The sequence below is a fragment of the Achromobacter pulmonis genome (genome assembly GCF_002885955.2).
GTDB lineage: Bacteria > Pseudomonadota > Gammaproteobacteria > Burkholderiales > Burkholderiaceae_B > Achromobacter > Achromobacter pulmonis_A.
On record NZ_POQS01000003.1, the window covers coordinates 410,738 to 465,298 of the forward strand.

Below are 54,561 nucleotides of genomic sequence, written 5' to 3' on the forward strand. Positions count from 1 at the left end.
GGCGCCGCGGCGGGCGCGGGGGCCGCAGGCGCGGCGGCGGGGGCGGGGGCGGGGGCGGGAGCAGCGGCCGGTGCGGCGGCGGCTTCCTTCTTGTCGCCGCCCTCGGCCGGCGCTTCGGGTTCGGGCAGGGAGCCGCCCGACTTGTTGGCCATGTAGACCACGGCGCGCGCGACTTCGTAGTCGGACAGGGCCGGGTTGCCGCCCTTGGCGGGCATGCCGCCCTTGCCGTGCAGGGCCACGTTCAGCATGGCGTCGTAGCCGGCCTTGATGAACGGCGCCCAGGCGCCGTTGTCGCCGACCTTGGGCGCGCCGGCGACGCCGGCGGTATGGCAGGCCGTACAGACGGCGGCGAAGACCTGTTCGCCGGTCTTGAAGACCTTGGGTGCGTTGGCGTCGACCAGTTCGAAGCCCGCGACCGGGGCGATGCGCCTGGCGACGGCTTCGTTGGACAGCGTGTCCGAGCCGGCGCCGACTTTATTGCCTGTGGCCACCATGTTCACCAGGAGGATGATGATGGCGATGGGAACCACGAAAGCCAGTACGACCGTGACGATCAGTTGCTTCGGGGTCTTGATGGGGGAGGAGTGCTCTTCTATGTGTTCCTGCTCGTTGCTCATGACCAAATCCTGCTAACGGGTACCGGGGGCGCCTGGCGGCGGCAACAGAAAATCAGTACTGCACAAAAGTCGGCGGCAATGACGGCCCGCCGTGCAAGCAAACGCTGGATTATATAACGGTGTCATAGACGCGGGGCCAGCGCAACCGCCGGGTTTTCGCTGAGTTTGCCGGCCGCTTTGATCCATTTCATGCAGGCTGGCGAAAACTGGGTACAATACCGCCTCCCTTGCGCTGCGCCCGTAGTTCAATGGATAGAATGAGAGTTTCCGAAGCTCTTGATACAGGTTCGATTCCTGTCGNCGCCGACCTCAAGGTCTGGGTCAGCCCCAAGCATCCCGAAGGCTACGCGCGCGCCATCGCGCTGCTGGAAAAACTGGACGCCCGCCTGCTGAGCGGCTCCACGCCCGACGCCGACGCGCTGATCGTCGTCACGCCGTTCGGCGAGGACGTCTCCACCACGGTCTCGGCCCAGGGCCTGGACCCCGCGCGCACCGTCGGCCTGGACACGCTATACGCCTTCGACAGCGCCAAGCGCCGCACCATCATGGCCTCGCCGGCCACCGAAGAAAAATGGCGCGACGCCGCGCACGCGCTGCTGGCCGCCGACGGCGTGCCGGTCACGGTGATCGAGGATTCGCCCGGCTTCATCGCGCAGCGCATCGTGGCCATGATCGTCAACATCGCCAGCGACATCGCGCAGCAGAAAATCGCCACGCCGCAGGACATCGACCTGGCGGTGACGCTGGGCCTGGGCTATCCGACGGGCCCGCTGGCGCTGGGCGACAAGCTGGGCGCCGACCGCATCCTGGAAATCCTCAAGAGCATGCAACGCGTCACCGGCGACCCGCGCTACCGCCCCAGCCTGTGGCTGCAGCGCCGCGTGCAGCTGAACATGCCGCTGACGCAGGCGTAGGATGGGTGCAGCGCGAGAATCCTTAAGAAAGAACTCAAGTATCAAGCGCGCGTAACCCATCAGGCGGCGCAAGCCGCCGGGTTTCGCGGCCGGAGGCCAAACAGCGGCATGCGACGAAAGGCGGCGGCTGGCGCCGCCTGATGGGTTTCGCGCGCTCGATATCGGGGTGCTTGGTCAAGAAATCTCGCGCTGCACCCATCCTACCCCGTCTACCCCGTCGCGGCACACACAAAAAAGCCCCTCGCGAGAGGGGCTTTTTCGTATCGGCCGCCGCTTACTTGGCGGCGTCGACCATGTACTGCACGGCCGCGCGGATGTCCTCTTCGGAGGCATCGGCCGCGCCGCCCTTGGGCGGCATGGGCGGCTTGCCCTGCATGGCGACCTTCACCATGGCGTCCATGCCGGTCTTGATGTAGGGCTCCCAGGCGGCCTTGTCGCCGAACTTGGGGGCATTGGCCACGCCGGTGGCGTGGCAGGCGAAGCAGACGCTCTTGTACAGTTTTTCGCCGGCCGGGTTGACGGTGGCGGCGGCCTGCGGGGCGGCCGGGGCCGGCGCCTGCGCGGCCGGAGCCGGCGCCGCGGNGCGCGCCACAGCATCTGCGGCCAGCTTATTTCAGGCCCGCGCCGGGGCCTCATCCCGAGCCCGTTCTCAAGCGCGCACATCCCCACCTTTGGCAAGAACTGCCGTCATGTCCTGCTCGTACCGATAACCGTCGCGCAGGCTCATATCCTCGATCGTATTGAGCGTGTGCTTGGCGAGCCTGGTCGCCGCCGGGCGCTTGGACGCGATGGTGGCGGCCATGGCCAGGGCCGCCGGCAGCAGTTCGCCGGGCGCCGTGCAGGCCTCGACGATGCCCAGCCGGTACAGCTCGGGCCCCGGGACGCGTTCGCCGGTCAGCATCATGCGGCGCGTGCGCGAATGGCCAAACAGCCGCATGGCATGGCGTCCGCCGCCCATCGCGCCGACGTCGATCTCTGGCAGGCCCAGCACGGTGTTGTCGCAGGCCAGCAGGATGTCGCACGAAGCCGCGATGGCCAGGCCGGCGCCCAGCGCCGGTCCGTTGATCGCCGCGATGACGGGTTTGGCGCATTCGCGGATCGCATGAAAGCACTCGCGGGTGCGTCGGGAGTGGGCGATCAGGCCGCCCAGGCCGGCCGTGTTCTCGGCGCGGCGCTTCAGGTCGGCGCCGGCGCAGAATACCTTGCCCGCGCCGGTGAGCACCACGACGCGCACGTCGTCGACATCCGAAAGCATGTCCAGCGCCCGGGTCAGCTCATCGTTGAGGTCGCGGCTCAGCGCATTGACCGGCGGATTGTCCAGGGTCAGGGTGGCGATGTGATCCTGCACGTGCAACTGCAGTTGGGAAAAGCCGTCCATCGAAAGGCCTCATCGGTTGCGCATTATGATATGTGGCGCCCAGCTTCCAAACGGGCCGCCTTTGGGAATTTCGACATGCCTACACTGATTCCAGCCGCTGCTCGCACGCTGGCCGCCTTTGAGATCTTCGCGCGTGAGAAACGCGAACTGTCCAACTCGGAGATGGCGCGCATGCTGTCGCTGGCCGAAAGCAGTTGCTCGGACCTGATGAACACGTTGCACACGCTGGGCTATCTGATGCGCGCGCCCCGCAGCCGCCGCTTCTACCCGACCGCGCGCCTGTACGAAATTGCCCGCCAGATCGCCGAGAACGACCCGCTGACGCGTTCGGCCAAGGAAGCCGTCCAGCAACTGGTCGAGACCACCAACGAGAGCGCGTTCTTCGGCGTGATGGACCGCTCCGCCGTCAAGGTGGTGGCGGCGCAGCCCAGCCGCCGGCCGCTGCGCTATATCGTCAACGTGGGCGACCGGATCGCGCTGCATGCATCGGCCATCGGCAAGGCCTTGCTGGCCGAATTGCCGGACGACGAGATGCAGGCGCAGATCCAGCAGATCAAATTCAAGCCCTTCACGCCCGACACGATCACCAGCGCCAAGAAACTGCAGGCCGACCTGGCCCAGGGGCGCAAGCAGGGCTGGTATGAGTCCCGCGGGGAAGGCGCCGAAGGCGTGACCGCGCTGGCCGTGACCGGCACGCTGGGCGACCAGCCGGTGGCCTTGTCGCTGGCCGGCCCTGCCGAACGCGTCGAGAAGCATCGCAAGGCCTATCTGCAGGCCTTGTTCGAGGTGCGCGACTCGCTGCAGGCCTGACGCGGCTTTCATGGTCGCTGCGCCGGCCACTGGAACGGCGGGCCCTTCTTGTCGAAGAAGCGCTGCAGCGCCATGGTGTGGTAGTCGGTGCTCATCGCCACGCCCTGGCCGTCGCTTTCCAGCATCAGCATGGTTTGCAGGTCGCTGCGCAGCGAGACGTTGAGCGCGCGCTTGGTGATGCTCAGCGCCACCGGCGAGGCCTCGGCCAGGCAGCGCGCGATGGCCCGGGCCCGCTCCTGCACCTGCGAGGCCGGATGCGTTTCCAGCACCAGCCCCATGGCGCGCGCCTCGGCCGCGCCGAACTCGCGCGCCGAGAACAGCAGTTCCTTGGCCCGCTGCACGCCCACCAGGCGCGGCAGCGTGTAGAACGTCCCGAAGTCCGCCACCGCGCCCAGGCGTCCGAAGGCCATGCAGAAGCGGGCGTCGTCGGCGGCCAGCACCAGGTCGGCGGTCATGGCCAGGCCGAGGCCGGCGCCATAGGCCACGCCCTCCACCGCCGCGATCACCGGCCGGTCGAACTCCACCAGGCTGGCCACCACGTCGTGCAGGTCGACCAGCCGCTGGCGGCGGCCGGGCGCAGTCGCCTCGCCGGCCGCCGCGCTGTTGCGCAAGGCGTTCAGGTCGCCGCCGGAACAGAAGTTGCCGCCGGCGCCCGTCAGGACCAGCACCTTCAGTTCGCGTTCCTGGCGCAGCGCGCGCAGCAGCTCGCGCAGGGAACTGCGCATGGGGATATCGATGGCGTTCTTGTATTGCGGCCGATCCAGGGTGATGGTGCCCACACCATCCGACATCTCGTACTGCAGGCCTTCGTACATGGCGTTCGTCCTCGTGGTTAACGACGTTCAACGTCGGGGGAAGTCAGTATCAGGGCGTCGAGCACCCAGGCGCCTTCGCCGGGCGGGCCGACCCAGACGGGGTTGAACTCGGCTTCGCGCAGCTCGGGACGCCCCGACACGAATTCCGAGATGCGCAGCACCAGCTGCACGAAGGCTTCGGCGTCGATGGGCGGCAGATTGCGGAACGCGCCCAGATAGGCGCGGTGCTTCAGCCCGGCCAGCATGTCGCGCACGTCGGCGGCCTGGATCGGCAGCACCCGGTGCGCCACGTCCTTGAGCAGTTCGACGAATATGCCGCCCAGGCCGACGGTGACGACATGCCCGTACATGGGATCGGCGCGGACGGTGACCAGCATTTCGCGCCCGCCGTCATGGAACATTTTTTCCACCAGCACCCCGTCTATCGTGGCGTCCGGGCGGCGCGCGCCGACCTGCCGCACCAGCGCCTCGTAGGCTTCGGCAGCGTCGCCGGCCGAACCGACGCCCAAGCGCACGCCGCCCACTTCCGTCTTGTGCGGGATCTGCGCGCTGGCGATCTTGAGGACGACGGGAAAGCCGATGGCCTGCGCCGCCTCGGCCGCTTCGGCGGCCGAGCGGCTCAGCCTGCCCTGAGGCACTGGGATGCCGGCCTCGCGCAGCATCGCCTTGGCGGCGCTCTCGGTGCAGGCCACGGCTTGCGCCGCCGCGGGTTCCGCGCAAGCCGGCCCGCCCGGGGCGGCGTCCGGGCCGGACAGCAGGCCGCGCGGCATGACCTTGCGCAAGGCCGCCAGGGCCGTGGTCAAGGACAGGAAGGGAGCCAGCCCCTGGCTTTCCAGGCGCTCGAAGCCGGTGCCCAGGCGCCGGCTCATCCAGACCGGCAAGATGGGCTTGGCGGCGTCGGCGGCCGCATCGACGATGGCCCGCGCGATTCCATCGGTCAGCTCGGCATAGTCCGCCGGGATCGGGACGACCACGGCGCCCACCGCCGGGTCGTCGGCCACCGCGCGCAGGCAGGAAGCCAGGCCGTCGATGCTCTTGAGGGCTTCGGCGGTGACGTCCACCGGGTTGGAGATGGCCGCATAGTCGGGCAGGCTGGTCCGCAGATGCTCGGTGGTGGCCGGCGAGAACTGCGCCAGGCGCAGGCCCTGCAGCCCGATCTGGTCCGCGGCCATCGCGGCCGCGCCGCCCGAGAAGGTCACCACCGCCAGGTCTGCCGAGGCCGGGAGGCGGCCGCCGTCGGCCAGGCGCGCCAGGGCCACCAGCTCGTCCATGTCATGGGCTTCGATCGCGCCGAACTGCGCGAACATGGCGCTGTTGACGTCGGCCGCGCCGGTGATCGAGCCCGTATGCGACTGGGCCGCGCGCATGCCGTACTCCGACCGGCCGATCTTCAGGATCACCACCGGCTTGCCGCGCGAGCGCGCCAGTTCCAGCGCGGCGACCAGGCGGCGGCCGTCCTTTATTCCTTCGAGCAGAACGGCGATCACGCGCACGCCGGGGTCGTTGGCCATGTGGGCGATGAAGTCCGGCGCGCCCAGGTCGACCTCGTTGCCCGCCGACAGCCACATTGCCGCGCCGGCTCCGTACGACAGCCCCTGGACCACGTTGCGGCCCGCGCCGCCGCCCTGGGTGACGATGCCTATCGTGCCGACGTTCCTGTCGGACTTGAAGGCTGGCGAGATCGTCATGCCCATGCGATCGCGGAAGTTCGACAGGCCGGGACAGTTCGGGCCGTAGACCCGCAGCCCCGTCTGCCTGCACAGGTCCGCGATCTCCTGTTGCAGCGCCTGGCCTTCGGGCCCGGCTTCGGCGAAACCCGACGACATGACCACGGCGAATGGGATCCCGCGCGCGGCGCAGTCGCGCAAGGCGTCCATCACGTGGGCCGCCCTCAGAATGATCAAGGCCACGTCGATGTCCGCGTCCGGCAGGGCGGCGATCGACGGCCAGCAGCGGAAGGGGCCGTCGCCGCGCATGGGCGGATTGACCACGAACAGTTCGCCCTCCAGGCGCGAATGCGCGGACAGGTTCTCCAGCAGGCGGGCGCCTTCGCTGTTCGGGCGCTGGGAGCCCAGTACCACAACCACATTGCGAGGCCGCACCAGTCTCGCCAGATCGGGAAATTCGCAGGTCGTTGAAGTCATTTGATTTCCGTGGTGTCGTAGGTATTTACGAAATTCTGCAAATCATTCTACACTAGGTCGTAGTGATGTACGAAATATCGTACGAATATCGTGCGCATAACCAAAGGAGACGCATCATGAGGCTATTGATGGCCGCCGTACTGGCATGGTCCTGCGCGGGCGGCATTGCCCCTGCGCAAGCGCAGCAGTCTCAAACCTATCCCGCCAAGCCGGTCACCCTGCTGGTCGGCTTCGCCGCCGGAGGAGGGACCGACCTGCTGGCGCGGCACTACGCCAAGCGCCTTGCGGAGAAGCTGGGCCAGTCTTTCGTGGTCGAGAACAAGACCGGCGCGGGCGGCGCCATCGCGGTACAGGCCACGGCCAACGCCCGGCCCGACGGCTACACGCTGATGTTAGGCACCACCGGCATAGCCGTCGACACCGCGCTGGGCAAGACGACTTATCAATGGGAACGCGATCTCGCGCCGATCGCCATGCTGGGATACGCCAGCAACGTGCTGGTGGTGGCGCAGCGCTCGCCGGTCCGTTCGGTGGCGGACCTGATCGCCGAGGCCAAGCGCAGGCACGTCACTTTCGGTTCGCCCGGCGTGACCTCGTCCATGCACATGACCGGCGAACTGTTCAAGCAGATGGCCGGCGTGCGGATGACGCACGTTCCCTACCGGGGCGCGCCGCCGGCCGAGCAGGCCTTGCTGGCGGGAGACGTCGACGTGCTGTTCGACAACATGGCGGGCGCAATGGCGTTCATCGAGGCGGGCAAGTTCCGGCCCATCGCGGTCAGCAGCGCCACGCGCAACGCCGACCTGCCCGAGGTGCCCACCATAAGCGAAGCCGGCCTCAAGGGTTTCGAAACCACGGGCACGTTTTTCCTGATGGCGCCGGCCGGCACGCCGCCCGACGTCATCGCCAGGCTGGCGGCGGAGGTCGACGACATCACCAAGGAAGAAGCGACACAGGCCTTTCTGAAGCGTCTGCACATCGTGCCGCTGACCGGCGGCGCGCAAGCGGTTTCTGCATTCATGCAGGCCGAGGTGGCCAAGTGGAAGAAGGTGGTCACGGCCCCGGAATTCGAACAAGCCAAATAGGAGACCCACGTCATGGATTTCGCTCTGGACCCGACCCAAACGGCGCTGCAGGATTCGCTCAGGCGCTATCTCGAATCCGAGGTCGCGCCGCTGGTGGATGAGTACGAGGCGGCCAAGACGCCGGTGCCGCGCGCCGTCGTGGCCGCCATGCGCGACTATGGCCTGATCGGCGGTCTGCTGCCCGAGGAGGAGGGCGGCTTCGGCCTGTCGATGCTCACGTATGGCACGCTGGTCGCCGAGGTCGCCCGGGTGTGGCCGTCGCTGCGCGGCATGCTCAGCGTGAGCAACCTGGCGGCGTCGGTGCTGGCCGGCGCCGGCAGTCCGGCGCTGCGCGCCAAGTACCTGCCGCGCATCCTGGAAGGCCAGGCGATCTGCTGCTTCGCCTTGAGCGAACCCGGCATCGGGTCCGACGCGGCCAATGTGCAGACGCGCGCCGAATGCACCGCGTCCGGCGGCTGGCGCATCAACGGACGCAAGATCTACATCACCAACGGACCCATCTGCGACCTGGGCATCGTGTTCGTGCGCACGGTCTCGGACGACGGCGTGGCCGGCGTGTCGTGTCTGGCGTTCGAAAGCGCCATGCCGGGTTTCTCGTGCACGCCGCTGGGAAAGATGGGCATGCACTGCTGCCCGCTGGGCGAGCTGCTGTTCGAGGACGTCGAGGTCCCGGCCGAAAACCTGATCGGCGAACCCGGGCAGGCGTTCTCGATCGCGAAGAAGTACCTGAACATCGGCCGCTCGGTGGTGGCGTTCTCGGCGCTGGGCATCGCCGAATCCTCGCTCGAAGCGGCGGTGCGCTTCGCCCGCGACCGCGTGCAGTTCGGGCGGCCCATCGGTTCGTTCCAGCTGGTGCAGCAGATGGTGGCCGACATGATGACCATGGTCGAGACCTCGCGGCTGCTGGCGCACCGCTCGGCCGACGCGCTGGACCGCAACGCGCCCGACAACACCACCCTGTGCGCCATGGCCAAGCGCCATGCCAGCGACGCGGCGCTGCGCGTGGCCGAGACGGCGCTGCAGGTGCATGGCGGCGCCGGCTACACCTCGCTGTTTCCGGTCGAGCGCCACTACCGCGATGCGCGCCACCTGAGCATCGGGGAAGGCACCAACCAGATCATCGGCATGCTGATCGCGCAGAGCGCGCTCGGCCTTTCCGCACTTCGCTAGGCATTCCTGTCCGTCCGAGAAGATCATGCTCAAGAAACCCAGCCGACGCCATACTCTTCGCGCCGCGATGCGCGCCCTGCTTGCCGCGGGGCTGATCGCCGCCGCCCCAGCCCTGGCCGCGCAGGGCGCGTCCGACTATCCGGCCAGGACGGTGCGCCTGATCGTGCCGTTCGCGGCGGGCGGATTCTCGGATTCCTTGTCCCGCCTGATCGGCAATGCGCTGTCCGAGCAATGGGGCCAACCCGTCGTGGTGGAAAACCGCGCCGGCGCCAACGGCGTGATCGGCACCACGGCGGCGGCGCGCGCCCCGGCCGACGGCTATACCCTGCTGGTCACGCTGGACTCTCACGTCAGCAACAACTTCCTGGTGAAGTCGCTGCCCTACGACACGGTGCGGGACTTCGCGCCCGTCGTCTTCCTGGGCGCCGCGCCCATGGTGCTGCTGGCCAATCCCGGCTTCGAGGCCGACAACGTGGCCGACGTGGTGCGCATCGCCAAAGCGCGGCCCAACTCGATCAACTATGGTTCGCTCGGCTCGGGCAGCCAGATCCACATGGCCGCGCGCATGCTGGAGACGGCCGCCGACATCCATATGACGCCGGTGCCGTACAAGGGCGGCGGCCCCGCCGTCACCGACCTGATGGCCGGGCATATCCAGCTGCTGTTCGCGTCCATCACGTCGTCGCTGCCCATCGTGCAGCAAAAGCGCGCCAAGGCGCTGGCGGTGGTCTTTCCCAAGCGGCTGGCGGCGCTGCCCGACGTGCCCACCATGGCCGAGCAGGGCTATCCCTCGGTGGAGAAGGTGGGCTTCTGGTTCGGCATCATGGCCCCGGCCGGGACGCCCGCGCCCATCATCGAAAAGCTGCGGACCAGCGTGCTGGACGCGGCGGCGCGTCCCGACGTGGCCGCGCGGCTGGCCGAAATGGGACTGCAAATCCAGCCGATGGGGCCTGCCGAATTCGGCGATTTCGTCAAATCCGAGCTGGCCCGCTGGGCCGAACTGGTGCGGCGCGAAAACATACAGCCGCAGTAGCCCGGCGGCGCGCAAGCAAAGGCCGCGGCGTCCGCAGGGGCGCCGCGGCCTTTTGCGGACCTCAATCGCGCGGTCCTGCGGCGTCGCGCCAGACGGCGCCCGACCCATGCTCGTCCAGGACCGCAAGGATTTCGCGCGTGTGCTGGCCGGCGCGCGGCACCGGCCCCGGTTCGGCGCGCGCCCCGTCGAAGCGCGGCGCGGGCGCGGCCTGCAGGAAGCCGTCGCGCTCGAAGTAGATGTCGCGCGCGCGGTTGTGCGGGTCGAGCGCGGCCTCGCCGGGTTCCAGCACCGGCACGACGCAGGCGTCGCTGCCCTCGAACACGGCCCACCATTCGGCGCGGCTGCGGCGCTCGAAAAGCGCCTGCAGGCGTTCCTTGCGGCGGGGCCATCGAGACCTGTCCCATTGATCGGCGAACTCCGGGTCGCCGGCCAGTTCCAGGCGTTCGAGCAGTAGCGCATAGAACTGGGGCTCGATGGCGCCGACCGTGATGAAGCCGCCGTCCGCGCAGCGATAGCTGGCGTAGAACGGCGCCGCGTTCGGCAGGCTCCGGCTGCGTTCGGCGGCGATGATGCCCTTGGCCCGGGCGGCCAGCAGCAATTGCTGGGAGTGGGCCGATCCGTCGACGATAGCCGCGTCCACCACGCAGCCCTGGCCGCTGCGGCGGGCCTTGAGCACGCCGGCAAGTATGCCTATGGACAGGTACAGCGCGCCGCCGGCGATATCGCCCACCACCGAGAAAGGCGTGACCGGCACGGCGTCGGCCGGCCCGGCGTTCCAGAGCGCGCCGGACAAGGCGATGTAGTTGGCGTCATGTCCGGCCATCTGCGCCATCGGCCCGCTCTGGCCCCAGCCCGTCATGCGGCCGTACACCAGGCGCGGGTTGCGCGCGCGGCACGCTTGCGGTCCCAGCCCGAGGCGTTCGGCCACGCCGGGGCGCATGGCCTCGATCAGCACGTCGGCGTGTTCGACCAGGCGCAGCAGCGTGTCGCGGCCCTCGTCGGTCTTGAGATCCAGCGCGATGGCGCGCTTGCCGCGCTGGATGCTGGTTTCGTATCCCAGGCTGCCGGCGCGGCCGTCGGGCCGCTGCACGGTGATCACGTCCGCGCCCAGGTCGGCCAGGTGCATGGCGCAGAACGGGCCGGGCCCGATTCCCGCGATCTCGATCACCCGCACGCCCTCCAGCACATTGCCGCGGACGGGTTCCTGCTTGTCTCGGTTCATATGCATACGGCCTCGTCAGTCCAGTGCGATGACGGCTTCGCCGACGATTTTCTCGGCGCCGTGCTGGTCTGCGCAACGCAGCGCCAGGCGCACGCGCCGTTCTCCGCCTTCCTCCATCTTCTCGACGACTTCGCCGGTGCAGGTCGGCTCGGCATATAGCTGCATGATGCCGGTAAAGCGCAAGGCCAGGCTGCGGATGCGCTGCTGCGGCACCCAGTCGGTCAGCATGCGGCCCACATAGGCCGCCGACAGCATGCCGTGCGCGAAGACATCGTCCACGCCGGCGCTGCGCGCATAGTCCAGGTCGATATGCATGGGGTGATGGTCGGCCGACGCGCCGGCGTACAGGGCCAGCGTCTTGCGCGAGATCGGCGGCAGTTTCAGGGTAGGCAGCCGGTCGCCGGCCGCCAGCTTGTCGAAGCTGGGAAGAGTCATGGTCGTTCCTTCAGGCGTTGCGTTGCACGACGATAGAGCGCAGGTCGGCGATGTGCCGGCCGTGCTGGTTGGTCACGCGCGTGTCCTTGACCAGGAAATCGAGCGCGCCGCCTTTCTTCTGGTAGACGTCGGCAATCGTCAGGTCGAACGTCAGGGTGTCGCCCGCGTAAGCCATGGCGTGGTAGGTGAAACGCTGCTCGCCGTGCAGGATGCGGCTTTCCTCCAACCGCGTCAGGCGGGCGGTGCCGATGGAGTCGAACGCGTCGATCTCCAGGCAGAACAGAAAGGTGGGCGGCACCGGCAGGGCGGGGTGTCCCGCCGCCCGCGCGGCGGCTTCGTCCAGATAGACGGGATCGGTCTCGCCGATCACTTTGGCGAAAAAGCGCAGGCGGCCGGGCTCGACGGCGATGCTGCGCGTGCCGAGGGATTGGCCGATCAGGTTCTTATCAAGCAAGGGAGTCTCCTTGGGTGGCGGACATGCCGGATGCTGCGGGAATCAACTGGCCCGGGCGCCAGTGCGTTCGATGATGGATTTCCACTTGACGCGTTCGGTCCGGATCATTTCCTCGAACTTTTCGCCGCCGACCGGCAGCGGCGCGCCGCCCATCTGGGTCAGCGCGTCGATCACCGCCGGGTCCTGGAGCGCGCGCGCCACTTCGGCCTGCCAGCGCTCGACGATGGGCTTGGGGGTGTTGGCGGGGAAGAACAGGCCTATCCATGACATCGACTGGGCCTTGGGGTAGCCGGCTTCGGCGATGGTCGGAACGTCGGGCAGCAGCGCCAGCCGGGCGGCGCCGGTGGTGGCCAGGGCGCGCAGCTTGCCGCTGCGGATATGCCCCAGCGTGGTCGCGGGATAGTCGAACGAGGCGTCGACCTGGCCGCCCAGCAGATCGTTGATCGCCGGCGGGCTGCCGCGANCTGCGGATATGCCCCAGCGTGGTCGCGGGATAGTCGAACGAGGCGTCGACCTGGCCGCCCAGCAGATCGTTGATCGCCGGCGGGCTGCCGCGATAGGGCACGTGCGTGAACTGCACGCCCGCCACCGTCTGGAACAGTTCCGCCGCCAGATGGGAGCCTGTGCCGTTGCCCGCATTGGCCACGGTAATGCGTCCCGGGTTGCGCGCCGCGTACTCCGCCATTTCCTTGACCGTGCGGTACGGACGATCGGCGTTGACCACCAGCACGTTGGGCAGCGCGATCACGGCGTGCACGGCCGTGAAGTCCTTCGCCGGATCGAAGCTGAGGGACTTGTAGAGGTACTGGTTGGTGGCCTGGGTTCCCTGCGTTCCCATCAGAAGGGTGTAGCCGTCGGGCCTGGCCTTGGCGACGTGCTCGGCGGCCGGATTGCCGCCCGCGCCCGGCCGGTTCTCGATCACCACAGGCTGGCCCAGGCGCTGCGCGACCTTGCTGCCGATCAGGCGGCTGACCTGGTCGGTGATGCCTCCCGCGGGGCCGGCCGAAACAATGGTCATCGCGCGAGCCGGATAGGTGTCGGCATGCGCGGGCGCGACGGCCGCCGTACACCCCAGCGCCAGCAGCAGCGCAACCCGTCCCAGACCCGTAGCCGACCGGCGGCCGCCATTCTGAATGTTCATGGGTGTCTCCTCCCAGGTCAAAAAATCTGTTGGAATTAACTACGGCATTTCGTATAGTACTACGACACAGCGTAATTTCCAGGATTTTTCCATGCCCAATCTGATACCTGCCACGGGCCGCACGCTTGCGGTTTTCGAGGTGTTCGCCAGGGAAAAGCGCGAACTGTCGAATTCGGACATGGCGCGGCTGCTGTCGCTCGCCGACAGCAGTTGCTCCGACCTGCTGTACACGCTGCATTCGCTGGGATACCTGATGCGCACGCCCAAGACGCGGCAGTTCTATCCCACCGGGCGCCTGTTCGAGATGGCGTGCCAGTTCAGGCAGAACGATCCGATGTCCGCGGTGGCGCAGGAAGCGGTGGAGCAGCTGGTGGAGCGCACCAACGAAACCGCGTTCTTCGGCGTCCATGAACGCCTGGCGGTGAAGGTCGCGGCGGCGCTGCCCAGCCGGCGTCCGCTGCGCTACATCCTGGATGTCGGCGACCGCGTCGCGGTGCATGCCTCGGCATTCGGCAAGGCCCTGCTGGGGCTGCTGCCGCCGCAGGAATTGCGCGCCGAGGTCGCGAGGCTGAACCTGAAGGCGGTGACGCCGCACACGATCACAGACCCAGGGAAGCTCATCGCCAATATCGAGGCCGGCCGCAAGCGCGGCTGGTACGACACGCGCAGCGAGGGCGCCGAAGGCGTGACCGCGCTGGCCGTCTCGGGCTGGCTGGGCGGACATGCCGTCTCGCTGTCGCTGGCCGGGCCGACCGAGCGTGTCGACAAACACCATGCCGAATATCTGCAGGCGCTGCGCGACGTACGCGGCGCAATACTGGACGGCCAGCCGGCTGCTCCGTTTTTCCCATCCAAGTAGGAGCAAACATGGACTTGAAACTGCAAGACCGCGTGGCGATCGTCACCGGATCGGCGCGCGGAATCGGCGCCGAAACCGCCCGCTTCCTGGCCCGCGAGGGCATGGCCGTGGTGATCAGCGACCTGGACGAAGGCGCCGCGGCGGCGATGGCGCGCTCCATCGAGGCCGAGGGCGGGCGCGCCATCGGCCTGCGCTGCGATGTGCGCGACCAGGCCCAGGTGCAGGCGATGGTGTCGGCCGGACGCGAAGCCTTCGGCCGCATCGACGTGCTGGTCAACAACGCCGGCCTGGTGAAAGACCGCACGCTGCTGAAGATGGACGAGGCCGACTGGGACCTGGTGATCGACGTCACGCTCAAGGGCGCCTTTCACTGCTGCCGGGCGGCGCTGCCGCATATGCACGAGAACGGCTGGGGCCGCATCGTCAACATCGCCTCGCGCGCCTTGTTCGGCAACCCTGGGCAGACGAACTACTCCAGCGCCAAGGCCGGCATCGTCGGTTTCACGCGCGCCCTGTCGTTCGAGCAGGCCCGCAAGGGCGTCACGGTGAACGCCATCGCGCCCGGCTTCATCGAAACCGATTACATCAAGAGCCTGCCCAATTACGACACGATCCTCGAAAACGCCCAGGCCAAGAACCAGGTGCCGTTTCCGGGGCAGCCCGGCGACATCGCCGGCGCCGTCGCGTTCATGGCCTCGGAGCACGCGCGCTACATCACCGGCACCACGCTCTTCGTCACGGGAGGCCGCTATGGCTGACCTGGACGCCGACGGCCTGGGCGCCGAGCATGCCTTGTTGCGCGACAACATCCGCCGTTTCCTGAAAGACCGCGTCAATCCGCTCATCCTCCAGCACGAGACCGACAAGACCTTTCCCTTCGAGGTGCTGGGCGAGCTGCGCGACTTCGGCTATCTGGGCGGCTATCTGCCCGAGTCGTCCGGCGGGCTGGGGATCGACTACCTGACCTGGGCCGTGATGATGGAGGAGGCCGGCTACTGCTGGCTGTCGCTGCGCGCGCTGATCAACGGCCTGAACATCGTCGGCGGCATCATCGACGCCTACGGCACCGACGAGCAGAAAGACCGCTTCCTGCATCCCCTGATGCGCAACGAACGCCGCACGTTCGTCTCGATTTCCGAGCCGGACGTGGGATCGAACGTGGCGGAAGTCAAGACGCGCGCCGACAAGCGGGGCGACCGCTACGTGCTCAATGGCGGCAAGCTGTGGGTGACCAACGGCATGTTCGCCGATTTCGGCATCGTGGTGGCGCGCTGCTTCAGCGACACCTGCCAGGGCGGGCTGTCGCTATTCCTGGTGGAAAAGGCGCATACGCAGTTCGACGTGCGGCCGGTCGACACGATGTTCGTGCGCAGCACCGGAACCGCCGCCTTCACGTTCGAGGACGCCGAAGTGCCCGCGGCCAACCTTCTCGGCCAGGAAGGCCAGGGCCTGCGGCAGATCCTCATCGGCCTGAACTTCGGCCGACTGAACGTGGCCATGGGCGCGGTCGGGGCGGCGCAGTGCGCGCTCGACCTGTCCATCGACTATGCGCGCACCCGCAAGCAGTTCGGGCAGCCCATCGGCGCCTACCAGCTGGTGCAACGCCACATCGTCGAGATGACGATGAAGACCCAGGCGGCGCGCGCCCTGGGTTATCGCGCCGCGCGCGCCATGCAGGCCGGAAAGTCGGCGCGCATCGAAGGCTCGGTGGCCAAGCTCTACGCCACCGAGGCCGCCCATCAGGTGGCCAACCATGCCCTCCAGGTGCACGGCGGCATCGGTTATGCGACCGACTACCCGATCGAACGCATCTTTCGCGACACGCGCGGCGGCATGATCCCGGAAGGAACCACCGAAATCCAGACCCTCATCATCGGCCGCGAGATCCTGGGGATCTCGGCGCTTACCAATGGAGAACGCGCATGAATGAATCCGACGTCATCGAGAGGATCGCGCAGTCGGCGATCTACTGGGAGGACCTGCCCGTGGGAACCCGCTACCGCACCTCGTCGCGCACCGTCACCGAGGGCGACGTGGCGGCGTTCGCCGCGCTCACGGGCGATTTCAACCGCGTGCACGTCGACGCCGAATACGCCAAGAGCACCTTGTTCGGGCAGCGTATCGCGCACGGCATGCTGGTGGCCTCCTTCATGGCGGGGCTGACCTCGCGCTCGATTCCCAACCAGCTCATGGAGGGGGCGCTGTTCGGCGTGCTGGAGAACCGCATCAAGTTTCCCAAGCCCACGCTGATCGGCGACACGCTGCACGTCGAGATCGAAGTGGTCGAACAGAAAACCACCAGCCGCCCCGACCGCGGACTGATCGGCTTCCTGCGCAAGGGCATCAACCAGCGCGGCGAAGTGGTCTGCGAACTGGGCGCCACCTGTCTGCTCAAGCGCCGTACGCCGGCCCAGAACCCATGAACGCACCGAACATCCAATTCGCCGACCTCACGCGCCTGGTGCTGCCCGAATCCATCGTGCTGGTCGGCGCATCCGAGAAACCGGGCAGCATCGGCCAGCGCACGCTGGAGAACCTCACCGTGCATTCCGGCTGGCAGGGCCGGCTGGCCCTGGTGAATCCGGCCCGCCAGACCATTGCCGGCCGTGCCTGCGTGCCTTCGGTGGCCGATCTCGATTACGCGCCCGACGTGGCCATCCTGGCCGTGCGCGCCGATCTCGTCGTGGACACCCTGCGCCTATGCGGCGAGCGCGGCATCCGCTATGCCATCGTGTTCAGCTCGGGCTTCGGCGAGACGGGCGAGGCCGGGCGCGCGCTGGAAGTCCGGATGCGCGAGGTCGTGGCCGAGACCGGCTTGCGCATCTACGGGCCCAACAGTCCCGGACTGACCAACGTCAACGGGCGGCTGGGCATGAGTTTTTCGCCGGCGTTCAAGACCGACCAGCGGCCCGGGCCCATCGGCGTGGCGTCGCAGGGCGGCGGGCTGGGGCGCTCGTTCATCCAGGCCATGGACCGAGGGGTAGGGACGGGCCTGTGGTTCTCCGGCGGCAACGAGGTCGACCTGGAGGTCAGCGACTACATCCACTACATGGCCGACGCGCCCGACATCGAAGTCATCGTCAGCGTGCTCGAAGGCGTGCGCGACGGCCCGCGCTTCATGGCGGCGGCGCTGCACGCCGCGCGCCGCGGCAAGCCGGTGGTGGCGCTCAAGGTCGGCAAGTCCGACTACGGCATCAAGGCGACCCAGTCGCATACCGCGGCCATCTCCGGCTCCGCCGAAATCAACAGCGCCGTATTCAAGGAGGTCGGGGTGATCGAGGTCGACGACGTAGACCAGTTGATCGACACGGCGTCGATGCTGGCGCGCGGCAAGCCGACCGGGCGCGAGCGCATCGCGGTGTATTGCTTCTCCGGCGGAACCGCGGCGCTGGCTTCCGACCAGATCGGCCTGGGCGGGCTGGTGATGTCCGAGTTCGCGCCGCAGACGCGCCACGCCTTGAGCCAGCTGCTGCCGGACTACGCCGCGATCGACAACCCCGTGGACGTGACGGCCGAGGTCCTGGTCGATCCCTCGCTGACCTACACGGCGCTGAAGACCACGGCCGAAGATCCCAACACCGATATCGTGATGGTGCCGATTCCGGTGGAATACGGCCAGACCACCACGCTGCTGGGCGAGAGCATGGTGCGCGTGCAGCGCGACGTGAAGACGCCCATCGTGCCGATCTGGATGAGCGACCGCACCGGCGAGGGCCACCGGCACATGATCGAGGGCGGGCTGATGCCGATGCGTTCGGTGCGCAACGCGGTGCGGGCCATGCGCCGCTACATCGAGTACGGCCGCTGGAAGGCGCAGCGCGACCCGGACTGGGCCCCGCTGGGACGCAACCGGCAGCCCGCCAGCACCGCCACGCTGAGCGAGGTCGACGCCAAATTCCTGCTGCAGCGCGCCGGCGTGGCCGTTCCGGCGAGCCGCATGGCCGCCACGCCGGAAGACGCGGCCCGCGCGTTTCGGGAACTGGGCGGCGAGGCCGTGGCGATGAAGGTCGTCAGCGCGACCATCACGCACAAGTCGGACGTGGGCGGCGTGCAACTGGGCATACGCTCGGCCGAACAGGCGCGAGCCGCCCATGCGCAGATATGCGAGCAGGTCGGCCGGGCCTGCGGCCCCGGCCAGGTCGAAGGCGTGCTGGTCGAGGCCATGCTGACCGGGCCGTTCGTGGAGGTGGTGGTGGGGATACACCGAGATCCCGTATTCGGCCACGTCTGCATGTTCGGCCTGGGCGGCGTCAGCATCGAGCTGTTCAAGGACGTCAGCCGGCGGCTTTTGCCGCTCACGCCGCAGTCGGCCCGCGCCATGATCGCCGAGACGCGCTGCAGCGAACTGCTGGGCGGCTATCGCGGGCGTCCCGCCTGCGACGTCGACGCGCTGGTCGACACCCTGGTGAAGCTGAGCGACTTCGTGGTCGAGCACGCCCACCGGATCGAGGAACTGGAAATCAACCCGCTGGCCGTGCGTCCCCAAGGACAGGGCGTGATGGCGCTGGATGCGGTACTCAGCTTTCAAACAACGGAGAAGAGCACATGGTAAAGACGGACATCGGCTACACCACGATCGACTCGATCGTGGTGCGCGGACTGGATCTTTCGAAGGAAATCATCGGCAAGTTCGATTTCGTCGACATGATCTATCACACCACATTCGAGCGCCTACCCACGGCGCGCGAGAAAATCATGGTCAACGCCATCCTGGTGACCACGGCCGACCATGGCATCACGCCCAGTTCGCTGGCGGCGCGCCTGACCTACGCCGGCGCGCCCGAAGCCATGCAGGCGGCCGTGGCGGCCGGGCTGCTGGGCGCAGGCAGCGTGTTTCTGGGCACCATGCAGAACGCCGCCGAAATGCTTACCGAGGCGGCGCGCGAACTTGGCCCGGACGCCGGCGACGAGGCGGTGCGCGACGCGGCGCGCGAGTTGATACGCCGCTACAAGCAGGAACGACGCGCCCTCTATGGAGTGGGCCACCCCATTCACGTCAACGGCGACCCGCGCGTGGCGACGCTGCGCGAGCTGTCGCGCGCGCATGACTATTACGGCGTGCATTGGCGGCTGATGGACGCCGTCAGCCAGGTGCTGAGCGCGGAATCGAAGAAAAACCTGCCGGTCAATGCCGTAGGCGCGATCGCCTCCATCATCGCCGACATGGAACTGGACCCGATGGTCGCGCGCGGCCTGGCGCTGGTGGGCCGGTCGGCGGGCCTGCTGGCCCACCTGATGGAAGAGCGCAAGCAGCCGATCGGGCGCGCCGCCTGGGAACTGGTGCTGCAGGACGACCCGCGCAACCAGGTTCCCTGAGCGCGGGCCGGCGGGCGGGAACGCCAGATGCTGCGCAGAGCCAGCGCTGCAAGGTTCGATCAGGAGGTCCCGCCATGAAATTCACCAAATCCACCGAAGCCAAGGCCCAGGGCGACGCCGTGGTCTTCGTCATGGAACTGTCCGGCGTGCGCCGGCAGTTCGAAATATCGGGCGACGTGCTGCGCCGCCGCTTCGGCGCCCGCGACGACACGGCCGTCGAACTCCTGCATGCCTTCGAACAGGGGGCGGAAGCGATACGCGAGGCGGCGCGGGAGGCCCGCTCGGTGCCGGCCGACGGCCCCATCATGCTGGGCGCGGGGGATTTTCAGTAGATCTTCTCCGGACCCCCTGCGCCCTGGCGCGGAAAGACAAGTTGCAGACGGCATCTGCAAAGTGCCTGGCGCGGCGACGGCCCAAGATGCGGCTATCGGCATAGGCCAGCAACAAGCGGAGACCAGCGTGACGACAGTCGTGAAGTTCCATGAGACCGGGGGGCCGGAAGTCCTGCGTTTCGAACGGGCGGAGGTCGGCGACCCGGGGCCGGGCCAGGTACGGGTCCGGCATGAGGCGGTCGGCCTGAATTTCGCGGACACGTATTTCCGCAGCGGGATTTATCCCGTGCCGCTGCCCAGCGGTATCGGCAACGAGGCCTCGGGCGTGGTGCAGGCGGTGGGCGCGGGCGTCGAGGGGCTGAAGGCCGGCGACCGCATCACCTATACCGGCTTCACCAATACGCNTATCGGCAACGAGGCCTCGGGCGTGGTGCAGGCGGTGGGCGCGGGCGTCGAGGGGCTGAAGGCCGGCGACCGCATCACCTATACCGGCTTCACCAATACGCTGGGCGCCTACAGCACGGAACGGCTGCTGCCCGCGGCGGCGGCGATCAGGCTGCCGCAGGCCATCGGCTGCGTCACGGCGGCCTCGATGACGATGCGCGGCCTGACGGCGGCTTACCTGATGCGCAGGATCTATCCGTTCCAGGGCGGCGAAACCGTGCTGCTGCACGCCGCCGCCGGCGGGGTGGGGCTGATCGTGCTGCAATGGGCCAAGCTGCTGGGGCTGACGGTGATCGGCACGGTCTCCAGCGAGGCCAAGGCCGAACTTGCCCGCTCGTACGGGTGCGATCACATCATCGACTACAGCCGCGCAGACGTGGCCGCGCGGGTGCGCGAGATTACCGGCGGCGCGGGCGTCTCGGTGGTGTACGACAGCGTGGGCAAGGATACCTTCATGGCCTCGCTGGATTCGCTCAAGCGGCGCGGGCTGCTGGTGTGCGTGGGCACCGCCTCGGGCAAGATCCCGCCCTTCGATCCGGCGATCCTGGCGCGCAAGGGCTCGGCCTTCATCACCCGGCCGGGTTTGGCGGACTACATCGCGGACCCGGCGGAAAAGGCCGAGCTGGTCGAGGAGCTGTTCGGCCACGTGGCGGCCGGGCGCATCCGCATCGAGATCAATCAACGCTACGCGCTGGAGGACGCGGTGCAGGCGCACCGCGATCTGGAGGCGCGCCGGACCACCGGCTCGTCGGTCTTCGTGCTCTGATCCCTCACGCCATCAGGAATGCGCCCATGTCCAAGATCGTTCCGCTGTTCCGCGCCTGGCTGACCGCGCTCGCCGCGCTGGGGGCCGGCATGTCCGCGAGCCACGCCGGCCCCTGGCCGGACCAGCCCATCCGGGTCATCGTGCCCGCGCCGCCCGGCGGCATTTCGGACGGCGTGGCGCGCCTGGTCGGCGGGCAGCTGCAGGCCCGGCTCGGCCAGCCGGTGATCGTCGAGAACAAGCCGGGAGGCTCGGCCGTGGTGGCCGAGCGCGCCCTGATGGCCGCGCCGGCGGACGGCTACACGCTGATGATCGGGCCGTCGAGCCTGCTCACGGATTTTCCGCTCACGGTCAAGACGCCGTTCGATCCGATCAAGACCTTCACCTACGTGACGGATGTGGCCAGCATGGTGCACGTGCTGGTCGCCAACGCCAGCCTGCCGGCGAAATCCGTGCAGGAGGTGCTGGACCTGGCGCGCAAGGACCCCGAGGCGGTCAGCATCGCCAACCTCAGCGTGGGCACGCGTTCGGACATGCTGGGCGAGATGCTGCGCGAGAAAAGCGGCGGCAACATCCTGACCGTTCCGTACAAGGGCTCCACGCCCGCGCTGCTGGATGTGATGGGCGGCCAGGTGCAGCTGACGTTCGAAGTGGTCGGCAACGTGGCCTCGCAGGTGCGCTCCGGCAAGCTGCGGCCGCTGGGGCTGGCGGCGGCCAACCGTTCGACGCTGCTGCCCGACGTGCCCAGCCTGGCCGAACTGGGCTATCCGGAATTCGCGCTGCCCGAGGCCAGCGTCGGCGTTTTCGTGCTGAGCAGCATGCCCGAAGCGATGCGCAACCGCATCCGCGGCGAGGTGGAAAGCATCAAGCAGTCGGCCGAATTCGGCAAAATGCTGGCGTCGGCGGGCTATGAGGCGCCGCAGCCCGGCACGTACGAAGCGCTGCAGCGGAAGATGGCCGACACCATCGAGCAGAACCGCAAGCTCCTGCGGCGGCTGCGTCAGCCCGTGTCCGGCTGAGCGGCCGTCTGGCGTTGCGCCCGGCTTTCCTTGGCGCTGATGCCGAACTGCGTCTGGTACCAGCGCGAGAAACTGCTGGGCGCGTTAAAGCCCAGCATTTCCGCCACTTCGGTCAGCGAGCGGTTGCTTTCGTGCACGTAGCGCATCGCCAGTTCCCGGCGCAGGTCGTTGACCAGGTCGGAGAAGCGCTGGCGGCGGTCCGACAGGCGGCGCTGGATGGTGCGCGGCGCCACGCCCAGGTGGGCGGCGACGACTTCGATGCTGCACCGTCCGCTGGGCAGCAGCAGCAGGATGGCGCGGCGCACCTCGTCGGGCATGGCGGCGGGGCCGGCGGGCGCGGCCGCGTCGATGAGGCGCTGCGCATAGCGCACCATGGCCGGATCGGCATGCGGATTGCGCCGGTCCAGGTCGGATTGCGCGCAGACGATCCCGTTGAAGCCGCAGTCGAATTCGACATGCGGGCCGAAAAGCTGGGTATGCACGCCCAGGTTCGCGGGCGCGGCGTGCTCGAAACAGACGCGGCGCGGCATCCAGTCGGCGCCGAGCAGCTGGCGGATGGCACGGACCATGACGCCCAGGGCCAGCTCGACGCGCTGGCGGGTGGACTGGTGGGCGTTGCCGGCCATCAGCACTTCGCGGATCACCACCGTCGATCCCGTTTCTTCTATCGCCAGCGTCAGCGAGCCATTGAGCAGCGACTGGTAGCGCATCAGCATGGCGAGCGACTCGCGCAGGGTTTCCTGGTCGCGTATCAGCAGGCCGACGGCGCCCATGTTCGACAGCAGGCGCGAGCGCGCCATGCTCAGGCCGAAGCTTTCGTTGCCGGACGCGCGGGCCGACGCCTGCAGCAGGCGGCCGACGCACTCCACCGGAATCATCAGGTCGGGTTCGCTCAGCACGCTGGGGGGCAGGCCCGCATCCAGCAGCATCCGCGAGGGGTTCAGGCCGCAGGCGCTGGCGACTTCGCTGTAGTCGGTCAGGCAGGCGGCGCGGACTAGGGACGCCATTGCTTCATCTCATCGGCAGGAAATGCAAAACGTTTGTCATCTAATGGCAAGCGCGGATGGCCCATCGCGTCCACACTTGGCGTACCCGATTCTTCTTATATGGGACAAACCGCAAGTGACGCAAGAACTACGAGCTTTTCCGGCGGTGGTGCGCGCGACATCGCTCAGCCGGTCCATCCGTGTCGAAGCGCTGAGCTGCACCATAGGCGCGGAGCTGGGCAACGTCCACCTGGGCGCGGTGGCGCAGGACGATGACTTGCTGGAGGAGGTGCGCCGGCTGCTGCTGCAGCACAAGGTCGTGTTCTTCCGCGACCAGGACATCAGCCGCGCCGAGCACGTGGCGTTCGCCAGCCGTTTCGGCGAACTGGAGAATCATCCGGTGGTGGGCAGCCATCCGGACCATCCCGGCCTGTGCCAGATATACAAGACGCCGGACAGCCCGCCGGAGCGCCACGAGAATTCCTGGCACACCGACGCCACCTGGCGCGAGGCGCCGCCCATGGGCTGCGTGCTGCGCTGCGTGGAGTGTCCGCCGGTGGGCGGCGACACCATGTGGGCCAATATGGCGGAGGCCTACCGCCAGCTGCCCGAGGACATCAAGGCCAAGATCGCGCCGCTGCGCGCGCGCCACAGCATCGAAGCCAGCTTCGGCGCCGCCATGCCCATCGAGAAGCGGCTTGCGCTCAAGGCGCAGTACCCGGACGCCGAGCATCCGGTGGTGCGCACGCATCCGGAGACGGGCGAGCAGATCCTGTTCGTCAACGGCAGCTTCACCACGCATTTCACCAACTACAACACGCCGGCCAACGTGCGCTTCGGCCTGGACAAGGCGCCGGGCGCGTCCCAGCTGCTGAGCTATCTGGTCAGCCAGGCGATGATCCCGGAATACCAGGTGCGGTTCCGCTGGCGCAGGAACAGCGTGGCGTTCTGGGACAACCGCTCCACCCAGCATTACGCCGTCATGGACTATCCCCCCTGCCATCGCAAGATGGAGCGCACCGCCATCATCGGCCAGGCCCCTTTCTGAACGCCTCATGCAGACGACGAACTCTCCCACCATTCTGATCGTTCCCGGCCTGCGCGACCACGTCGCGGACCACTGGCAGACGCTGCTGGCGGCCGGGCTGTCCAAGGTGCGCAGCGTGGCGCCGCTGGAAACGCGCAAGCTCAGCCGCGCCGCGCGCGTCGAGGCGGTGGAGCGCGAGCTGGCCGCCATCGAAGGGCCGGTCGTCATCGTGGCCCACAGCGCGGGCGCCATGACGGTGGCGCACTGGGCGCAGCAGCCCACGCGCGCCATTCAGGGCGCGCTGCTGGCCACGCCCGCCGACCTGGAAACGCCCATGCCGGCGGGCTATCCCACGCTGGACGTGCTGCGGGAAAACGGCTGGACGCCCATTCCCATGGCGAAGCTGCCGTTTCCCAGCATCGTCGCGGCCAGCAGCAACGATCCGCTGACCACGCTGGAACGCGCGCGCGGCTTCGCCCGCGCCTGGGGCAGCCGGCTGGTGGAACTGGGGGCGGTCGGGCATCTCAATCCCGCGTCGGGCCACGGCGAGTGGCCGCAGGCCAGGGAACTGATCGCCGCGCTTTGCTGAAAAGGTCTAGCCGCGCAGGTTCTGCGCGCGCCAGCTGCTGGGCGTTTGCTGGAAGTGCTGGAAAAACCAGCGTGAAAACGAACTGACTTCGGAAAAGCCGGACAGCATGGCCACGTCGCCGATGCTCAGGCTGCCGTTTTTCAGCGACCTGACGGCGGTGCCGGCGCGCACCGCGTTGAGCGCGGTCTGGTAGTTGGTGCCTTCTTCTTCCAGCTGCCGTTGCAGCGACCGCGTGGTGTGCCCCAGCGTCTTGGCGACCTGGCCGATCTGGTGGTAGCCATGCGGCAGCAGCGACTGGATGGCGCTGCGCACCTGCTGCGCCAGCGACACCGCGGCGGCTTCGTCGGAGGGCTGCGGCGCCAGGAAGTGGCGCGCGTACCGTTCCATGGCGGGATCGTGGTCGGGATTGAGCCGCTGCAGGTCGTCGCGCGCCAGCACGATGCCGTCGAAATCCGAATTGAAGACCACGTTGCAGCGGAAGACGGCCTGGTGCCGGCCCAGGCTGGCCGGCGCGGCGTGCGTGAAGTGCACGCTGTCGGGCCGCCAGTCCCGGCCCAGCTGGTGGCGGCACAGGCTGAGCAGCGCCGCCAGGCCCAGCTCGGTCGGGTGCCGGCCAGGCAGGTCGCGTCCGGTGTCCAGGTTCAGCTGGACGATGGCCAGGCGCTCGTGCCGCACGACTTCCAGCGCCACGGTGCTGCTGAGCAGGTGCCGGTATTCGCGCATCGTGCGCAGCGCGCTGGCGAGGCTGGCCTGGTGCTGCAGCGCCAGGCTGATGGGGCCGAAGTCCGACAGGCGCCAGTCCGCGCCGATCAGCAGGCCCACGGGCGCGTCGCTGAATTCGGTGGCCGAGATTTCCAGCAGCGTGGCGAACGAGGCTTCCGGAACCCGGATGTCGTCCGCCTGCAGACAGAGCTGGTCCAGCCCCACCTTGTTCAGCATGCGCAAGGGATCGCGGCCCATGCTGCGGACCACGTGGGAATACTTCCTGATGCTGGCGTTGCGGACTCGGGGAATGGCGACGGACATGGCGTTATGGGCCGCGCGGGCCGGTGGTGACGGGAGGGGGATCGCTTGGCCGGTACATGGTAATGGCTGCGCATCGCCGCGTCGCATCGGGGTTTACCTTAGACGTCGCGATTGGCTAACAGGCTGGCGTCAACCGTCAATGGCGGGCGGCGCTCCTTGTCCCAGAATTTTTCCGGCAGGCAGCGCGTGACGCGCCGAAGAATTCAAGGAGACAGTGGTGGCCAAGGCAGTGCAGTTCGACCGCGTCGGCGGTCCCGACGTGCTCTATCTGAAAGACGTGGAGGTCGGCCAGCCCGGCCCCGGCGAAGCGCGCATCGCGCAGCGCGCCGTGGGGCTGAACTACGCCGACACGTATTTCCGTTCCGGCATCTATCCCGTGCCGCTGCCCAGCGGCATCGGCGTGGAGGCCGCCGGCGTCGTCACGGCGGTCGGGGCTGGGGTGACGAACGTCAAGGCGGGCGACCGGGTCACGTATACCGGCTTCACCAATACGCTGGGCGCATACAGCACCGAACGCATCGCGCCGGCCGCGCCGCTGATCCGGATTCCGGACGGCATCGATTTCGAGACCGCCGCCTGCATCACCATGCGCGGCCTGACCGCGGCCTACCTGATGCGCCGCATCCATGAGTTCCGCGCCGGACAGCAGATCCTGCTGCACGCCGCCGCCGGCGGGGTCGGGCTGATCGTGACGCAATGGGCCAAGCTGCTGGGCCTGACGGTGATAGGCACCACCTCGTCGCCGGAGAAGGCGGAGATCGCGCGGGCCCACGGCTGCGACCACGTCATCGGCTACGGCGAAGACCTGGCCGGGCGGGTCCGCGAGCTCACCGGCGGCGTTGGCGTGGACGTGGTGTTCGACAGCGTCGGCAGGGATACCTTCATGGCCTCGCTGGATTCGCTCAAGCGCCGCGGACTGATGGTCTGCGTGGGCACGGCCTCGGGCACCATCGAACCGTTCGATCCGCAGATCCTGGCGCGCAAGGGATCGCTCTATCTCACGCGGCCGGCGCTGGCGGACTACATCGCCGACCCGGCGGAAAAGCAGGCGCTGCTGGCCGAGCTGTTCGACCACGTGCAAAGCGGCCGCATCCGCATCGAGATCCGGAAGCGCTACGCGCTGGAGGAGGCGCAACAGGCGCATCGGGACCTGGAATCGCGCAAGACCATAGGCGCGTCGGTATTTGCCATAGAGCCGGAGGAGACATGAAAGTCGAGAAAATGACCTGCACCATCGGTGCGGAAGTGTCGGGCGTGAGCCTGGGCGACGCCGCGCGCAGCGCCGCGCTGGCCCAGGAGATCAAGGCGCTGCTGCTGCAGCACAAGGTGCTGTTCTTTCGCGATCAGCAGATCAGCCGGGCCGAGCATGTGGGCTTCGCCCGCCATTTCGGCGAACTCGAAGACCACCCGGTGGCCGGCAGCGATCCGGACCATCCCGGCCTGGTGCAGATCTACCGCAGCGACAAGCGCGAGAACTACGAGAACAGCTATCACACCGACGGCCAATGGCGCGAGCAGCCGCCGATGGGCTGCGTGCTGCGCTGCATAGAATGCCCGCCCGAAGGCGGCGACACGATCTGGGTGAACATGGTCGAGGCCTATCGCAACCTGCCCGGCGAGATCAAGGCCAGGATCGACAAGCTGAAGGTCAAGTGCAGCATCGAGCATTCGTTCGGCGCGGCCATGCCGGAAGAAAAGCGCCGCGCGCTGGCGCTGGAGCATCCCATGGTGGAGCACCCCGTGGTGCGCACCCATCCCGAGACCGGCGAGAAGATCCTGTACGTCTGCGGCTTCTCCACGCACTTCGCCAACTACCACACGCCCGAGAACGTGCGCTACGGGCAGGACAAGACGCCGGGCGCGAGCCTGTTGCTGAACTACCTGATCAGCCAGGCCGCGATCCCGGAGTACCAGGTGCGATTCCGCTGGCGGCCCAACAGCGTCGCCATGTGGGACAACCGCTGCACGCAGCATTACGCCGTGCAGGACTACTGGCCCGCGCCGCGCAAGATGGAGCGGGCCGCGATCATCGGCGATCGCCCGTATTGAAAATAAAAGACCGAGGAGACTACGCATGCGAGATGGACACACACCACGGCGCCAGGCCGTGGCGCTGGCGGGCGGCCTGCTGCTGACCTTGGCCCTGGCCGCAACCGCCTCGGCCGGGGCCGGCTGGACTTCCAAGCCGATCCGGCTGGTGGTGGGCGGCACGGCGGGCGGCAACGCCGACGTGCTGGCGCGCCTGCTGGCCGAGGGCCTGCACCAGAAGCTGGGCCAGCCCGTGGTGGTGGAGACCAAGCCCGGCGCGGCCGGGGTGCTGGCGGTCAACGACCTGATCGGCCACGGCCGCGACGGCTCGACCTTCCTGGTCATCCAGGGCGGCATCGTCACCGAGACGCCGCTGGCCTACAAGGTGAGCTACCAGCCTTTCGAGGACCTCAAGCCGCTGGCCCAGCTGAGCCGCACCGGCCTGGTGCTGGTGGCCAACAAGGACCTGCCGGTCAACGACGTGAAGCAGCTTGCGGCCTATGGCAAGCAGCAGGCCGACGGACTGACGTTCGCTTCATACGCCACCGGCATGCGCGGCCATACCTCGGGGATGGTGCTGGGGCAGCAGATGGGCGTGCAGATGCGGCACGTGGGCTACAAGGGATCGCCGCAGGGCCTGACCGACCTGATGGGCGGCCACATCCCGGTGATGATGGACGGCGTCACCACTTCATTGCCGCTGATCCAGGCCGGCAGCATCAAGGCCCTGGCGGTCAACTACCCCACGCGCGTCGCGGCGCTGCCGGACGTGCCGACCTTCAAGGAACTGGGCTACCAGGGACTGGCCGAGGCCGGCTGGTTTGGCGTGTGGTCGCATCCGGACGCGCCGGCCCAGGCGCAGCAGGCCATCCGCGAGATCTCGCTGCAATTCCTGGCGCAGCCGCAGATGCAGCAGAAGATCCGCGACATGGGCATGGAGCCCGGCGGCTCCGCCACGCCCGAAGCGCTGCAAGCCGAGCTGCGGGCTTCCTACCAGCACCAGCAGCAGGTGCTGAAGTCCATCGACTACCAGTCCCAGTAGTCGCACCGCGCCGGCCGGCCTGCCTGGCGGCAGGCCGGCTCCATGTTTGACGAACTCCAGGAGTGGCGTCATGAAGAACATGAAGTGGGCGGTGCTGTGCGCCGCCGCAGGAAGCGTGCACGCGGCGGGCAATCCGTCGAATACGTACGTGCAGGTATACGGCGTGGTGGACGTCGCTTTTTCCTCGTATTACGGGCAGGGCAACGGCACCCGCAATTCGCTGACCTCCGGCGGCAACCAGGTCAGCCGCATCGGCTTCAGGGGCAGGGAGGACCTGGGCGACGGCATGTATGCGGGCTTCGACCTGGAGGCCGGCCTGAACATCGACTCGGGCCAGGGGCAGCCGACCAACACCAACAACCTGCCCAGCGGCTCCGCCAAGGGCGCCATGGCGTTCAACCGCAAGTCGTACGTCTATGTGGGCGGCCGCTACGGCACGCTGCGCCTGGGCCGCGACTACACGCCAGCCTTCTGGAACCTGTTCGCCTACGACCCGTTCCGGGTCGGGGTGGGCATCGGCAGCCTGTCCACCCATGGCACGGGGGCGACCAGCTTTCGCGCCTCCAATAGCGTGGGCTATTTCTCGCCTGGCTGCGCCACCTTCAGCTGCAAGGGATTGTTCCTCCAGGCCATGCAGGCCTTCGGCGACAAGGAGAAGTTCGACGCCGGGCACGACGGCAACCTGCAGGGCATACGCGTGGGCTACGGCGGCAAGGGCTGGGATATCGCGGCGTCGATCGCGGTCACCAAGACCGCCAACGTCGGCAACTATACGCAGAGCAACATCGGCGCGTCGTACCAGTGGGGCGAGCACCGCCTCATGGTGCTGGCCGGCGAGAACCGGACCGGCGAACGCCTCGCGTCCATGGGCGACGCGGACCGCGTGCGCTACGGCCAGATCGGCGCCTGGATCGCGCTGGGGGCCGACTACATCCCGGTGAGCTTCACCTACCTGAAGCGCAACGACACGGCCGACAGCAGCGCGCGCAAATTCGCGGTGGGATACGTGCATGCGCTGTCGAAACGCACCGTGGTGTATGGAACCTATGCGTTCATCTCGAACGGCGGCATGCTGCGCCTGCCGGTCAGTTCCGGCTCGGAGCTGGGGCCGATCCCGCAGGCCGGAGGCCGCGCCTCCGGGATCGACCTGGGCATACGCCACGTGTTCTGAAGCGGCCGGGGCGGCACGCCAGCCCCGGCGGCGTTCAGGCGGTCTTGCGCAGGAAGCCCTGGTTGGCGCCGTTGCGGTTGGGCGCGAAGCCATTGGCGGCCAGGCTTTCCTCGACGCTGTCGTAGAACACGCCGATCTTGCTGATCTCGCGCGCCTCGCGGGCGGTGGCGATGGGCCGGCCGAACTCGCGCGCGATGCGCACCAGCTGTTCGATCTGCGAGGCCGTGCTGGCCTTGGCGCTGCGGTCCTGGTTCCACAGGCAGTCTTCGGTGCCGCAGCGCACGTGCAGCCCCATGGCGATGCCGAACATGTTGACCGGCAGCACGTTGCGCACGTTGCTCTCCACCGTCAGCACCGCGCCGTCGGGCACGGCGCGCACGAAATTGGACAGGCTGTAGATGCTGGGCGCGTCCATGCCGCCGCCGATGGCCACCCAGTTCATGACCAGCGGGCCCTTGTAGACGCCGCGGCGCATCAGGCGCTCGACCGATTCGAAGCTGTTGATGTTGTAGCACTGGAACGCGCTCTGGATGCCGGCCTTGTTCAGGCGCCGGATGTGCTCTTCGACCCAGCCGGGCTGCGCCGGCACGGTCATTTCCCTGTAGGCCTCGAAGATCGCCGGAATCTCGCGCGACGTGCCTTTGAAATCGGCGTCCTCGGCCTGTTCGGTCACGTTCATCTGCGACGTGTTGACGGTGACCGTGACCTGGTCGGGCTTGGGATCGAGTTCGGCCAGCATGTGGCGCGTGTCGTCGGACAGCCACTTGGCGGCGTCACCCTCGTTCTCGGGGGCGAAGCTGATCGAGCCGCCCACCTGGATGATCATTTCGGGCACGGCCTTGCGCACGCCGGCGATCAGTTCATTGAACTTGGAAAGGCGCTTGGAGCCCTTGCCGTCCAGCTCGCGCACGTGCAGATGCAGCACGGTGGCGCCGGCGTTGTAGGCGTCGACCGCCTTCTGCACCTGCGCTTCCATGGTCACCGGAATTTCTTCCGGAAAGTCCGACGGCAGCCAGCCGGGCGCGTACGGGGCGGCGGTGATGATCAGGGGTTGCTGGTTCTCGGGGAATAGATGGCCATCCAGGAAATTCACGTCAGTCTCCTCGCGACATATGGGCTGTGCCGGCCCGGGCATGGGCTGTGGCGGCCAGCGTTGGTAGGCGTCACGGTTGAACTGTAGATTTCATTGCGCGCGCGCTGCTATGCGGATTGCACCGGCGAATTGTCATATCGCGACAAGCGGAGCGTGCGATGGCTTTTCCCTGGGGGCCTCAGTCGTCCAGCGCCGGCACGGTGCCGATCTGCGCCAGGATGCGCGGCGATTCCATGTCGCCGGTTTCCTTGTCCACCAGGACTTCATAGGCGGCCACGCCGGCGAATTTGGAGGCCATGGCGTTGGCGATCCGGATGGCGCCGAATTCGCTGCTGGCGGGGCGGATTTCTCCCGGCGCCACGCCGCCGGCGGCGGCGCGATAGGGAACGACGATGTATTGGACGAGATGAGCGGCTTCTGACACAGGACTCTCCTGGACGGCAGTTTTCGGGCGAGCGAAATGTATCACGAGATACTGGTTTTTTGTACAGTAATTTTTAGGCCGATACGTCCTGTTTTCAAGCGTGCTGTGGGAAAACCCTTAGCTGCGGGCGTTGTACTGTTCCATCGAACTGCCTAATATTTTCGAAAATCCTGTTCTTTTATAAAAGAGGCTAGGGATGGAAGCGAAACGCTACGACGCCTACCGCGAAAACGTGGCCGGGCGCGCCAATGTCGCCGACTCGCCCGAGCGGCTGGCCTATTACGCCGAACTGGCGCGTCTGGAGACGGGCGCGCTGTGGACGGTGGCCAACAAGATCGAACCCTGGGCGCCGCGCTCGGCCTCGGTGCCGGTGGTGTGGCGTTATCGCGATCTGCGCGGCCACGTGCTGCGTTCGGCCGAGCTAGTGTCGCCCGAAGAGGCGGGCCGGCGCGTGATCTACCTCAACAATCCGGGCCGCCGCGACGTGGCGGCGGCGGTGGGCTGGCTGTATTCCGGCCTGCAGGTGATGCGGCCGGGCGAACTGGCCTCGGCGCACGCGCATTCGCATTCGGCGCTGCGCTTCATCATGGAAGGCCGCGGCGCGTACACGGTGGTCGACGGCCACAAGATGACGCTGGGCGCCAACGATTTCGTGCTCACGCCCAACGGCACCTGGCACGAGCACGGCGTGGCCGAGGACGGCACCACCTGCATCTGGCAGGACGGCCTGGACATTCCGCTGGTCAACGCGCTGGAGGCGGGCTTCTACGCGGTGCATCCCGACCTGAACCAGGCCGTCACGCATCCGGTGGACGACACCAGCGGCGCCTGGGGCGGCGTGGCCCTGCGTCCGCAGGTGTCGGGCTGGACCAAGCCGTATTCGCCGCTGTTCAAGTACGAATGGGAGCCCACCTACGAGGCCTTGCGCCGCTACGCGCGCACGGCCGCCGGCAGCCCCTACGACGGCATCCTGCTGGAATACGTGAACCCGGCCACCGGCGGCCCGGTCATGCCCACCATCGGCGCCAGCATGCAGATGCTGCGGCCCGGCGAGCACACCAGGGCGCACCGCCATACCGGCAGCTTCATCTACCAGGTGGCCAAGGGCAGCGGCTTTTCGGTCATCGACGGCAAGCGCTACGACTGGACCGAGCGCGACATCTTCTGCGTGCCGTCCTGGGCCGTCCACGAGCACGCCAATCTTTCGTCCAACGACGACGCCTGCCTGTTCTGTTTCAACGACCTGCCCGTGATGAAGTCGCTGGCGCTGTACCGCGAGGAAGCGCTGAGCGACAACGACGGCAGGCAAAAGCTGGTCTAGGCACTTTCGATTTTCCCTTCCCGACTCTTGGAGCATTTATGCGCTTGGTAACGTTTCGCGCCCATCCCACCGCGGCCGCCCGGCTCGGCGCGCTGGCCGACGGCTATGTGGTGGACCTGGCCCTGCTGGGGCGGCATGCGGGCGTGGAGCTGCCCGCCGACATGCTGGAATTCATCGACCTGGGGCCGGCCGCCGTGGCGCAGGCTTCGAAGCTGCTGGAAGCGCATCGCCGCGCATGGCCGGTGGGCGCCGCGCTGCCGCAGGAAAACGTCAAGCTGCTGGCGCCGATTCCGCGCCCGCGCAAGAACATCTTCGGCATCGGCCTGAACTACGTGGAGCACGTGGCCGAGTCCAGCCGCACGCTGGACACCTCGGCCGACCTGCCCAAGCAGCCGGTCATCTTTTCCAAGCCGCCCACCGCCGTCATCGGCCCGGGCGACGCGATCGAGCACAACGCCAGGATCACGCAGCAGCTGGACTGGGAAGTCGAGCTGGCCGTCATCATGGGCCGGCGCGCCTCGCGCGTGGCCGAGGCCGACGCCTTGTCCTACGTGTTCGGCTACAGCGTAATGCTGGACATGAGCGCGCGCGACTGCCGCCGCGCCGGCCAGTGGATCTACTCCAAGGGCCAGGACACCTACGCGCCGTTCGGCCCCTGCATCGTCACCGCCGACGAAATCCCGGATCCGCAGGTGCTGGACCTATGGCTGACGGTCAACGGCGAAAAGAAGCAGGGCTCCAATACCCGCCACATGCTGTTCAAGGTGCCGTTCCTGATTTCCGACATCAGCGCCGGCATCACGCTGGAACCGGGCGACATCATCGCCACCGGCACGCCGGAAGGCGTGGGCGCGGGCCGCAAGCCGCAGGAATGGCTGTGGCCGGGCGACGTGGTCGAGGCCTGCGTGGAAGGCATCGGCACGCTGCGCCATCCGGTGGTGGCGGTGTAGCGCCGCGCCGCCGCCGGGAGCCGATCTTGAAGCCGAGAATCAAAACCTTCCTCGAGGATGAGCCCGGGCCCGACGGAACCTTCGGCGTCGAGGAAATCACGCTGTCCGAGCAGGTCTATCGCCAATTGCGGCGCGACATCATGGCCGGGGCCTACGCGCCCGGCCAGTCGCTGCGGCTGGCCTTGCTCCGGCAGCGCTACGGCAGCAGCTTTTCGCCGATCCGCGAAGCGCTGAACCGGCTGCGCAGCGAGCGCATGGTGGTGGCGACCACCTCGCGCGGCTTTCGCGTCGCGCCGCTGTCGGTCGAGGAACTGTGGGACGCCTGCGAGACCCGCATCCTGATCGACTGCGACGCCTTGCGGCGCTCGCTGGCCCATGCCGGCGACGCCTGGGAGGCGCGCCTGGTGGGGGCATACCATGCGTTGACGCTGGCCGCGCGGCGCGCGGCCGAGCCGGCCATGCCCGATCCGGAGCGCGAGGACGCGCTCGAAGCCCGGCACCAGGAATTCCACCACGCGCTCATCGGCGCCTGCCGCTCGCCCTGGCTGCTGGACCTGTCGGCGCAGCTGTACGCGCAGACCGAGCGCTACCGCCGGCCGGCGCGCGCCGGCGTCACGGCCTACGGCCCGCAGCGCGACGTGGACCAGGAGCACCAGCTGCTGCTGCAGGCCGCGCTCTCGCGCGACGCCGACCGGGCGGTCGCGGCGCTGGCCGGGCATTACCGCGAGACCGCGCGCTTCATCGAACAGGTGCTGACGCGGGCCGACAGGCAGGCGGCCAGCGCCTGATGGCGTAAGCTTGCCGTCCATGGCCGATCTCAAACTCCTGGAAGACCTGATCGCGCTGGCGCGCACCGGCAGCTTCGTGCGCGCCGCCGAACTGCGCCACGTGACCCATCCCGCCTTCGGCAGGCGTATCCGCGCGCTGGAGGCCTGGGCCGGCGCGCCGCTGGTCGAGCGCCAGCGCCTGCCCGTGGTCCTGACCGCCGAAGGCGAGGCGCTGCTGAAAACGGCGGTCCAGGTGGTCGAGCAGATGGGGCAGGTGCGCCACCGCATCCGCAGCTCGGGCGCGGGCGGCGAGGCGGTGCTGCGCATCGCCACCGGCCGCAGCCTGGCCCGCACCCTGGTGGCCGACTGGATCGCGCGGCTGCGGCTGCGCGCGCCCAAGGTGCTGGCCGAAGGCGTCCAGGTGGAGCTGTCCACCGGCATGATGCAGGACATGGCGGCCCGGCTGGAGCAGGGCAGGGTCGACCTGCTGTGCTGCTACGAGCATCCGGCGCTGTCGGTGCAGCTCAGCCCCGGGCGCTACCGCTACATGACCCTGGGCACCGACAAGCTGGTGCCGGTGAGCCAGGCCGATACGCGCGGCCGCGCCCGCTACGCGCTGCAGGAAGGCGGGCAGGCCGCGCCGCTGATCACTTATGCCGGCGGCCTGGCGATGGAGCGCATCGTCGGCGACCGGCTGGAGACCACGCCTTATTCGCTGACGCCGTTCCTGCGCAGCGACTCGCTGGACGCCGCGCACGGCGCGGTCGCCAAGGGGCTGGGCGTGGCCTGGCTGCCCTGGTCCATGGTGGCGGCCGACTGCCGCCGCGGCGCGCTGGCGGCCCTGGGCGGGCGCAGCGACGAGATCGCGTTCGAGGTGCGGCTGTACCGGCCGCGCGCGCGGCTGACCGAGCTGGCCGAAGCGGTCTGGCAGGCCACCGCGAACCGCAAGGCCTGAGCCGACGCCGGGCGCGGCCACAGGCTGAATCGGCACGCCAATGTGCCGTCTTGGCACGGGTGCCACGCGCCGGGAGCCCGAGAATACCCTTTCATACCTAACGAGACGGCGCCGCCGTCCACGCCAGCACCCAGGGAGAAAACCATGAAATCCGTCCAGCATCCGCTGCGCGGCGCGCTTGCCGCGCTCTGTGCCGCCGCCGCCCTAGCCGTTGCCCCGTCTGCCCACGCCGAATACCCCGACCGCGCCATTTCGCTGGTGGTCGGTTATCCGGCCGGCGGCAGCGTGGACCTGACCGCGCGCCTGTTCGGCGAAGAACTGGCCAAGCGCCTGGGCCAGAGCGTGGTGATCGAGAACGTGGGCGGCGCCGGCGGCACCATCGGCGCGCAGCGCGTGGCGCGCGCCGCGCCCGACGGCTACACGCTGCTGCTGGGCTCGACCAATGAAATGGTGATCGCGCGCATGATCAACAGCGCGGTGAAGTACGACAGCGTGAAGGATTTTTCGGCGCTGGGCGTGATCGCCTCGCAGCCCATGCTGCTGGCTGCCAGCAAGAACGCCGGCGTCAAGACCGCGGCCGAGTACCTGCAAAAGCTGCGCGGCGCCGCGCCCGGCAGCTACAACTACGGCTCGTCGGGCGTGGGCACGACGCTGCACCTGGCCGGCGAGATGATCAACCAGTCCACCGGCACGCGCGCCGAGCACGTGCCTTACCGCGGCGTGGCGCCGCTGGTGACCGACCTGATGAGCGGCCAGCTGGACTACGGCATGCTGGTGCTGTCCTCGGGCCTGCCGCAGGTGCGCGGCGACAAGATCGTGGCGCTGGGCGTGACCGAGAAAAAGCGCTCGCCGGTGGCGCCGGACCTGCCGGCGCTGGCCGAGACGCCGGGCTTCGAATCGGTCGACATCAGCGTCTGGTTCGCGCTCTACGGCCCCGCTGGCCTGCCCGAGCCGGTGGCCGCCAAGCTGCGCGGCGCGCTGGCCGAGACGCTGAAGTCGGAACAGTTCCGCGCCAAGATGCAGGAAGCCGGCGGCCAGCTGGCGCAGCCCGGCCTGGACCCGGTGGCCTACCAGGCCGATGAAACCAGGAAGTACGGCGCGCTGGTCAAGGCCGCCAAGATCGAAGCCCAGTAACCAACCGGGCGCAGCACCGCAGGACATCTCATGGAATTCAAGTTATCCGTTCCCGATCTGGGCGCCGAGCGCGCCGGCAACACCGACACCCCGGGCGTCTGGCATTTCGACTCGGGCGTGCCCGGCAGGTCGCTGATGGTGTCGGCGCTGGTGCACGGCAACGAGCTGTGCGGCGCCTGGGCGCTGAAGGACCTGCTGGCCGCGGGCTTTCGGCCGCGCCGCGGCAGCCTGACGCTGGCCTTCTGCAACCTGGACGCGTTCGACCGTTTCGATCCGGCCAGCCACGACGCCTCGCGCTTCGTGCAGGAGGACATGAACCGGGTCTGGAGCGCGCAGCGCCTGGACGATCCGTCCACCGCCGACCGCCGGCGCGCCGCGGCGCTGCGGCCCTGGGTCGAGCGCGCCGACTGGCTGCTGGACCTGCACTCGATGCATGAGCCGGGCGAGCCGCTGCTGCTGACCGGCGTGCTGCCGCGCAATATCGCGCTGGCGAAGCGCCTGCAGGCCCCGCGCCACGTGATCGTGGATGCCGGTCACAAGGACGGCGTGCGGATGCGCGATTTCGCGCAGTTCGGCGACCCCGCGCGCGAGGACGCCTGCGCCTTGCTGATCGAATGCGGATTTCACGGCGATCCGGCCTCGCGCGAGGTGGCGCGCGACATGGTGGCGCGCATGCTGCTCGAATCGGGCGTGGCCGACGCGGCCGACCTGCCGGCGGGCTGGCTGCTGCCGGCTGCGGCGGCGCAACGCGTGCTGGAAGTGACCGACGCGGTGGTCGCGCCGTCGATGGACCTGCGCTTTTCGCAGCCGTGGAGCGGCCTGGAGACGCTGGAGGCGGCCGGTTCGGTGCTGGGCTGGGCCGACGGCCAGCCCATCGTCACCCCTTACGACCGCTGCACGCTGGTCATGCCCTCGCTGCGCCAGCTCAAGCCGGGCGTGACGGTGCTGCGGCTGGCGCGCGACTACGCCGGCTGAACCTTCAGCGCTGGGGCGTGTAGCGCAGTTCGTCGAGCTGGTAGCCCTGGCTCTTGGCCGCCGCCAGCGCCTTATCCAGCTCTTCCTGGGGCAGCTGGGGCGAGCGCGACAGGATCCACAGGTACTTGCGGTCGGGCGTGCCGATCACGGCCCAGCGGTAGTCCGGGTCCAGCCCGATCACCCAGTAATCGCCCTTGAACGGCTTGAAGAACGAGACTTCGAACTTGGCGTTGCCGCTGCCGTCGACCACCGTGGCGGTGCCCGAGGCGGAGTCGATGTCGCCGTCCTTGGTGCGGCAGCGGTTGTTCACGCCCATGGTGCCGTCGGCGTGCATGGTGTACTCGGCCGTCGTATCCCCCACGCAATTGCGCTGGTAGAACATGGGGAAATTGGCGATCTCGTACCACATGCCGGCGTAGCGTTTCAGGTCTACCGATTCGACGGTCTGCATGGGCGGCGCGGCATGGACGATCCCCGCCACGCTGGTGGCCAGGGCCAACAGGAATGCTGCGGTGCGGCGCATGAGGGAACCTCCTGAAAATCCTAACGATACGCCTTATTTGCGCGGCGCCTTCAGCGCCTCGTGGTAACGGGCCACATAGGTATCGAAATCTTCTGTGTCCGATTGCTCCAGCCGCAACTGTTCCGTAACGGATTGCGCGGCGGCCTGCTCATAGGCGCGGGCCAGGTCCGCGGGCAGGGCCTGCGCGCGCAGCGCGTCGGCATGCTTGCGGCTGAGTTCCAGCGAGTAGTCGTGGAACGACAGCCCGCTTGCCCGCAGGGACGCCAGCAGGCGGGCCGAGGGCGTGGCGTCGGGCTGGTCCAGCTTGGCGCGCTGCGCGTCGAGCGCTTCGGCGTAGGCGCTGCCGCCCAGGGCGGAATCGTACAGCGCGGCGTAGGGCGCGATCTGGTCCAGCAGCTGGTGGCCCCACTGGGCCAGGCCGATGGCCTGGCCGTCGCGGTCCAGCGTCAGGCCGGGCTTGCGGCCTTCCTTGACCACGGTGGAGAAATTGTCGGCGCTGCGCTGGCAGTAGCCGTTGGCCGGGAAGTAGGGGCTGTCGGAGGCGGCGCAGAACAGCAGGAACGCATCGACGAAGCGGCCGGTGGCGGCTTCGATGCCGACCGGCGACTCGGGATCGATGTCCAGGCAGCGCACCTCCACGTACTGCACGCCGCGCTCGGCCAGCGCCGTGATCGGACGCTCGCAGCGGCCGGTGGCGCGCTTGGGCCGGATGCTGGAGTAGTACTCGTTTTCGATCTGCAGCACGTTGGTGTTGAGCTGGATCCATTCGCCGTCGCGGTGGGTGCCGATCTTCTGGTAATCGGGCCAGGGCTTGGTCACCGCGTCGTACAGGCGGCCCAGGAACGTGTCCAGGTCGTTGTAGCAGAGCTTGAGCTGCGACTGCGCCTTGTTCTGGTAGCCCAGGTCGCTCATGCGCAGGCTGGTGGCGTAGGGCAGGTACAGCGTGTCCGCGTCCAGCTTGTGCAGCGGATGTTCGCGGCCGCGCAGGAAGTCGCTGGCCAGCGCGGGCGCCGCGCCGAACAGGTACATCAGCAGCCAGGAATAGCGCGTGAAATTGCGGATCAGGCCGATGTAGCCGCGCGAGCGGCGGTCCTGGGCGGTGCCGGGCTGCGTGTCCAGCACCGACCAGAGGTCATCGGCCAGCGAATAGTTGTAGTGCACGCCCGCGATGCACTGCATGGTCTTGCCGTAGCGCACGGCCAGGCCGCGGCGGTAGACGTGCTTGAGCATGCCGGTGTTCGAGGTGCCGTACCAGGCGATGGGAATGTCGGCTTCGGGCGGCAGCGTGGCGGGCATGGACTGGTTCCAGATCAGTTCATGGTCCAGCACGCTGTAGACGTGGCGATGGGTATAGTCCAGTTCCGCCAGCAACGCGTCCACGTCCGTATGCGTGCCCGTGATGAGTTCGAGCAGCGATTCGGAATAGTCGGTGGTGACGTGTTCGTTGGTCAGGGCCGAGCCCAGGCCGGCGGGGTGCGGCGTGCGGGCGAGCAGGCCTTGCTCGTCCACGCGCAGGCCTTCTTTCTCGATGCCCCGCAGGGTCTGGGTCAGCAGCGAGCGGTTGGCCTCCAGGCGGGAGAGGCGGTTGGCGGCAGTATCGGTCACGGGTTTTTCTCGTTTGGGTCTGACGTCGGATTTTACGGGGTGCCAGCCTCCTGTGCCGAGGGTGTCAATACTGGGGACAGGGACAATGCCTGGGCCGTGCGCGCCAGCCACTCGTCCAGGTCGGCATAGACCGGGTCGGCGATGGGCGCGGTTTCGTTGAAAATCTCGTGCCAGGCGCTGTCGTACCAGCGCAGCGTGAGCAGTTCGGCCGGCGCGCGCTGGGCGAACTGGCGGCTGCCCTCGGCGGCGACGATGGAGTCGTCGCCGGCCACCATCAGCAGGGTGCGGCAGGGCAGCAGCGGGGCCTCTCGCAACGATTCGCGGCCGCCTTCGTCGACGAAACGCGCCAGCCGGCCCGTCATGCGGCGGCGCACCAGAGGATCGGACCGATAGGCGCGCACCACGGCCCGGTCGTGCGAAATCCGGGCCGGGGCCAGCCCGTGGGGCACGCGCAGGTCGGGCGCGTGCAGCGACATCCAGGTCAGCGTGCGCCGCACCCACAGCGGCACGTTGACCACGAAGGGCGGCGAACTGAGCACCAGCGCGTCGATATCGGCCAGGCCGTGCAGCGCGATGCGCACCGCGACCAGCGCGCCCAGGCTGTGGCCCAGCACGATGGGCGCGCGCCCCTGGGCCAGGGTCCAGGCCTGGAGCCGGTCCACGGCGTCGGCCACCAGGTCGTCCTGGCGCCTGAGGGTGGCCGGCGGCCCGCCCGAATGGCCGTGGCCGCGATGGTCGTGCGCGCCCACCTCCCAGCCGCGGGCCGCCAGCCAGCGCGCCAGCCGGTCATAGCGCCCGGCATGCTCGCTCAGCCCGTGCAACAGGTAGATACTGGGGGTGCCCGGCCCGGCGATGGGCGGGGGCAGGTTGGGGGCGGCCGGCCAGGCATAGTTGGCCAGCGGCGTGCCATCGGGCGCGGGGGTCAGCGAAATCGGCGACAATTTCCGGCTTCCTCGAAATGAATAGACCGTCGGGGTCTCGGTAATGACGATTTCATCGCTGTTTCGTTTCATGTTCAAGAAAGCCGGCATGGCGCTGGCGCTGGCCCTGCTCGTGGCGGCGTGCTCGCCCAGCTACAACTGGCGCGAAGTCGACGTGGCCGACGGCCACGTGCGGGCGGCGTTCCCGGACCGCGTCGCGTCGGACACGCGCGACCTCAAGCTCGACACCCATACCCTGAAATTCACGCTGGCCAGCGCCAACGTGGGCGAGGCGGTCTTCGCCGTGGGCTCGGCCCCGCTGCCGCCGGACATCGCCGCGGACCCGGCGGCGCGGCGCGCGCTGGGGCTGGCGCTGATGCGTTCGCTCTACGTCAACATGCAGGCCGTGCCGCCGCTGGAATGGCCGCCCTACGGCGACGTGATCGAAATCCACGGCAAGGCCATGGGCAAGCCGGGCTGGCTGCAGGCCCGGGTCTGGGTGACCGATACCATGCTGATCGAGGCGGTGGCCGCGGGCACGCAGGAAAGCCTGCCGGCCGAACGCGCGCGCGAATTCCTGCGCTCGGTCGTGGTCAAGCCGTGATGTCGCCGAGCAGGCCGCGGCGCAGGGCTTCGACCACCGCGCTGCGCCGGCCGCGCACGCCGAGCTTGGCGCAGGCGTTGCGCAAATGGAAATTCACCGTGCTTTCGCTCACGCCCAGGATGCGGGCGGTCTCCCAGCTGGTCTTGCCCAGCGCGGCCCATCGCAGGCAGGCGACCTGGCGCGCCGACAGGGAAGCGTTGCGGGGCATGGCGGACATGGCGGCGGCAGGCGAGGGGCGTTTCGGTTGACGGGTCGCCTCATGCTGCGCCGCGCGCGGGCGCCGGGCAAGCAACGATGCCTTGGCGCATCGATTTCTTTATCTTTGACGGAATAGTCGTATGCCTGCCATCGTGCAGTTCTATTTTTCGGCCATCGTGCTGATGCTGCCCCTGCTTTCCTGCGTCGGCATCGGGGTGTACTGGGCGCGGCGCGAGCTGCCGTTCGGCGGCGCCTTCATCACCACGCTGGTCACCTCGGTGACCACGCCCGCGCTGGTGTTCCACACCTTCGTCACCACCCATCTGGACGACCGCGCGCTGGCCGACGTGGCCGTGGCGACGCTGCTGGCGCTGCTGCTGTGCGCGCTGGTCAGCGCGCTGTTGCTGAAGCTGTGGAAGCTGCCGGTGCGCACGCTGCTGCCGACCGCCTTCCTGCCCAACGCCGGCAACCTGGGCCTGCCGATTTCGCAGATGGCGTTCGGCGACGCCGGCCTGTCGGTGGCGGTGGCGTTTTTCGCGGTCAATTCCTTCGTCATGCACACCGTCGCCGTGCGGCTGCTGCCGGGCGTGAACACCAAGGGCAGCTGGAAAAGCCCCATCCTGCTGGCCTCCGTGGTGGCGGTGGCGATGCGCCTGCTGGACGTGCCGGTGCCCGCCTGGATCGTCGAGACCTCGCGCATGCTGGGCGCGGTGACCGTGCCGCTGATGCTGCTGAGCCTGGGCCACGCGCTGGCGCTGATTCCTTCAGGCGGCCTGCGCGACGGCGCCAAGGTCGCCGTCATCCGCCTGGCCGTGGGCCTGGGCGCGGGCCTGGCGGTGGTGTGGGCGCTGGACCTGGAGCCGCTCCTGGCCGGCGCGCTGAGCCTGCAGATGGCCATGCCCTGCGCCGTCGTCAGCTACATGTACGTCAAACGCTACACGCCGCTGGGCGACACCGCCGCCGGGGCCGTGCTGGTCTCCACCGTGGCGTTCCTGGCGCTGGCGCCGGTGATGCTGTGGCTGTCGCGGGGCGGGGCGTATTGATTTGGGTACAGGGGCGTATCTATCCATTCCCCATACGCCATTGGTCCATTTCCCTCACGCACATCAAACCGCCCCGGCCATTTCCCGCAGCTGCGCCATCAACGCGTCGGGCACGTCCACGCCGTGCTTGAGCGCCGCTTCGCGCAGTTTGTGGCGGCGGTCGCCGGGCAGGCGCACGCCTTCGTCTTCCAGCATGGCGTCGACCAGGGTCTCGACGCGTTCCAGATAGGCCTCGTTGCCGGCCAGCGCGCCCGGGTCGATGGCCAGGAAGGCCTGGCCCAGGCGGGCCGGGCCGCCGTCGTCGACGAAGAACGATTCCGTCTCGAAACCGAAATGGGCGCCGGTCAGCGCGCAGGCCAGCAGTTCGACGATGAGCGCCAGCATCGCGCCCTTGACGCCGCCGGCCGGCAGCATGCTGCCGGCCAGGCCGGCCTTGGGATCGGTGGTGGGCTGCCCCTGGGCGTCCAGCGCCCAGCCCAGCGGGATGGGCTGGTTGTCGCGCGCGGCGATCATGAGCTTGCCGCGCGCCACCTGCGACAGCGACAGGTCGATCAGCAGGCGGGCGCCGCCGCGCCGCGGGAACACCGCGGCGATGGGGTTGGTGCCGAACAGCGGGCGCTTGCCGCCCCAGGCGGGCATGGCGGCCGGCGAATTGCTCAGCGCCAGCGCCACCAGGCCGGCGTCGGCCAGGGCTTCGAGGTGATAGGCGGCCGCGCCGAAGTGATGGCTGTTGGTCACGCCCACGAAGGCCACGCCGTGCTCACGGGCGCGCGCGGCGGCCTGCTCGACCGCCAGCGCGCAGGCCGGGAACGCCAGGCCCGAGCCGGCGTCGACCAGCGCCGCGCCGCCGCGTTCGTGCACGAGGCGCGGCACGGCCGAGCCGATGGCGCGGCCGGCGCGCAGGTGGCCGGCGTAGAACGGCACGCGCGACAGGCCGTGCGAGCCCAGCCCCTGGCTTTCGGCGTAGACCAGCGCGCGCGCGGTGCTGTCGGCCATCGCCGGGTTGGCGCCGGCGGCCGCCAGGGCGGCCGCGGCGAGCAGTTGGAGTTCGTCCAGATAGATGTGAGCCATATCCTTTCCGTCAGGAGGCGGCGCGGGCGTGCTGCGCGGCGCCGCCGGTAAGGGCTATTGTCACACCGGCGGCCACCATGTCGGAAACGCGGGTGTTGGCCTCCTGCGTCAGGCCGGCGATGTGCGGCGTGAGGATGAGGTTGGGAACGCCGGCCAGCGCGCTGCCGGCGGGCAGCGGCTCTTCGGCGTACACGTCGAGCGCCGCGCCGCGCAGGCGGCCGGCCCGCAGCGCCTCGGCCAGGGCGGCTTCGTCCACGATGCCGCCGCGCGAGGTATTGACCAGCACGGCGCCCGGGCGCATGCGGGCGATGCGTCCGGCGTCCAGCAGCCGGCGCGTGCCGGCGGTGAGCGGCAGGTGCAGCGTGACGGCGTCGGCCCGCGCCAGCAGCGCGTCCAGCGGCACGGCGGCGACGCCCGCTTCTTCCCAGGCGGGATGGTCCGGCGGCAGCGCCGCGTCGCAGCCGATGACCTGCATGTCCAGCCCGCGCGCCAGGCGCGCGGCCAGCCGGCCGATGCCGCCGAAGCCCACCACGCCTAGCGTGCGGCCGTGGACTTCCAGGCCTTGCGAGAGCGCGTTGCGGGGCCACTGTCCGGCCGCGACCGCCGGCGTGGAGAAGTAGGCGCCGCGCAGCAGCGCCAGCACGGCGCCGATCACGTATTCGGCCACGGCGCGCGCGTTGGCGCCGGTGGCCGGCACCACCGCGATGCCGCGCGCGGCGCAGCCGTCCAGGTCGATGTTGTCCAGTCCCACGCCGAGCCGCCCCACGGCCCGCAGCCGGGGGGCGGCGGCCAGCAGTCCGGCGTCGACGCGGCTGCGGTTGCGCACGATCAGGCCGTCGGCCGCCGCCGCGGCCTGCAGCAGGGCCTCGCGGCGTTCGACCAGGTCGGGCTCATAGCGCACGTCGAAGCGCCGGCGCAGCGCCTCGACCGCGGGCGCGTCCATGAACTCGGAGATGAGAATGTGCATGGGGAGTCCCTGGCTCAGGCGACCTGGATATTGGCCTCGTGGATGATCTTGGCCCAGCGCGCCACCTCGGACTTGAGATAGGCGCCGAACTCCGCCGGGCCGCGCGGCTGGGGCACGAAGCCCAGCTGCCGCAGCGCCTGCTGCATGGCGGGTTGCGACACCTGGCGCACGATGGCGTCGCCGATGCGCTGGACCCGCGCCGCCGGCGTGCCCGCGGGCGCGAGCACCCCGGTGAAGTTCTCCACGATCAGGTCGGGCAGCCCGGCCTGCTGCACGGTGGGCACGTCCGGCAGGTCGGGGCTGCGCTCGCGCGTGGTGATGGCCAGCGCCCGCAGCGCGCCGTTCTTCACGTGCGGCAGCGATTCGGGATAGTTGGAGAACACCACGTCCAGGTGGCCGCCGATCAGGTCGGTGAGCGAGGGCGCGCCGCCTTTGTAGGGAATGTGCATCAGCGGCAGGCCGGTGAGCTTCTGGTAGAGCGCCAGCGTCAGGTGCGGCGGCGTGCCGTTGCCGCTGGAGCCGGCCGACAGCGACTTGGCGCGCGCCGCGCGGGCCAGGTCGGCCATGTTCTTGATGTCGCTCTTGGCGTTGACCACCACCATGATGGGCGAGGAAGCCAGCCCCGCCAGCGGCGTCAGGTCGCGCGTCAGGTCGTAGCCGGCCTTGCCGGCGAAGAGCGTGGCGTTGGCCGCGTGCGACAGCGTGATGGCCAGCCAGGTATAGCCGTCGGGCGCGGCGTTGGCCACGTGCGTCGCGCCGATGTTGGCGTTGCCGCCGGGGCGGTTTTCCACCACCACGTTCCAGTGCTCGGCGTCGCCCAGCGCCTTGCCGACCTGGCGCGCGGCCACGTCGGTCAGCCCGCCGGGCGGGAAGGGTACCACGTAGTTGATGGGCCGTTCGGGCCACTTGCCGGCTTGCGCCAGCGCGCCCTGCCACGGCGCCAGGGCGCCCAGGCCGGCGGCGCCGAGCGCGCCGAGCAGGCGCCGGCGCAGCGCGGCGTCCGGGGTGAGATCGTGTTCGCTGCTCATCTGTCTTCCTCCTTGGGGGATGCCCCGGTAGGAATGCAAGGGCGCGCGCTCAGGCGCTTTCGAAGATGCGGGTCAGGACGAATTCGCGATGGCCCAGCGCCTCGGCGGCGGTCCAGCGGCCGTTGGCGGTGGCCAGCATGCATTCGAGCAGCTTGTCGCCGGCCTGGCTCAGGTCGATCTCGCGTTGCAGCAGGCCGCTGGTGTCCACGTCGATGTGTTCCGACATGGTGCGCACCGTGCGCGGATTGGCGCAGATCTTGATGACCGGCAGGATGGGATTGCCGATCACGTTGCCCTGGCCGGTGGGGAAGAAGTGCACGGCGTAGCCCGAGGCCGCGCACAGGGTCACCATCTCGGCCGCGGCCGAGGACGAGTCCATGAACCAGAGGCCGGGGCCGTCGGGGATTTCGGCCTTGTCCAGCACGCCGTCGACGCGGCACTGCTTGCCGATCTTCTGGATGTTGCCCAGCGCCTTTTCCTCGATGGTGGTGAGGCCGCCGGCGATGTTGCCCTTGGTGGGCTGGGACTCGGACAGGTCGCTGGTCTTCCAGCGGTCGATCATGTCCTGGTAGCGGTTGAACATGAACATGAAGCGTTCGCGCACCGCGTCGTTGGCGCAGCGCTCGGCCACGATGTGCTCGCCGCCGGTCAGTTCCGAGGTTTCGCCGAACACCAGCGTGGACCCCAGCGCGTAGAGCTTGTCGAAGGCGTTGCCGACGGTGGGGTTGGCGCCGCAGCCCGAGGTGGTGTCGGACTCGCCGCACTTGGTCGAGACCCACAGGTCGGCGATGGGGCATTCGCTGCGCGCCAGCGCGGTGGCGTAGTGCACGAACTCCTTGGCGCAGCGCGAGGCGCGCATGATGGTGTCGTGGTCGCCGTGCAGTTCGATGCTGAAGCCCATGACCGGCTTGCCGGTGGCGGCGATGCCGTCGACCACGCGCTTGGTCCAGCCTTCTTCGATGCCTATCACCACCACGGCGGCGACGTTGGGATTGCAGCCGGTGCCGATCAGGGTGCGGAAGTGCAGTTCCAGGTCCTCGCCGAACTGCAGGCGGCCGTAGGGGTGGGGCAGGGCCAGCGTGCCCTTGATGTTGTTGGCCACGGCCTCGGCCGCGGCGTTGGAGATGTCGTCCACGGGCAGCACGATGACGTGGTTGCGCACGCCGACGCGGCCGTTGTCGCGGCGGTAGCCCTGGAAGGTGGTCGAAGCGGAGATGACGGACATGGCGGATTCCTTTTCGAGTGGGGGGCTTACCAGCGCTTGGTCTTGATGTTGTGCACGTGGGCGTGCTGCCCGGCCTGTATGGGCTGCACCACCCGGCCGATGTCGACGCCGTACTTGTAGACGGTGTCGCCGACGGCCATGTCCTTCATCGCCACCTTGTGGCCGATGGGTATGTCCTGCGAGGCGCGCACGTGGATGATCTTGTCCTCATCCATGATCCAGGCGTTCAGTTCCGTTCCGGCGGTGACGCCTTCCACCACGGCGACCGCCACCGTGTCCTTCGCATCGTGCAATACGGCGTGAATCATTGTCTTCCTCCTGGCTGGGACGCCGGCCGGACGCGGCAGGCGCTACGGTCAGGAGATCTTATGGCCGCAATTTCTCTAAGTCAACTAAATCATATATATGAATTGTATGACTTGAGCCGGTTTCGTCCGCGCCGCTACACTGTGGCCTCCCGGTTATTGCGATGCACCCATGAATATCAGCCTGTCATCGACCGTGCCCCTCGGCAGTCCACTGTATGCGCAGGTCAAGCAGGCCGTGCTGGCCGCGCTGGCCCAGGGCGAGTGGAAGCAGGGCGAGGCCATCCCGCCCGAGAAGCAGCTGGCCGAGCGCTTCGGCGTGTCCATCGGCACCTTGCGCAAAGCCATCGACGACCTGGCCGCCGAGAACATCCTGGTGCGCCACCAGGGCCGCGGCACCTATGTGGCCGTGCATACCCGCAACCATCATTTCTTCAAGTTCTTCCGCATCGTGCGCCAGGACGGGAACAAGTCCTATCCCAGCACCGAGCTGCTGCGTTTCCGCCGCCAGCGGGCCTCGGCCATCGCGCGCGAGAAGCTGAACCTGCCGGCGGGCGCGATGGTGTTCGAGTTCACCAACCTGCTGTCGCTCAATGGCGAAGTCGTGATGATGGACGAGCTGTGCCTGCCGGAGTCCTGCTTTCCCGGCATGACCGAAGCGCACCTGCGCGAGCGCTCAAGCACCCTGTACGCGCTGTACCAGGACGTGTTCGGCGTGAACGTGATCGCCACCGACGAGCGCCTGCGCACCTGCCTGGCCGAACGCGCGCAGGCGCGGGCGCTGGGCGTGGCCGAGGGCAGCCCCTTGCTGGAGATCCGCCGCGTCGCGTTTTCGTACAAACGCCAGCCCGTCGAGTGGCGGATCTCGCGCGTCAATACCGAACGCTACGAGTACCTCGGACAGGAGCCCTGGGGGGAAGGGGTCTGAGGCCTGTTGCTGCCGCGCGCGCCAGCAGTGCTAGAATTCCTGCCGCAGTATTCAATTTTCGGCGCCGATTTGCCTGATCCGCTTGCGGGCGCCTTCCAATAAATCCAGCTAAAGAGGTCCGTATGACCACTCCTGCCCAGAATTTGGCCGGTGATTCGGCCAGCGGGTTCGTCCCCGCCGCCATCACGACCGCCGCCGCCGCTGATCCCGGCTCCGTCGGTCTCGTCGCTCCCACTTTCATACGCTTCGATGAGCCGCTGCCGCTGTCCAGCGGCCAGTCGCTGGCCGCCTACGAGCTGGCGGTGGAGACCTACGGCACGCTCAACGCGCAGCGCAGCAACGCCGTGCTCATCTGCCATGCGCTGAACGCCTCGCATCACGTGGCCGGCCAGGCGGCCGACAATCCCTCCGACGTGGGCTGGTGGGACAACATGGTCGGACCGGGCAAGCCGGTGGACACCGACGTGTTTTTCGTGATCGGCGTCAACAACCTGGGCTCGTGCTTCGGCTCGACCGGCCCGGCCAGCATCAACCCGGAGACCGGCAAGCCCTGGGGCGCGGCCTTTCCCATGCTGACCGTGGAAGACTGGGTGCGGGCGCAGGCGCGGGTGGCGGACCACTTCGGCATCGAACGCTTCGCCGCCGTGATGGGCGGATCGCTGGGCGGCATGCAGGCGCTGAGCTGGGCCATCACGCTGCCCGAGCGGGTCGCCAACTGCGTGGTCATCGCCAGCACGCCGCGGCTGTCGGCGCAGAATATCGGCTTCAACGAAGTGGCGCGCCGCGCCATCATCACCGATCCCGACTTCCACGGCGGCGACTATTACGCGCAGCAGACGGTGCCGCGCCGCGGCCTGTCGGTGGCGCGCATGATCGGCCACATCACCTATCTGTCCGACGACGACATGGCCGAGAAGTTCGGCCGCGCCCAGCGCGCCCCGGCCGAGAACGGCGCCTACCGCTACGGCTACGACGTCGAGTTCGAGGTGGAGTCGTACCTGCGCTACCAGGGCGAGAAATTCACCCGCTACTTCGACGCCAACACCTATCTGCTGATCACCCGCGCGCTGGATTATTTCGATCCGGCCCGCAACGCCGGCGGCGACCTGGCGCGCGCGCTGGCGCCGGCGCAGGCCGATTTCCTGCTGGTGTCGTTCTCGACCGACTGGCGCTTTCCGCCGGAGCGCTCGCGCGAAATCGTGCGCGCGCTGCTGAAGAACGGCAGCCCCGTGACCTACGCCGAGATCGACGCGCCGCACGGCCACGACGCCTTCCTGCTGGAAGACGCCCGCTACCATGCCGTGGTCCGCGGCTATTACGAACGCATCGCGCGCGAGCTGGACCTGGGCGCCGCGCGCCCGAACCAAGGACGTTCCGAATGAGCCCCGTGACTCCCCGCCCCGCGCCCGGCGCCCTGCGGCCCGACCTGGCGCGCATCGCGAGCTGGATCCAGCCCGGCAGCCGCGTGCTGGACCTGGGCTGCGGCGACGGCGCGCTGCTGGCGCACCTGCGCGACCACCGCCAGGTGCGCGGCGCGGGCGTGGAGCTGGACGACAACTGCGTCATCGCCTGCGTGCGGCGCGGCGTGGAAGTGATCCAGCAGAACCTGGAAGACGGCCTGGCCCTGTTCGACGACAAGCAGTTCGACACGGTGGTGCTGTCGCAGACCCTGCAGTCCATGCACCGCACCCAGCACATCCTGCGCGAGATGGCGCGGGTGGCGCGCTACGGCGTGGTGTCGTTTCCCAACTTCGGCTACTGGCCGCACGGCTGGTCCATCCTGCGCGGCCGCATGCCGGTCACCGGCCAGATGCCGTACCAGTGGTACAACACGCCCAACATCCACCTGTGCACGCTGCGCGACTTCGAGCAGCTGGCCGGCGAACTGCGCCTGGACATCCTGGAGCGCGCCACCTTCAACGAAGGCCGCGAGATCAAGCTGCTGCCGGGCTGGCGCAGCACGCTGGCGGTGTACCGTTTCGCCTCGCCCTGACGCTGCGGCCCGCAGGCCCTAAAATGCCGCAAGCCGCCGGCCTCCAGCGCCGGGCCGGCGCGTTACCGGAGACCGTCATTACCGCTGCATCCAACGTCTACACCAGTCCCCGCGTGGCCCCTTTGCTGGTCCTGGGCTTCGCCAGCGGATTGCCGCTGGCCCTGACCAGCGGCACCTTGCAGGCCTGGGCCACGGTGGAAGGCGTGCCGCTGCAGCAGATCGGTTTCCTGACCCTGGTGGGCACGGCCTACACCCTCAAGTTCCTGTGGGCCCCGTTCGTGGACCGCTACGTCCCGCCCCTGCTGGGCCGGCGCCGCGGCTGGATGCTGGTGACCCAGCTGCTGCTGGCCGCCGCCATCATGGCGATGGGCGCGCTGTCGCCGTCCTCGGCGCTGCAGCCGCTGGCGCTGCTGGCGGTGCTGGTGGCGTTCCTGTCGGCCACCCAGGACATCGCTTTCGACGCCTATTGCACCGACGTGCTGCGCAAGGAAGAGCGCGGCGCGGGCGCGGCCATCAAGGTCATGGGCTACCGGCTGGCCATGATCGTGTCGGGCGGGCTGGCGCTGATCCTGGCCGACCAGTGGATAGGCTGGGGCTACACCTACATGCTGATGGGCGGGCTGATGCTGCTGTGCGCGCTGGCCACGCTGTGGGCGCCCGAGCCCGAACACGTCGCCACCGCGCCGCGCAGCCTGCGCGAGGCGGTGGGCGAGCCGCTGCGCGAATTCTTCACGCGCCGCGGGGCGCTGGCGGTGCTGCTGCTGATCGTGCTGTACAAGCTGGGCGATGCGTTCGCCGGCGCGCTGTCCACCACCTTCCTGATCCGCGGCGCGGGCTTCAGCCCGACCGAGGTGGGCACCGTGAACAAGGTGCTGGGGCTGGCCGCCACCATCGTCGGCGCGCTGGCCGGCGGCTCGCTCATGTCGCGCTGGGGCCTGTACCGCTCGCTGATGGCCTTCGGGCTGCTGCAGGCGGTGTCGAACCTGGCGTACTGGATGATCGCCGTCAGCCCCCAAAGCATCTGGCTCATGGCCACGGCGGTGGGCATAGAGAACCTGTGCGGCGGCCTGGGCACGGCGTCCTTCGTCGGCCTGCTGATGGCGCTGTGCCGCCAGCGCTTTTCGGCGACCCAGTTCGCCCTGCTGTCGGCGCTGTCGGCGGTGGGCCGCACCTACCTGGCCGGCCCCCTCACGCCGCCCCTGGTCGACAGCCTGGGCTGGCCCGGCTTCTTCCTGCTGACGGTGCTGATCGCCTTGCCCGGCCTGGTGCTGCTGCACATGCTGCGCGGGACGATAGAGACGATGGAGAAGAACGGGGCGTGACCGGGCGACGCGCACGGCGCGGGATTGCCGCGCCGTGCCCGTTTTCCGCTTATTCCGCGCCCGTCAGCCTGACGATCAGCACGTCGCTGGGCAGCGATTCGAGCAGCCGTTCGGCCACGCTGCCGATGGCGGTGCGCAGGATGCCGGTGCGGCCGTGGGTGCCCGTGACCACCAGGTCGGAGCGGTGGTTGAACGAGTATTCCGACAGCACGGTCTCCGGCTGGCCGCATTCCAGCACCACCTTGGGCGCGGCGACGCCGGCCAGTTCGGGCGTGGCGGCGGTGAATTCGCGCGCGCTCTGCTCGGCGGCCTTGTAGAAGTTGCGCGTGACGGCCTCGTCGGGCACGTTCTTGCCCTGGAACGGCACGTCGTAGGCGTGGAACAGCGTCAGGTCGGCGTTGGGCACCAGCTGCAGCGCGGCGCGCAGGGCCTGGCGCGAGCCGTCGGAGAAGTCGGTGGCCACCAGCACGTCGCGGTAGGGGCGGCGCGGGCGGGTCTTGACCACCAGCACCGGGTGGCGCGCCTGGCGGGCCAGCTTTTCGACGGTGGTTCCCAGCAGCAGCCGGCCCAGGGTTTCGTCGCGCGCGATGCCGGTGACGATCAGCGAACAGCCGTAGCTGTCGGCGGTTTCCATGATGCGCGCCAGCGGATCGCCGTTGGTCACCACCACTTCGGTCGGCACTTCGGCGGCCGCCAGGTCTTCGGCCAGCTCGCGCTCGGCCAGGGCCTTGTGGTCCGACGTGTGGCGGCGCCACACGGGCGTGGTCAGGCGCGCGGACGTCGCATGCGACTCCATGACGTGCAGGACGATGAGCTTGGTGCCGAGTTCCTTGGCCAGCTGCAACGCGCGGTCCAGGGCGCGGTCGCCACGGGCGCTCAGGTCGGTTGCCAGCAGGATGGGGCCGATTTGCTGTGTCATTATCTTCTCTCCCGGGTGTGGCCGGGCCGACGGTACCCGCGTCCGTGCGTCCCTGCCGTTACTGCCCTTGCGGGCACATCCCCATTGTCCCGTTGCTAGGCGGGGCGGGGTTTGACCGATATCAACGCATCTTCCAGCGTAAGGGATGGCGCACATCCAGGCAATGGCGGCCCGCCGCGCGGCGGCTCAATACAATGTGGGCTGTCCTCCTTTCGTCCTCCCCATGTTTTCCGAACTCTCGCCCGTCCTGCTGCATACGCTGTATCTCGTCGCCATCGTGGCCGAAGCCATGACCGCGGCCCTGTCCGCCGGCCGGCGCGACATGGACTGGATGGGCGTGTGCATCATCGCCTGCGTGACCGCGCTGGGCGGCGGCTCGCTGCGCGACGTGCTGCTGGGCCATTACCCCCTGACCTGGGTGATCCACCCCGAATACCTGTGGATGACGGGCGGGGCGGCCATCGTCACGGCATTGATCGCGCCGGTCATGCGGCGCCTGCGCAGCCTGTTCCTGCTGGCCGACGCCCTCGGCCTGGTGGCGTTCACCGTCATCGGCTGCCAGGTGGCGCAGCTCATGCAGCTGCCGATCACGGTGGTGCTCATCAGCGGCATGATCACCGGCTGCGCCGGCGGGGTGCTGCGCGACGTGCTGTGCAACGAGGTGCCGCTGCTGTTTCGCAAGGAGCTCTACGCCAGCGTGTCGGTGGTGACGGGCGGGCTGTACCTGGGCGGGCAAGCGCTGGGCCTGTCAGCCAACGCCGCCGTGCCCATCGCGCTGGCCGCCGGCCTGGCGGTGCGCCTGCTGGCGCTGCGGTTCAACTGGCAGATGCCGAAATTCGTCTATCGCGACGATTGGGATTGAACGCCGGCCGCGAACGCAACCAAGTTCTTATTTGTGTTTCAAGAAACTTCTAGTATCGTCCCCCCCGTCGCATACCAGGCATCAAGCCGCAAAGGGGAGCCGATTGGACGTCAAAGCGCCCGCCACGATTCCGTATTTCCTGCAGGAACAGATCCGTGAACTGATCGTGGACGGAACCATCCGTCCCGGCCAGCCGCTGCGGGAACAGGAACTCGAGCAACGCTTCGGCACCAGCCGCAGCCCGATCCGCGAGGCGCTGCGCCTGCTGGAGGTCAGCGGCCTGGTCACCCACGTCCAGCGCAAGGGCTTCAGGGTCACGCTGTACACCGAAACCCAGATCCGCCACCTGTACCTGCTGCGCGCCGAGCTGGAGGCCTACAGCCTGCGCCAGGCGGCCGGGGCCGAGGACCTGTCGCCGCTGGTGGCCGAGCTGCGCCGCCACCACGGCGCGATCGCCGAGGCCCAGGCCGGCGGCCAGGTGCGCGCCTGCATCGCCGCGGCCTGCGAGTTCTACCTGGCCGCGGCTCGCAGCACCGGCAACACGCCGCTGGCGGGCATGCTGAGCAAGCTGTATGAACAGGTCGAGCCGCTGCGCTACCTGCTGGCCCGGCGGGAAATGGCCTCCAGCGCCATTGCGTCCTGCACCCGCGCCATCATCGACGCGATGGCCGGGCGCGACGTCGAACGCATGACCGGGCTGGCGCGCGGCTACCTGGCCGACGTGCTGTCGCCCGTGATCGAGGCCTACCGCGAAGTCGCGCGCGCCTGAGGGCGCGGCGGCGGGGTGCGCACCTCGATGCCGGCCGCCTCCAGGGCCTGGCGGATGCCGCTGGCGAACACCAGGGCGTTGGGCTGGTCGCCGTGGATACAGAGGGTGTCGGCCTGCACGGGCACGTCCTTGCCGCCGACCGAGCGCACCTTGCCTTCGCGCACCATGCGCACCACCTGCGCTACCGCCTGCTCCACGTCCTCGATCATGGCGCCGGCGCGCGTGCGCGGCGTGAGCGAGCCGTCGTCCTGGTAGCTGCGGTCGGCGAAGACCTCGCTGGCCGCCGCCAGGCCGATGTCGCGGGCCGCCTCGATCAGCCTGCTGCCGGCCAGCCCGTACAGGATCAGCGTGGCGTCCACGTCCTTGACCGCCTGGCAGATGGCGCGCGCCAGGTGTTCGTCCTTGGCCGCCATGTTGTAGAGGGCGCCGTGCGCCTTGACGTGATGCAGCCGCGCGCCTTGCGAGGCGGCCACGCCGGCCAGCGCGCCGATCTGGTAGACCACGATGTCGTAGGCCTCGTCGGGGCTGATCTGCATGGCGCGGCGCCCGAAGCCCGCCAGATCCTGCAGGCTGGGATGCGCGCCCAGCGCCACGCCCTGCTTGAGGGCGGCGGCCACGGTTTTGCGCATGGTGGCCGGGTCGCCGCCATGGAAGCCGCAGGCGATATTGGCGGAGCTGACGTATTGCAGCACCGCCGCGTCGTTGCCCATGGTCCAGGCGCCATAGCTTTCGCCCATGTCGCAGTTCATGTCGATGCGGGTGGTCATAGCGGTTTCCTTTCTAGGCGAGGAGTGCGCGCAGCGGCGCCAGCGTGTCCTGCAATTGCGCGAAGGCGCGCTC

General features: G+C 68.7%; 57 protein-coding genes, 3 pseudogenes and 1 riboswitch (1 of these 61 running past the window's edge). Of the genes and pseudogenes, 34 read left to right on the forward strand and 26 right to left on the reverse strand.

Annotated features, from left to right (window positions below; translation table 11 throughout):
- Positions 1-617, reverse strand: a 617-nt coding sequence (locus C1I89_RS13185; protein WP_102773228.1) for a c-type cytochrome, incomplete at its 3' end; no start/stop codon positions are given.
- Positions 618-925: 308 nt separating this feature from the next.
- Between C1I89_RS13185 and C1I89_RS13195 the strand changes: the two are divergent.
- Positions 926-1,531: pseudogene (locus C1I89_RS13195) on the forward strand (3-hydroxyacyl-CoA dehydrogenase family protein); the annotation flags it as partial.
- A 274-nt stretch (positions 1,532-1,805) separates the two neighbouring features.
- Here C1I89_RS13195 and C1I89_RS13200 read toward each other — a convergent pair.
- Both C1I89_RS13200 and C1I89_RS13205 read right to left on the reverse strand, forming a co-directional pair.
- A pseudogene (locus C1I89_RS13200) lies at positions 1,806-2,132 on the reverse strand (c-type cytochrome); the annotation flags it as partial.
- Between the two features lie 48 nt (positions 2,133-2,180).
- Positions 2,181-2,909 carry an enoyl-CoA hydratase/isomerase family protein gene (locus C1I89_RS13205; RefSeq protein ID WP_102773229.1) on the reverse strand — a complete coding sequence of 243 codons (729 nt, stop codon included), beginning with the start codon at positions 2,907-2,909 and terminating at the stop codon, positions 2,181-2,183.
- A gap of 75 nt (positions 2,910-2,984) precedes the next feature.
- On the opposite strand from C1I89_RS13205, the gene C1I89_RS13210 reads away from it, so the two are divergent.
- Positions 2,985-3,719, forward strand: a complete 735-nt coding sequence (locus C1I89_RS13210; protein WP_102773230.1) for an IclR family transcriptional regulator — start codon at positions 2,985-2,987, stop codon at positions 3,717-3,719.
- A gap of 8 nt (positions 3,720-3,727) precedes the next feature.
- Here the strand turns inward: C1I89_RS13210 and C1I89_RS13215 are convergent, their stop codons facing one another.
- Positions 3,728-4,534, reverse strand: a complete 807-nt coding sequence (locus C1I89_RS13215) for an enoyl-CoA hydratase/isomerase family protein (protein ID WP_102773231.1) — start codon at positions 4,532-4,534, stop codon at positions 3,728-3,730.
- Between the two features lie 17 nt (positions 4,535-4,551).
- On the reverse strand, positions 4,552-6,678 hold the full coding sequence (locus tag C1I89_RS13220) for an acetate--CoA ligase family protein (protein WP_102773232.1): 2,127 nt from the start codon (positions 6,676-6,678) through the stop codon (positions 4,552-4,554).
- Between the two features lie 116 nt (positions 6,679-6,794).
- Here C1I89_RS13220 and C1I89_RS13225 point away from each other — a divergent pair, with 116 nt between their 5' ends.
- The 3 genes from C1I89_RS13225 to C1I89_RS13235 are packed head-to-tail and all read left to right on the forward strand — an operon-like array spanning position 6,795 to position 9,966.
- Positions 6,795-7,763, forward strand: a complete 969-nt coding sequence (locus tag C1I89_RS13225; RefSeq protein ID WP_258231421.1) for a Bug family tripartite tricarboxylate transporter substrate binding protein — start codon at positions 6,795-6,797, stop codon at positions 7,761-7,763.
- A 12-nt stretch (positions 7,764-7,775) separates the two neighbouring features.
- A complete protein-coding gene (locus tag C1I89_RS13230; RefSeq protein ID WP_102773234.1) occupies positions 7,776-8,933 on the forward strand; it encodes an acyl-CoA dehydrogenase family protein in 1,158 nt (385 codons plus the stop codon).
- Positions 8,934-8,958: 25 nt separating this feature from the next.
- On the forward strand, positions 8,959-9,966 hold the full coding sequence (locus tag C1I89_RS13235) for a tripartite tricarboxylate transporter substrate binding protein (RefSeq protein WP_102773235.1): 1,008 nt from the start codon (positions 8,959-8,961) through the stop codon (positions 9,964-9,966).
- A gap of 61 nt (positions 9,967-10,027) precedes the next feature.
- On the opposite strand, the gene C1I89_RS13240 is transcribed toward C1I89_RS13235, so the two are convergent.
- The 5 genes and pseudogenes from C1I89_RS13240 to C1I89_RS35215 form a co-directional block, all read right to left on the reverse strand.
- The gene (locus C1I89_RS13240) at positions 10,028-11,194 is read right to left on the reverse strand and encodes a CaiB/BaiF CoA transferase family protein (protein WP_258231422.1); all 1,167 of its coding nucleotides are present in this window, start codon (positions 11,192-11,194) and stop codon (positions 10,028-10,030) included.
- A 9-nt stretch (positions 11,195-11,203) separates the two neighbouring features.
- The gene (locus C1I89_RS13245; protein WP_102773236.1) at positions 11,204-11,623 is read right to left on the reverse strand and encodes a MaoC family dehydratase; all 420 of its coding nucleotides are present in this window, start codon (positions 11,621-11,623) and stop codon (positions 11,204-11,206) included.
- Positions 11,624-11,633: 10 nt separating this feature from the next.
- Positions 11,634-12,077 (reverse strand): MaoC family dehydratase N-terminal domain-containing protein, encoded by a 444-nt coding sequence (locus tag C1I89_RS13250; protein WP_102773237.1) that lies wholly within the window; start codon positions 12,075-12,077, stop codon positions 11,634-11,636.
- A gap of 42 nt (positions 12,078-12,119) precedes the next feature.
- Entirely contained in the window at positions 12,120-12,716 is a 597-nt protein-coding gene (locus C1I89_RS35210) for a tripartite tricarboxylate transporter substrate binding protein (protein ID WP_258231449.1), read from the reverse strand.
- A pseudogene (locus C1I89_RS35215) lies at positions 12,637-13,218 on the reverse strand (Bug family tripartite tricarboxylate transporter substrate binding protein); the annotation flags it as partial. The gene C1I89_RS35210 and the pseudogene C1I89_RS35215, both read right to left, overlap by 80 nt.
- A 91-nt stretch (positions 13,219-13,309) precedes the next feature.
- Here C1I89_RS35215 and C1I89_RS13260 point away from each other — a divergent pair.
- The 9 genes from C1I89_RS13260 (at position 13,310) to C1I89_RS13300 (ending at position 21,951) form a co-directional block, all read left to right on the forward strand.
- Positions 13,310-14,077 carry an IclR family transcriptional regulator gene (locus C1I89_RS13260; protein WP_102773238.1) on the forward strand — a complete coding sequence of 256 codons (768 nt, stop codon included), beginning with the start codon at positions 13,310-13,312 and terminating at the stop codon, positions 14,075-14,077.
- A gap of 8 nt (positions 14,078-14,085) precedes the next feature.
- A complete protein-coding gene (locus tag C1I89_RS13265) occupies positions 14,086-14,835 on the forward strand; it encodes an SDR family NAD(P)-dependent oxidoreductase (RefSeq protein ID WP_102773239.1) in 750 nt (249 codons plus the stop codon).
- Positions 14,828-16,003 (forward strand): acyl-CoA dehydrogenase family protein, encoded by a 1,176-nt coding sequence (locus tag C1I89_RS13270; RefSeq protein ID WP_102773240.1) that lies wholly within the window; start codon positions 14,828-14,830, stop codon positions 16,001-16,003. The genes C1I89_RS13265 and C1I89_RS13270 overlap by 8 nt, the downstream gene beginning before the upstream one ends.
- On the forward strand, positions 16,000-16,500 hold the full coding sequence (locus C1I89_RS13275) for a MaoC family dehydratase (protein ID WP_102773241.1): 501 nt from the start codon (positions 16,000-16,002) through the stop codon (positions 16,498-16,500). Before C1I89_RS13270 ends, C1I89_RS13275 begins: the two co-directional genes overlap by 4 nt.
- Positions 16,497-18,629 (forward strand): acetate--CoA ligase family protein, encoded by a 2,133-nt coding sequence (locus C1I89_RS13280; protein ID WP_102773242.1) that lies wholly within the window; start codon positions 16,497-16,499, stop codon positions 18,627-18,629. The genes C1I89_RS13275 and C1I89_RS13280 overlap by 4 nt, the downstream gene beginning before the upstream one ends.
- Positions 18,623-19,393 (forward strand): citryl-CoA lyase, encoded by a 771-nt coding sequence (locus C1I89_RS13285; protein WP_102773243.1) that lies wholly within the window; start codon positions 18,623-18,625, stop codon positions 19,391-19,393. Before C1I89_RS13280 ends, C1I89_RS13285 begins: the two co-directional genes overlap by 7 nt.
- Before the next feature lie 74 nt (positions 19,394-19,467).
- Positions 19,468-19,725 (forward strand): DUF1488 family protein, encoded by a 258-nt coding sequence (locus C1I89_RS13290; RefSeq protein WP_102773244.1) that lies wholly within the window; start codon positions 19,468-19,470, stop codon positions 19,723-19,725.
- Positions 19,726-19,852: 127 nt separating this feature from the next.
- Complete coding sequence (locus C1I89_RS13295; RefSeq protein ID WP_102773245.1) at positions 19,853-20,935, forward strand: quinone oxidoreductase family protein; 1,083 nt, start codon at positions 19,853-19,855, stop codon at positions 20,933-20,935.
- 26 nt (positions 20,936-20,961) lie between these two features.
- The gene (locus tag C1I89_RS13300; protein WP_258231423.1) at positions 20,962-21,951 is read left to right on the forward strand and encodes a Bug family tripartite tricarboxylate transporter substrate binding protein; all 990 of its coding nucleotides are present in this window, start codon (positions 20,962-20,964) and stop codon (positions 21,949-21,951) included.
- Here the strand turns inward: C1I89_RS13300 and C1I89_RS13305 are convergent.
- On the reverse strand, positions 21,933-22,958 hold the full coding sequence (locus C1I89_RS13305; protein ID WP_102773246.1) for an AraC family transcriptional regulator: 1,026 nt from the start codon (positions 22,956-22,958) through the stop codon (positions 21,933-21,935). The two genes, C1I89_RS13300 and C1I89_RS13305, sit on opposite strands and share 19 nt — an antisense overlap.
- A gap of 175 nt (positions 22,959-23,133) precedes the next feature.
- On the opposite strand from C1I89_RS13305, the gene C1I89_RS13310 reads away from it, so the two are divergent.
- The gene (locus C1I89_RS13310; protein ID WP_181390962.1) at positions 23,134-23,985 is read left to right on the forward strand and encodes a TauD/TfdA family dioxygenase; all 852 of its coding nucleotides are present in this window, start codon (positions 23,134-23,136) and stop codon (positions 23,983-23,985) included.
- 7 nt (positions 23,986-23,992) lie between these two features.
- Positions 23,993-24,553: an RBBP9/YdeN family alpha/beta hydrolase gene (locus tag C1I89_RS13315; RefSeq protein WP_102773248.1), complete on the forward strand. Its 561-nt coding sequence runs from the start codon at positions 23,993-23,995 to the stop codon at positions 24,551-24,553.
- Positions 24,554-24,559: 6 nt separating this feature from the next.
- Here the strand turns inward: C1I89_RS13315 and C1I89_RS13320 are convergent, their stop codons facing one another.
- Positions 24,560-25,579 carry an AraC family transcriptional regulator gene (locus C1I89_RS13320; RefSeq protein ID WP_102773249.1) on the reverse strand — a complete coding sequence of 340 codons (1,020 nt, stop codon included), beginning with the start codon at positions 25,577-25,579 and terminating at the stop codon, positions 24,560-24,562.
- 217 nt (positions 25,580-25,796) lie between these two features.
- On the opposite strand from C1I89_RS13320, the gene C1I89_RS13325 reads away from it, so the two are divergent.
- From C1I89_RS13325 to C1I89_RS13340, 4 genes are all read left to right on the forward strand, one after another.
- On the forward strand, positions 25,797-26,789 hold the full coding sequence (locus C1I89_RS13325; protein WP_102773250.1) for a quinone oxidoreductase family protein: 993 nt from the start codon (positions 25,797-25,799) through the stop codon (positions 26,787-26,789).
- Positions 26,786-27,628 carry a TauD/TfdA dioxygenase family protein gene (locus C1I89_RS13330; protein WP_102773251.1) on the forward strand — a complete coding sequence of 281 codons (843 nt, stop codon included), beginning with the start codon at positions 26,786-26,788 and terminating at the stop codon, positions 27,626-27,628. Before C1I89_RS13325 ends, C1I89_RS13330 begins: the two co-directional genes overlap by 4 nt.
- 25 nt (positions 27,629-27,653) lie before the next feature.
- The gene (locus tag C1I89_RS13335; protein ID WP_102773252.1) at positions 27,654-28,649 is read left to right on the forward strand and encodes a tripartite tricarboxylate transporter substrate binding protein; all 996 of its coding nucleotides are present in this window, start codon (positions 27,654-27,656) and stop codon (positions 28,647-28,649) included.
- 70 nt (positions 28,650-28,719) lie between these two features.
- Positions 28,720-29,820: a porin gene (locus C1I89_RS13340; protein WP_258231424.1), complete on the forward strand. Its 1,101-nt coding sequence runs from the start codon at positions 28,720-28,722 to the stop codon at positions 29,818-29,820.
- A gap of 34 nt (positions 29,821-29,854) precedes the next feature.
- Here the strand turns inward: C1I89_RS13340 and C1I89_RS13345 are convergent, their stop codons facing one another.
- Positions 29,855-30,913, reverse strand: a complete 1,059-nt coding sequence (locus C1I89_RS13345) for a 3-keto-5-aminohexanoate cleavage protein (RefSeq protein WP_102773253.1) — start codon at positions 30,911-30,913, stop codon at positions 29,855-29,857.
- 178 nt (positions 30,914-31,091) lie between these two features.
- A complete protein-coding gene (locus C1I89_RS13350; RefSeq protein WP_102773254.1) occupies positions 31,092-31,337 on the reverse strand; it encodes a hypothetical protein in 246 nt (81 codons plus the stop codon).
- A gap of 196 nt (positions 31,338-31,533) precedes the next feature.
- Between C1I89_RS13350 and C1I89_RS13355 the strand changes: the two genes are divergently transcribed.
- The 6 genes from C1I89_RS13355 (at position 31,534) to C1I89_RS13380 (ending at position 37,439) form a co-directional block, all read left to right on the forward strand.
- Complete coding sequence (locus C1I89_RS13355; RefSeq protein WP_102773255.1) at positions 31,534-32,658, forward strand: cupin domain-containing protein; 1,125 nt, start codon at positions 31,534-31,536, stop codon at positions 32,656-32,658.
- A gap of 38 nt (positions 32,659-32,696) precedes the next feature.
- Complete coding sequence (locus tag C1I89_RS13360) at positions 32,697-33,608, forward strand: fumarylacetoacetate hydrolase family protein (protein ID WP_102773256.1); 912 nt, start codon at positions 32,697-32,699, stop codon at positions 33,606-33,608.
- A gap of 26 nt (positions 33,609-33,634) precedes the next feature.
- Positions 33,635-34,396, forward strand: a complete 762-nt coding sequence (locus C1I89_RS13365; RefSeq protein ID WP_102773257.1) for a GntR family transcriptional regulator — start codon at positions 33,635-33,637, stop codon at positions 34,394-34,396.
- Positions 34,397-34,415: 19 nt separating this feature from the next.
- Positions 34,416-35,330 carry a LysR family transcriptional regulator gene (locus tag C1I89_RS13370; RefSeq protein ID WP_102773258.1) on the forward strand — a complete coding sequence of 305 codons (915 nt, stop codon included), beginning with the start codon at positions 34,416-34,418 and terminating at the stop codon, positions 35,328-35,330.
- A 144-nt stretch (positions 35,331-35,474) separates the two neighbouring features.
- The gene (locus C1I89_RS13375) at positions 35,475-36,464 is read left to right on the forward strand and encodes a Bug family tripartite tricarboxylate transporter substrate binding protein (protein ID WP_102773259.1); all 990 of its coding nucleotides are present in this window, start codon (positions 35,475-35,477) and stop codon (positions 36,462-36,464) included.
- A gap of 30 nt (positions 36,465-36,494) precedes the next feature.
- On the forward strand, positions 36,495-37,439 hold the full coding sequence (locus C1I89_RS13380) for a succinylglutamate desuccinylase/aspartoacylase domain-containing protein (protein WP_102773260.1): 945 nt from the start codon (positions 36,495-36,497) through the stop codon (positions 37,437-37,439).
- A gap of 4 nt (positions 37,440-37,443) precedes the next feature.
- Here the strand turns inward: C1I89_RS13380 and C1I89_RS13385 are convergent, their stop codons facing one another.
- From C1I89_RS13385 to C1I89_RS13395, 3 genes are read right to left on the reverse strand one after another with little or no spacing between them, the layout of a single operon-like run.
- Positions 37,444-37,962: a lipocalin family protein gene (locus C1I89_RS13385; RefSeq protein ID WP_102773261.1), complete on the reverse strand. Its 519-nt coding sequence runs from the start codon at positions 37,960-37,962 to the stop codon at positions 37,444-37,446.
- Positions 37,963-37,995: 33 nt separating this feature from the next.
- Positions 37,996-39,567 (reverse strand): glutamate--cysteine ligase, encoded by a 1,572-nt coding sequence (gene gshA, locus C1I89_RS13390; RefSeq protein ID WP_102773262.1) that lies wholly within the window; start codon positions 39,565-39,567, stop codon positions 37,996-37,998.
- 32 nt (positions 39,568-39,599) lie between these two features.
- Entirely contained in the window at positions 39,600-40,508 is a 909-nt protein-coding gene (locus C1I89_RS13395; protein WP_102773263.1) for an alpha/beta hydrolase, read from the reverse strand.
- A gap of 43 nt (positions 40,509-40,551) precedes the next feature.
- Between C1I89_RS13395 and C1I89_RS13400 the strand changes: the two genes are divergently transcribed.
- Positions 40,552-41,091: a hypothetical protein gene (locus C1I89_RS13400; protein WP_102773264.1), complete on the forward strand. Its 540-nt coding sequence runs from the start codon at positions 40,552-40,554 to the stop codon at positions 41,089-41,091.
- Here C1I89_RS13400 and C1I89_RS13405 read toward each other — a convergent pair.
- The gene (locus C1I89_RS13405) at positions 41,081-41,299 is read right to left on the reverse strand and encodes a helix-turn-helix domain-containing protein (RefSeq protein WP_102773530.1); all 219 of its coding nucleotides are present in this window, start codon (positions 41,297-41,299) and stop codon (positions 41,081-41,083) included. The two genes, C1I89_RS13400 and C1I89_RS13405, sit on opposite strands and share 11 nt — an antisense overlap.
- Before the next feature lie 130 nt (positions 41,300-41,429).
- On the opposite strand from C1I89_RS13405, the gene C1I89_RS13410 reads away from it, so the two are divergent.
- Entirely contained in the window at positions 41,430-42,332 is a 903-nt protein-coding gene (locus C1I89_RS13410) for an AEC family transporter (protein WP_102773265.1), read from the forward strand.
- A 63-nt stretch (positions 42,333-42,395) separates the two neighbouring features.
- Here C1I89_RS13410 and C1I89_RS13415 read toward each other — a convergent pair whose 3' ends face one another.
- The 5 genes from C1I89_RS13415 to C1I89_RS13435 are packed head-to-tail and all read right to left on the reverse strand — an operon-like array spanning position 42,396 to position 46,931.
- Entirely contained in the window at positions 42,396-43,403 is a 1,008-nt protein-coding gene (locus C1I89_RS13415; RefSeq protein WP_102773266.1) for an Ldh family oxidoreductase, read from the reverse strand.
- A gap of 10 nt (positions 43,404-43,413) precedes the next feature.
- A complete protein-coding gene (locus tag C1I89_RS13420; protein ID WP_102773267.1) occupies positions 43,414-44,370 on the reverse strand; it encodes a hydroxyacid dehydrogenase in 957 nt (318 codons plus the stop codon).
- Between the two features lie 14 nt (positions 44,371-44,384).
- Complete coding sequence (locus C1I89_RS13425) at positions 44,385-45,398, reverse strand: Bug family tripartite tricarboxylate transporter substrate binding protein (protein WP_102773268.1); 1,014 nt, start codon at positions 45,396-45,398, stop codon at positions 44,385-44,387.
- A gap of 49 nt (positions 45,399-45,447) precedes the next feature.
- Entirely contained in the window at positions 45,448-46,623 is a 1,176-nt protein-coding gene (locus tag C1I89_RS13430) for a UxaA family hydrolase (protein ID WP_102773269.1), read from the reverse strand.
- A 26-nt stretch (positions 46,624-46,649) separates the two neighbouring features.
- Positions 46,650-46,931 carry a UxaA family hydrolase gene (locus C1I89_RS13435; RefSeq protein WP_102773270.1) on the reverse strand — a complete coding sequence of 94 codons (282 nt, stop codon included), beginning with the start codon at positions 46,929-46,931 and terminating at the stop codon, positions 46,650-46,652.
- Between the two features lie 169 nt (positions 46,932-47,100).
- Between C1I89_RS13435 and C1I89_RS13440 the strand changes: the two genes are divergently transcribed.
- The 4 genes from C1I89_RS13440 (at position 47,101) to C1I89_RS13455 (ending at position 51,171) form a co-directional block, all read left to right on the forward strand.
- Complete coding sequence (locus C1I89_RS13440) at positions 47,101-47,856, forward strand: GntR family transcriptional regulator (protein WP_102773271.1); 756 nt, start codon at positions 47,101-47,103, stop codon at positions 47,854-47,856.
- Between the two features lie 51 nt (positions 47,857-47,907).
- A riboswitch (SAM riboswitch) is annotated at positions 47,908-47,989 on the forward strand.
- Positions 47,979-49,238 carry a homoserine O-succinyltransferase MetX gene (metX, locus tag C1I89_RS13445; protein ID WP_181390943.1) on the forward strand — a complete coding sequence of 420 codons (1,260 nt, stop codon included), beginning with the start codon at positions 47,979-47,981 and terminating at the stop codon, positions 49,236-49,238. (Overlaps the previous riboswitch by 11 nt.)
- Entirely contained in the window at positions 49,235-49,849 is a 615-nt protein-coding gene (metW, locus tag C1I89_RS13450; RefSeq protein ID WP_102773272.1) for a methionine biosynthesis protein MetW, read from the forward strand. Before metX ends, metW begins: the two co-directional genes overlap by 4 nt.
- Positions 49,850-49,872: 23 nt before the next feature.
- Complete coding sequence (locus tag C1I89_RS13455; protein ID WP_258231425.1) at positions 49,873-51,171, forward strand: muropeptide transporter; 1,299 nt, start codon at positions 49,873-49,875, stop codon at positions 51,169-51,171.
- Positions 51,172-51,220: 49 nt separating this feature from the next.
- Here C1I89_RS13455 and C1I89_RS13460 read toward each other — a convergent pair whose 3' ends face one another.
- A complete protein-coding gene (locus tag C1I89_RS13460) occupies positions 51,221-52,090 on the reverse strand; it encodes a universal stress protein (protein WP_102773273.1) in 870 nt (289 codons plus the stop codon).
- Between the two features lie 223 nt (positions 52,091-52,313).
- Between C1I89_RS13460 and C1I89_RS13465 the strand changes: the two genes are divergently transcribed.
- Both C1I89_RS13465 and C1I89_RS13470 read left to right on the forward strand, forming a co-directional pair.
- Positions 52,314-52,952, forward strand: coding sequence for a trimeric intracellular cation channel family protein (locus C1I89_RS13465; RefSeq protein WP_102773274.1), 639 nt, complete (start codon positions 52,314-52,316; stop codon positions 52,950-52,952).
- Positions 52,953-53,055: 103 nt separating this feature from the next.
- Complete coding sequence (locus C1I89_RS13470; RefSeq protein ID WP_102773275.1) at positions 53,056-53,721, forward strand: GntR family transcriptional regulator; 666 nt, start codon at positions 53,056-53,058, stop codon at positions 53,719-53,721.
- Here the strand turns inward: C1I89_RS13470 and C1I89_RS13475 are convergent.
- Both C1I89_RS13475 and C1I89_RS13480 read right to left on the reverse strand, forming a co-directional pair.
- Entirely contained in the window at positions 53,697-54,488 is a 792-nt protein-coding gene (locus C1I89_RS13475; RefSeq protein ID WP_102773276.1) for a LamB/YcsF family protein, read from the reverse strand. The two genes, C1I89_RS13470 and C1I89_RS13475, sit on opposite strands and share 25 nt — an antisense overlap.
- A gap of 13 nt (positions 54,489-54,501) precedes the next feature.
- Positions 54,502-54,561, reverse strand: partial view of a biotin-dependent carboxyltransferase family protein gene (locus tag C1I89_RS13480; protein WP_102773277.1) — the 3' end only. It continues 933 nt past the right edge of the window; only the last 60 of its 993 coding nucleotides appear in the window; its start codon lies beyond the right edge, outside the window; it ends in the stop codon at positions 54,502-54,504.

Bases quoted from the DNA above. Each gene is read 5' to 3' on its own strand.
- C1I89_RS13205 (WP_102773229.1), bottom strand. From the start codon at position 2,909: ATGGACGGCTTTTCCCAACTGCAGTTGCACGTGCAGGATCACATCGCC.
- C1I89_RS13210 (WP_102773230.1), top strand. From the start codon at position 2,985: ATGCCTACACTGATTCCAGCCGCTGCTCGCACGCTGGCCGCCTTTGAG.
- C1I89_RS13215 (WP_102773231.1), bottom strand. From the start codon at position 4,534: ATGTACGAAGGCCTGCAGTACGAGATGTCGGATGGTGTGGGCACCATC.
- C1I89_RS13220 (WP_102773232.1), bottom strand. From the start codon at position 6,678: ATGACTTCAACGACCTGCGAATTTCCCGATCTGGCGAGACTGGTGCGG.
- C1I89_RS13225 (WP_258231421.1), top strand. From the start codon at position 6,795: ATGAGGCTATTGATGGCCGCCGTACTGGCATGGTCCTGCGCGGGCGGC.
- C1I89_RS13230 (WP_102773234.1), top strand. From the start codon at position 7,776: ATGGATTTCGCTCTGGACCCGACCCAAACGGCGCTGCAGGATTCGCTC.
- C1I89_RS13235 (WP_102773235.1), top strand. From the start codon at position 8,959: ATGCTCAAGAAACCCAGCCGACGCCATACTCTTCGCGCCGCGATGCGC.
- C1I89_RS13240 (WP_258231422.1), bottom strand. From the start codon at position 11,194: ATGCATATGAACCGAGACAAGCAGGAACCCGTCCGCGGCAATGTGCTG.
- C1I89_RS13245 (WP_102773236.1), bottom strand. From the start codon at position 11,623: ATGACTCTTCCCAGCTTCGACAAGCTGGCGGCCGGCGACCGGCTGCCT.
- C1I89_RS13260 (WP_102773238.1), top strand. From the start codon at position 13,310: ATGCCCAATCTGATACCTGCCACGGGCCGCACGCTTGCGGTTTTCGAG.
- C1I89_RS13265 (WP_102773239.1), top strand. From the start codon at position 14,086: ATGGACTTGAAACTGCAAGACCGCGTGGCGATCGTCACCGGATCGGCG.
- C1I89_RS13270 (WP_102773240.1), top strand. From the start codon at position 14,828: ATGGCTGACCTGGACGCCGACGGCCTGGGCGCCGAGCATGCCTTGTTG.
- C1I89_RS13275 (WP_102773241.1), top strand. From the start codon at position 16,000: ATGAATGAATCCGACGTCATCGAGAGGATCGCGCAGTCGGCGATCTAC.
- C1I89_RS13280 (WP_102773242.1), top strand. From the start codon at position 16,497: ATGAACGCACCGAACATCCAATTCGCCGACCTCACGCGCCTGGTGCTG.
- C1I89_RS13285 (WP_102773243.1), top strand. From the start codon at position 18,623: ATGGTAAAGACGGACATCGGCTACACCACGATCGACTCGATCGTGGTG.
- C1I89_RS13290 (WP_102773244.1), top strand. From the start codon at position 19,468: ATGAAATTCACCAAATCCACCGAAGCCAAGGCCCAGGGCGACGCCGTG.
- C1I89_RS13300 (WP_258231423.1), top strand. From the start codon at position 20,962: ATGTCCAAGATCGTTCCGCTGTTCCGCGCCTGGCTGACCGCGCTCGCC.
- C1I89_RS13305 (WP_102773246.1), bottom strand. From the start codon at position 22,958: ATGGCGTCCCTAGTCCGCGCCGCCTGCCTGACCGACTACAGCGAAGTC.
- C1I89_RS13315 (WP_102773248.1), top strand. From the start codon at position 23,993: ATGCAGACGACGAACTCTCCCACCATTCTGATCGTTCCCGGCCTGCGC.
- C1I89_RS13320 (WP_102773249.1), bottom strand. From the start codon at position 25,579: ATGTCCGTCGCCATTCCCCGAGTCCGCAACGCCAGCATCAGGAAGTAT.
- C1I89_RS13330 (WP_102773251.1), top strand. From the start codon at position 26,786: ATGAAAGTCGAGAAAATGACCTGCACCATCGGTGCGGAAGTGTCGGGC.
- C1I89_RS13335 (WP_102773252.1), top strand. From the start codon at position 27,654: ATGCGAGATGGACACACACCACGGCGCCAGGCCGTGGCGCTGGCGGGC.
- C1I89_RS13340 (WP_258231424.1), top strand. From the start codon at position 28,720: ATGAAGAACATGAAGTGGGCGGTGCTGTGCGCCGCCGCAGGAAGCGTG.
- C1I89_RS13355 (WP_102773255.1), top strand. From the start codon at position 31,534: ATGGAAGCGAAACGCTACGACGCCTACCGCGAAAACGTGGCCGGGCGC.
- C1I89_RS13360 (WP_102773256.1), top strand. From the start codon at position 32,697: ATGCGCTTGGTAACGTTTCGCGCCCATCCCACCGCGGCCGCCCGGCTC.
- C1I89_RS13370 (WP_102773258.1), top strand. From the start codon at position 34,416: ATGGCCGATCTCAAACTCCTGGAAGACCTGATCGCGCTGGCGCGCACC.
- C1I89_RS13375 (WP_102773259.1), top strand. From the start codon at position 35,475: ATGAAATCCGTCCAGCATCCGCTGCGCGGCGCGCTTGCCGCGCTCTGT.
- C1I89_RS13380 (WP_102773260.1), top strand. From the start codon at position 36,495: ATGGAATTCAAGTTATCCGTTCCCGATCTGGGCGCCGAGCGCGCCGGC.
- C1I89_RS13385 (WP_102773261.1), bottom strand. From the start codon at position 37,962: ATGCGCCGCACCGCAGCATTCCTGTTGGCCCTGGCCACCAGCGTGGCG.
- C1I89_RS13400 (WP_102773264.1), top strand. From the start codon at position 40,552: ATGACGATTTCATCGCTGTTTCGTTTCATGTTCAAGAAAGCCGGCATG.
- C1I89_RS13405 (WP_102773530.1), bottom strand. From the start codon at position 41,299: ATGCCCCGCAACGCTTCCCTGTCGGCGCGCCAGGTCGCCTGCCTGCGA.
- C1I89_RS13410 (WP_102773265.1), top strand. From the start codon at position 41,430: ATGCCTGCCATCGTGCAGTTCTATTTTTCGGCCATCGTGCTGATGCTG.
- C1I89_RS13415 (WP_102773266.1), bottom strand. From the start codon at position 43,403: ATGGCTCACATCTATCTGGACGAACTCCAACTGCTCGCCGCGGCCGCC.
- C1I89_RS13420 (WP_102773267.1), bottom strand. From the start codon at position 44,370: ATGCACATTCTCATCTCCGAGTTCATGGACGCGCCCGCGGTCGAGGCG.
- C1I89_RS13425 (WP_102773268.1), bottom strand. From the start codon at position 45,398: ATGAGCAGCGAACACGATCTCACCCCGGACGCCGCGCTGCGCCGGCGC.
- C1I89_RS13430 (WP_102773269.1), bottom strand. From the start codon at position 46,623: ATGTCCGTCATCTCCGCTTCGACCACCTTCCAGGGCTACCGCCGCGAC.
- C1I89_RS13435 (WP_102773270.1), bottom strand. From the start codon at position 46,931: ATGATTCACGCCGTATTGCACGATGCGAAGGACACGGTGGCGGTCGCC.
- C1I89_RS13440 (WP_102773271.1), top strand. From the start codon at position 47,101: ATGAATATCAGCCTGTCATCGACCGTGCCCCTCGGCAGTCCACTGTAT.
- metX (WP_181390943.1), top strand. From the start codon at position 47,979: ATGACCACTCCTGCCCAGAATTTGGCCGGTGATTCGGCCAGCGGGTTC.
- metW (WP_102773272.1), top strand. From the start codon at position 49,235: ATGAGCCCCGTGACTCCCCGCCCCGCGCCCGGCGCCCTGCGGCCCGAC.
- C1I89_RS13455 (WP_258231425.1), top strand. From the start codon at position 49,873: ATGCCGCAAGCCGCCGGCCTCCAGCGCCGGGCCGGCGCGTTACCGGAG.
- C1I89_RS13460 (WP_102773273.1), bottom strand. From the start codon at position 52,090: ATGACACAGCAAATCGGCCCCATCCTGCTGGCAACCGACCTGAGCGCC.
- C1I89_RS13465 (WP_102773274.1), top strand. From the start codon at position 52,314: ATGTTTTCCGAACTCTCGCCCGTCCTGCTGCATACGCTGTATCTCGTC.
- C1I89_RS13475 (WP_102773276.1), bottom strand. From the start codon at position 54,488: ATGACCACCCGCATCGACATGAACTGCGACATGGGCGAAAGCTATGGC.